The sequence below is a fragment of the Pseudomonas sp. GW821-FHT03C07 genome (assembly GCF_059420925.1).
This window is the reverse complement of the sequence record NZ_JBWKUQ010000001.1, coordinates 173,014-228,939: the sequence shown is the minus strand read 5'-3', so window position 1 is coordinate 228,939 and position 55,926 is coordinate 173,014. Positions and strand designations below refer to the sequence as shown.

Annotated in this window: 51 protein-coding genes and 3 pseudogenes (2 of these 54 cut by a window edge); 28 read left to right on the top strand and 26 right to left on the bottom strand. The window is 60.4% G+C overall.

The genetic code is table 11. The features are described from left to right. Both AC07VG_RS00945 and AC07VG_RS00940 read left to right on the top strand, forming a co-directional pair. Window positions 1-365, top strand: the final stretch of a protein-coding gene (locus AC07VG_RS00945) for a pirin family protein (protein WP_495000941.1). Its footprint begins 490 nt before the window's first position; 365 of the gene's 855 nt are visible here — the last part of the coding sequence; its start codon lies beyond the left edge, outside the window; the stop codon is at window positions 363-365. Window positions 366-583: 218 nt separating this feature from the next. Further along, entirely contained in the window at window positions 584-2,389 is a 1,806-nt protein-coding gene (locus tag AC07VG_RS00940; RefSeq protein WP_495020287.1) for an EAL domain-containing protein, read from the top strand. Window positions 2,390-2,529: 140 nt separating this feature from the next. Here AC07VG_RS00940 and AC07VG_RS00935 read toward each other — a convergent pair whose 3' ends face one another. Further along, complete coding sequence (locus tag AC07VG_RS00935) at window positions 2,530-3,543, bottom strand: aldo/keto reductase (protein ID WP_495000939.1); 1,014 nt, start codon at window positions 3,541-3,543, stop codon at window positions 2,530-2,532. Between the two features lie 314 nt (window positions 3,544-3,857). Here AC07VG_RS00935 and AC07VG_RS00930 point away from each other — a divergent pair, with 314 nt between their 5' ends. Next, complete coding sequence (locus AC07VG_RS00930; RefSeq protein WP_495000938.1) at window positions 3,858-4,094, top strand: hypothetical protein; 237 nt, start codon at window positions 3,858-3,860, stop codon at window positions 4,092-4,094. 67 nt (window positions 4,095-4,161) lie between these two features. Here AC07VG_RS00930 and AC07VG_RS00925 read toward each other — a convergent pair whose 3' ends face one another. Continuing rightward, window positions 4,162-5,475, bottom strand: a complete 1,314-nt coding sequence (locus tag AC07VG_RS00925) for an MFS transporter (RefSeq protein ID WP_495000937.1) — start codon at window positions 5,473-5,475, stop codon at window positions 4,162-4,164. A gap of 168 nt (window positions 5,476-5,643) precedes the next feature. Here AC07VG_RS00925 and AC07VG_RS00920 point away from each other — a divergent pair, with 168 nt between their 5' ends. Both AC07VG_RS00920 and AC07VG_RS00915 read left to right on the top strand, forming a co-directional pair. Continuing rightward, the gene (locus AC07VG_RS00920) at window positions 5,644-6,753 is read left to right on the top strand and encodes a sugar diacid recognition domain-containing protein (protein ID WP_495000936.1); all 1,110 of its coding nucleotides are present in this window, start codon (window positions 5,644-5,646) and stop codon (window positions 6,751-6,753) included. A 311-nt stretch (window positions 6,754-7,064) separates the two neighbouring features. Then, a complete protein-coding gene (locus AC07VG_RS00915) occupies window positions 7,065-8,495 on the top strand; it encodes a GGDEF domain-containing protein (protein ID WP_495000935.1) in 1,431 nt (476 codons plus the stop codon). On the opposite strand, the gene AC07VG_RS00910 is transcribed toward AC07VG_RS00915, so the two are convergent. Then, the gene (locus AC07VG_RS00910) at window positions 8,486-8,605 is read right to left on the bottom strand and encodes a DUF6124 family protein (protein ID WP_495020286.1); all 120 of its coding nucleotides are present in this window, start codon (window positions 8,603-8,605) and stop codon (window positions 8,486-8,488) included. The genes AC07VG_RS00915 and AC07VG_RS00910 overlap by 10 nt on opposite strands. A gap of 210 nt (window positions 8,606-8,815) precedes the next feature. Between AC07VG_RS00910 and AC07VG_RS00905 the strand changes: the two genes are divergently transcribed. The 7 genes and pseudogenes from AC07VG_RS00905 to AC07VG_RS00875 form a co-directional block, all read left to right on the top strand. Then, on the top strand, window positions 8,816-9,127 hold the full coding sequence (locus AC07VG_RS00905; RefSeq protein ID WP_495020285.1) for an antibiotic biosynthesis monooxygenase family protein: 312 nt from the start codon (window positions 8,816-8,818) through the stop codon (window positions 9,125-9,127). 139 nt (window positions 9,128-9,266) lie between these two features. Beyond that, window positions 9,267-12,446 (top strand): efflux RND transporter permease subunit, encoded by a 3,180-nt coding sequence (locus tag AC07VG_RS00900; RefSeq protein ID WP_495020458.1) that lies wholly within the window; start codon window positions 9,267-9,269, stop codon window positions 12,444-12,446. A gap of 1 nt (window position 12,447) precedes the next feature. After that, window positions 12,448-13,611, top strand: coding sequence for an efflux RND transporter periplasmic adaptor subunit (locus AC07VG_RS00895; RefSeq protein WP_495020284.1), 1,164 nt, complete (start codon window positions 12,448-12,450; stop codon window positions 13,609-13,611). 389 nt (window positions 13,612-14,000) lie between these two features. Then, a complete protein-coding gene (locus AC07VG_RS00890; protein WP_495020283.1) occupies window positions 14,001-14,681 on the top strand; it encodes a (2Fe-2S)-binding protein in 681 nt (226 codons plus the stop codon). After that, a complete protein-coding gene (locus AC07VG_RS00885) occupies window positions 14,681-15,664 on the top strand; it encodes an FAD binding domain-containing protein (RefSeq protein WP_495020282.1) in 984 nt (327 codons plus the stop codon). The genes AC07VG_RS00890 and AC07VG_RS00885 overlap by 1 nt, the downstream gene beginning before the upstream one ends. A 12-nt stretch (window positions 15,665-15,676) precedes the next feature. Next, entirely contained in the window at window positions 15,677-17,887 is a 2,211-nt protein-coding gene (locus AC07VG_RS00880; RefSeq protein ID WP_495020281.1) for a xanthine dehydrogenase family protein molybdopterin-binding subunit, read from the top strand. Between the two features lie 11 nt (window positions 17,888-17,898). After that, window positions 17,899-18,000: pseudogene (locus AC07VG_RS00875) on the top strand (XdhC family protein); the annotation flags it as partial. Between the two features lie 7 nt (window positions 18,001-18,007). On the opposite strand, the pseudogene AC07VG_RS00870 reads toward AC07VG_RS00875, so the two are convergent. From AC07VG_RS00870 to AC07VG_RS00860, 3 genes and pseudogenes are all read right to left on the bottom strand, one after another. Beyond that, window positions 18,008-18,346 (bottom strand): annotated as a pseudogene (locus tag AC07VG_RS00870) (aldo/keto reductase); the annotation flags it as partial. A gap of 87 nt (window positions 18,347-18,433) precedes the next feature. After that, window positions 18,434-19,213, bottom strand: coding sequence for a carboxymuconolactone decarboxylase family protein (locus tag AC07VG_RS00865; protein WP_495020280.1), 780 nt, complete (start codon window positions 19,211-19,213; stop codon window positions 18,434-18,436). Window positions 19,214-19,291: 78 nt separating this feature from the next. Then, on the bottom strand, window positions 19,292-20,350 hold the full coding sequence (locus AC07VG_RS00860) for an NAD(P)-dependent alcohol dehydrogenase (RefSeq protein WP_495020279.1): 1,059 nt from the start codon (window positions 20,348-20,350) through the stop codon (window positions 19,292-19,294). A gap of 136 nt (window positions 20,351-20,486) precedes the next feature. On the opposite strand from AC07VG_RS00860, the gene AC07VG_RS00855 reads away from it, so the two are divergent. After that, window positions 20,487-20,657 carry a hypothetical protein gene (locus AC07VG_RS00855; protein ID WP_495020278.1) on the top strand — a complete coding sequence of 57 codons (171 nt, stop codon included), beginning with the start codon at window positions 20,487-20,489 and terminating at the stop codon, window positions 20,655-20,657. Between the two features lie 47 nt (window positions 20,658-20,704). Here AC07VG_RS00855 and AC07VG_RS00850 read toward each other — a convergent pair whose 3' ends face one another. Together AC07VG_RS00850 and AC07VG_RS00845 are read right to left on the bottom strand one after the other, a co-directional pair. Beyond that, window positions 20,705-22,021, bottom strand: coding sequence for a Bcr/CflA family multidrug efflux MFS transporter (locus tag AC07VG_RS00850; RefSeq protein ID WP_495020277.1), 1,317 nt, complete (start codon window positions 22,019-22,021; stop codon window positions 20,705-20,707). Window positions 22,022-22,056: 35 nt separating this feature from the next. Next, window positions 22,057-23,040, bottom strand: coding sequence for an aldo/keto reductase (locus tag AC07VG_RS00845; protein ID WP_495020276.1), 984 nt, complete (start codon window positions 23,038-23,040; stop codon window positions 22,057-22,059). A 106-nt stretch (window positions 23,041-23,146) separates the two neighbouring features. Between AC07VG_RS00845 and AC07VG_RS00840 the strand changes: the two genes are divergently transcribed. Then, on the top strand, window positions 23,147-24,049 hold the full coding sequence (locus tag AC07VG_RS00840) for a LysR family transcriptional regulator (RefSeq protein WP_495000933.1): 903 nt from the start codon (window positions 23,147-23,149) through the stop codon (window positions 24,047-24,049). Window positions 24,050-24,073: 24 nt separating this feature from the next. Here the strand turns inward: AC07VG_RS00840 and AC07VG_RS00835 are convergent, their stop codons facing one another. Together AC07VG_RS00835 and AC07VG_RS00830 are read right to left on the bottom strand one after the other, a co-directional pair. Continuing rightward, the gene (locus AC07VG_RS00835; RefSeq protein WP_495000932.1) at window positions 24,074-24,895 is read right to left on the bottom strand and encodes an SDR family oxidoreductase; all 822 of its coding nucleotides are present in this window, start codon (window positions 24,893-24,895) and stop codon (window positions 24,074-24,076) included. 404 nt (window positions 24,896-25,299) lie between these two features. Further along, window positions 25,300-25,740, bottom strand: coding sequence for a hypothetical protein (locus AC07VG_RS00830; RefSeq protein WP_495000931.1), 441 nt, complete (start codon window positions 25,738-25,740; stop codon window positions 25,300-25,302). 355 nt (window positions 25,741-26,095) lie between these two features. Between AC07VG_RS00830 and lepB the strand changes: the two genes are divergently transcribed. From lepB to AC07VG_RS00810, 4 genes are all read left to right on the top strand, one after another. Continuing rightward, the gene (gene lepB, locus AC07VG_RS00825) at window positions 26,096-26,764 is read left to right on the top strand and encodes a signal peptidase I (RefSeq protein ID WP_495000930.1); all 669 of its coding nucleotides are present in this window, start codon (window positions 26,096-26,098) and stop codon (window positions 26,762-26,764) included. A gap of 343 nt (window positions 26,765-27,107) precedes the next feature. Beyond that, entirely contained in the window at window positions 27,108-28,265 is a 1,158-nt protein-coding gene (locus AC07VG_RS00820) for a glycerate kinase (protein WP_495020275.1), read from the top strand. A gap of 84 nt (window positions 28,266-28,349) precedes the next feature. Further along, window positions 28,350-28,967: a ParB-like protein gene (locus AC07VG_RS00815; protein ID WP_495000928.1), complete on the top strand. Its 618-nt coding sequence runs from the start codon at window positions 28,350-28,352 to the stop codon at window positions 28,965-28,967. Next, the gene (locus tag AC07VG_RS00810; RefSeq protein ID WP_495000927.1) at window positions 28,960-30,639 is read left to right on the top strand and encodes a SulP family inorganic anion transporter; all 1,680 of its coding nucleotides are present in this window, start codon (window positions 28,960-28,962) and stop codon (window positions 30,637-30,639) included. Before AC07VG_RS00815 ends, AC07VG_RS00810 begins: the two co-directional genes overlap by 8 nt. Before the next feature lie 55 nt (window positions 30,640-30,694). Here the strand turns inward: AC07VG_RS00810 and pncA are convergent, their stop codons facing one another. The 6 genes from pncA to AC07VG_RS00780 all read right to left on the bottom strand — a co-directional run bounded on the left by pncA (window position 30,695) and on the right by AC07VG_RS00780 (window position 34,775). Next, window positions 30,695-31,348 carry a bifunctional nicotinamidase/pyrazinamidase gene (pncA, locus tag AC07VG_RS00805; RefSeq protein WP_495000926.1) on the bottom strand — a complete coding sequence of 218 codons (654 nt, stop codon included), beginning with the start codon at window positions 31,346-31,348 and terminating at the stop codon, window positions 30,695-30,697. Between the two features lie 165 nt (window positions 31,349-31,513). After that, the gene (locus tag AC07VG_RS00800) at window positions 31,514-32,302 is read right to left on the bottom strand and encodes an anti-sigma factor family protein (protein ID WP_495020274.1); all 789 of its coding nucleotides are present in this window, start codon (window positions 32,300-32,302) and stop codon (window positions 31,514-31,516) included. Next, on the bottom strand, window positions 32,299-32,796 hold the full coding sequence (locus tag AC07VG_RS00795; protein ID WP_495000924.1) for an RNA polymerase sigma factor: 498 nt from the start codon (window positions 32,794-32,796) through the stop codon (window positions 32,299-32,301). The genes AC07VG_RS00800 and AC07VG_RS00795 overlap by 4 nt, the downstream gene beginning before the upstream one ends. A 54-nt stretch (window positions 32,797-32,850) precedes the next feature. Next, window positions 32,851-33,390, bottom strand: coding sequence for a tetratricopeptide repeat protein (locus AC07VG_RS00790; RefSeq protein WP_495000923.1), 540 nt, complete (start codon window positions 33,388-33,390; stop codon window positions 32,851-32,853). Between the two features lie 228 nt (window positions 33,391-33,618). Then, window positions 33,619-34,098 carry a nuclear transport factor 2 family protein gene (locus tag AC07VG_RS00785; protein WP_495000922.1) on the bottom strand — a complete coding sequence of 160 codons (480 nt, stop codon included), beginning with the start codon at window positions 34,096-34,098 and terminating at the stop codon, window positions 33,619-33,621. Window positions 34,099-34,211: 113 nt separating this feature from the next. Then, window positions 34,212-34,775: a TetR/AcrR family transcriptional regulator gene (locus AC07VG_RS00780; RefSeq protein ID WP_495001026.1), complete on the bottom strand. Its 564-nt coding sequence runs from the start codon at window positions 34,773-34,775 to the stop codon at window positions 34,212-34,214. A gap of 210 nt (window positions 34,776-34,985) precedes the next feature. Here AC07VG_RS00780 and pssA point away from each other — a divergent pair, with 210 nt between their 5' ends. Next, window positions 34,986-36,329, top strand: coding sequence for a CDP-diacylglycerol--serine O-phosphatidyltransferase (gene pssA / locus AC07VG_RS00775; protein WP_495020273.1), 1,344 nt, complete (start codon window positions 34,986-34,988; stop codon window positions 36,327-36,329). 167 nt (window positions 36,330-36,496) lie between these two features. On the opposite strand, the gene efeO (AC07VG_RS00770) is transcribed toward pssA, so the two are convergent. The 5 genes from efeO (AC07VG_RS00770) to AC07VG_RS00750 all read right to left on the bottom strand — a co-directional run bounded on the left by efeO (AC07VG_RS00770) (window position 36,497) and on the right by AC07VG_RS00750 (window position 41,729). Continuing rightward, window positions 36,497-37,321 carry an iron uptake system protein EfeO gene (gene efeO, locus AC07VG_RS00770; RefSeq protein WP_495020272.1) on the bottom strand — a complete coding sequence of 275 codons (825 nt, stop codon included), beginning with the start codon at window positions 37,319-37,321 and terminating at the stop codon, window positions 36,497-36,499. A gap of 25 nt (window positions 37,322-37,346) precedes the next feature. Beyond that, a complete protein-coding gene (gene efeB, locus AC07VG_RS00765; RefSeq protein WP_495020271.1) occupies window positions 37,347-38,663 on the bottom strand; it encodes an iron uptake transporter deferrochelatase/peroxidase subunit in 1,317 nt (438 codons plus the stop codon). Window positions 38,664-38,682: 19 nt separating this feature from the next. Beyond that, the gene (efeO, locus tag AC07VG_RS00760) at window positions 38,683-39,876 is read right to left on the bottom strand and encodes an iron uptake system protein EfeO (protein WP_495000918.1); all 1,194 of its coding nucleotides are present in this window, start codon (window positions 39,874-39,876) and stop codon (window positions 38,683-38,685) included. An 8-nt stretch (window positions 39,877-39,884) separates the two neighbouring features. Next, a complete protein-coding gene (gene efeU / locus AC07VG_RS00755) occupies window positions 39,885-40,727 on the bottom strand; it encodes an iron uptake transporter permease EfeU (RefSeq protein WP_495020270.1) in 843 nt (280 codons plus the stop codon). A gap of 735 nt (window positions 40,728-41,462) precedes the next feature. Then, entirely contained in the window at window positions 41,463-41,729 is a 267-nt protein-coding gene (locus AC07VG_RS00750; protein ID WP_495000916.1) for a DUF2790 domain-containing protein, read from the bottom strand. Window positions 41,730-42,157: 428 nt separating this feature from the next. Here AC07VG_RS00750 and AC07VG_RS00745 point away from each other — a divergent pair, with 428 nt between their 5' ends. From AC07VG_RS00745 to AC07VG_RS00710, 8 genes are all read left to right on the top strand, one after another. Next, the gene (locus AC07VG_RS00745; RefSeq protein ID WP_495000915.1) at window positions 42,158-43,000 is read left to right on the top strand and encodes a transporter substrate-binding protein; all 843 of its coding nucleotides are present in this window, start codon (window positions 42,158-42,160) and stop codon (window positions 42,998-43,000) included. A 53-nt stretch (window positions 43,001-43,053) separates the two neighbouring features. Continuing rightward, entirely contained in the window at window positions 43,054-43,716 is a 663-nt protein-coding gene (locus tag AC07VG_RS00740) for an amino acid ABC transporter permease (RefSeq protein ID WP_495000914.1), read from the top strand. Window positions 43,717-43,725: 9 nt separating this feature from the next. Next, the gene (locus tag AC07VG_RS00735; protein ID WP_495000913.1) at window positions 43,726-44,388 is read left to right on the top strand and encodes an amino acid ABC transporter permease; all 663 of its coding nucleotides are present in this window, start codon (window positions 43,726-43,728) and stop codon (window positions 44,386-44,388) included. Continuing rightward, the gene (locus AC07VG_RS00730; RefSeq protein WP_100941152.1) at window positions 44,385-45,161 is read left to right on the top strand and encodes an amino acid ABC transporter ATP-binding protein; all 777 of its coding nucleotides are present in this window, start codon (window positions 44,385-44,387) and stop codon (window positions 45,159-45,161) included. The genes AC07VG_RS00735 and AC07VG_RS00730 overlap by 4 nt, the downstream gene beginning before the upstream one ends. Window positions 45,162-45,183: 22 nt before the next feature. Further along, on the top strand, window positions 45,184-45,573 hold the full coding sequence (locus tag AC07VG_RS00725) for a RidA family protein (protein WP_495000912.1): 390 nt from the start codon (window positions 45,184-45,186) through the stop codon (window positions 45,571-45,573). Between the two features lie 231 nt (window positions 45,574-45,804). Beyond that, window positions 45,805-46,569: an IclR family transcriptional regulator gene (locus tag AC07VG_RS00720; protein ID WP_495000911.1), complete on the top strand. Its 765-nt coding sequence runs from the start codon at window positions 45,805-45,807 to the stop codon at window positions 46,567-46,569. 37 nt (window positions 46,570-46,606) lie between these two features. Then, window positions 46,607-47,824 carry an amino acid deaminase gene (locus AC07VG_RS00715; protein ID WP_495020269.1) on the top strand — a complete coding sequence of 406 codons (1,218 nt, stop codon included), beginning with the start codon at window positions 46,607-46,609 and terminating at the stop codon, window positions 47,822-47,824. Between the two features lie 132 nt (window positions 47,825-47,956). Further along, on the top strand, window positions 47,957-48,883 hold the full coding sequence (locus AC07VG_RS00710; protein WP_495020268.1) for a sugar kinase: 927 nt from the start codon (window positions 47,957-47,959) through the stop codon (window positions 48,881-48,883). A gap of 159 nt (window positions 48,884-49,042) precedes the next feature. Here AC07VG_RS00710 and AC07VG_RS00705 read toward each other — a convergent pair whose 3' ends face one another. Continuing rightward, window positions 49,043-49,318: a peptidylprolyl isomerase gene (locus AC07VG_RS00705; RefSeq protein WP_103499111.1), complete on the bottom strand. Its 276-nt coding sequence runs from the start codon at window positions 49,316-49,318 to the stop codon at window positions 49,043-49,045. Between the two features lie 57 nt (window positions 49,319-49,375). Further along, window positions 49,376-50,986 (bottom strand): annotated as a pseudogene (locus AC07VG_RS00700) (ATP-binding protein); the annotation flags it as partial. A 168-nt stretch (window positions 50,987-51,154) separates the two neighbouring features. Between AC07VG_RS00700 and AC07VG_RS00695 the strand changes: the two are divergent. Then, entirely contained in the window at window positions 51,155-52,324 is a 1,170-nt protein-coding gene (locus tag AC07VG_RS00695) for a PilT/PilU family type 4a pilus ATPase (protein WP_495000908.1), read from the top strand. An 18-nt stretch (window positions 52,325-52,342) separates the two neighbouring features. On the opposite strand, the gene AC07VG_RS00690 is transcribed toward AC07VG_RS00695, so the two are convergent. The 3 genes from AC07VG_RS00690 to AC07VG_RS00680 form a co-directional block, all read right to left on the bottom strand. Continuing rightward, window positions 52,343-53,278 carry a carbohydrate kinase family protein gene (locus AC07VG_RS00690; RefSeq protein ID WP_495020267.1) on the bottom strand — a complete coding sequence of 312 codons (936 nt, stop codon included), beginning with the start codon at window positions 53,276-53,278 and terminating at the stop codon, window positions 52,343-52,345. Window positions 53,279-53,284: 6 nt separating this feature from the next. Beyond that, complete coding sequence (gene xylB, locus AC07VG_RS00685) at window positions 53,285-54,775, bottom strand: xylulokinase (protein ID WP_495000906.1); 1,491 nt, start codon at window positions 54,773-54,775, stop codon at window positions 53,285-53,287. Window positions 54,776-54,927: 152 nt separating this feature from the next. Continuing rightward, window positions 54,928-55,926 carry the 3' portion of a mannitol dehydrogenase family protein gene (locus AC07VG_RS00680; RefSeq protein ID WP_495000905.1) on the bottom strand. The gene runs 492 nt beyond the window's last position, so only the last 999 of its 1,491 coding nucleotides appear in the window; its start codon lies beyond the right edge, outside the window; it ends in the stop codon at window positions 54,928-54,930.

Here is a 55,926-nt window from a genome sequence, read left to right as displayed (position 1 = left end):
TGATCGCGGCCCCCGCGCCGATGAACTACCTGGCCGTGCAGTTGAAAGACGGCGAGCGCTGGACCTACACACCACCGGCCGGTCATACCGTCGGTTGGGTGGCGGTCGATGTTGGCGAGCTTGATACGGGTGATCGTAACGGGGCACTCGGCAAAGGCGAATTGGCGATCTTTGAGGAGGGCGAGGAGGCCATTGAATTCGTGGCGCGGGGCGAGACCACCTTTGTGCTTGGCTCCGCGCGCAAGCATCCCCATGAACTGGTGCTGGGCAATTACTCGGTGCATAGTAACGCTGCAGCATTGGCCCGGGGCGAGGCCGAGATCCTGCGTATTGGTCGACGTCTGCGCGAAGAAGGTCGATTGTAACCCTGTAGGAGCCGGCTTGCCGGCGATGACGACCGCAAGAGCGATGCAAGACTCACTGGCCTCATCGCCGGCAAGCCGGCTCCCACGGGGTTTTGTGCGCTCTGTCAGACGTCGGTCGCATTTATCTGGATATTATTCGGTGCCCGCGTAATGATTGGCGGCAAAAGGCCATCTTTCTGGTCCGACAGGATGACTCGGATTGACAACAACAGGTGCTGATGAAAAAACTCACGACCGTTGAGCAGATGTTGTTGCGTGACCGCGAAGAAGAGGAGCGGCTGGCCGCCCTGCATGCCTTCGACCTGACGGACGTTGCCCGCGAAGAGTGTTTCGAGCGGATCTGCCGGTTGGTCGCCTCGCGCTTTCAAGCGCCGGTGGCGATCGTCAGCCTGATCGACAAGGACCGCCAGTGGTTCCTTGCCAGCAACGGCTTTACTGGTCAGCAAGCACCCGAGCTGGAGCTGTCGTTCTGTGCCCACACGATCCGCCAACGCGGCGTGTTCGTGGTCGACAACGCCTGCCTGGACCCTCGTTTTGCCGATTTTCCGCTGGTCAAGGGCGACGGCGCGCTGACGTTTTATGCCGGCGCGCCCCTGCGTACCGAAGGCGGCTACGCCATTGGCAGCGTGTGCATCCTCGATAAGGTGGCCCACACGCTGACCCCGCAAGACCACGCCGCCCTGGAAGATTTCGCCGCGCTGATCATGCAGTTGATCGAGCGCCAGCACCTGCTCAAGCGGGTGGACGCTGTCAGCGGGTTGCCCAACCGCACGCAATTTCTCTCCGACCTGCAGGGCTTGATCCAGGCCAGCGATGGCCGCAAGAGGGTGCTGGTGACGGTCGATGCCCTGGACACCGATTGGGCGCATCGCTTGACCGTGGCGGAGGGCATGGTGCCGTTCGAAGCGGTCCTGCGGGATATGGCCTCGCGGATCCAGGCGTTTATCGGCACGGGAATCAAGATCTATCACGTGATGGTCAAGGGCTTCGCCTTCACCATGCAGATGGACGTCAACGAGGCGCGGGTTTTTTTGCCGCGGCTGGTGGATTGGCTGCGCCGGGCGCCGATCAGCGAGAATCTGCCGATGGTACCCACGGTCTGCGCGGGGTTGCTGGAGTTCGACAGCGGTGCGCAAACGGCCCGGGAACTGTTGCGCAAGGCCCTGTTCGCCCTCGAGAGCGCGCGGCAGAAAGCCCAGCCCTTTGCCTATTACAACCACCAGGACGACGTTACCTTTCGCCGTCTGTTCAGCCTGCTGCCGGACATTACCCCGGCCTTGAAGTCCGATGATGTGTTCCTGGTCTATCAGCCGCGCTTCTCATTGCGCGATGGCGCGCACCTGAGTGCCGAGGCGTTGATTCGCTGGAATCATCGAATACACGGCTTTATCTCGCCGGCCGAGTTTATTCCGATTGTCGAAAAAAGCTCGCTGATCCATTCGGTGACGGACTGGGTGATCGAGCGAGTCGTGATGCTGATCGCCAGCACCGGCTACGCCCAGGACAAGAAAATATCGTTCAACCTGTCATCCCGGGATTTTTATGGGCGCAATGTGGCGGATGTCATTGCGCAACGCTGTGCGGCCCATGGGGTCGACCCGACGATGCTCGAGGTGGAAATTACCGAGGGCGAGTGGCTGCGCTCCAGCGCCGGAGTGATCGAGCAGCTTCAGCAACTGAGAAACATGGGGGTCGATGTGGCCATCGACGACTTCGGTACCGGCTACAGCAACTTCTCCTATCTGCACAAGATCCCGGCCAATATCCTCAAGCTCGACCAGTCGATGATTTTCGAGCTGGAGCACAGCGCCCAGCATCAGCGGGTGGCCAAGTCGATCATCGGTGTGGCTCGCGACCTGGGCTATCGCACGGTGGCCGAGGGCGTGGAAAGTTTCGGTTGCCTGGAAATACTCAAGCACTTCGGCTGTGACGAGGCGCAAGGCTACTTTCTTTCCAGGCCGGTCGAAGAGGGGCTTTATTTCCAGCAGGCGGCACTGGATCGTTTCCCATTGAAGACGGGCTGATAATGCCGCATAACGGTATGTTGCGCTGAACGACAATGTAGGAGCCGGCTTGCTGGCGATGGCGTCCGCAAGTTCTGCGCATGACTCAAAGGCCTCATCGCTGGCAAGCCAGCGCCTACAGGGATCGTGTTGACTGAGCTTCAGGCGCCCCGTGGCACGCGTCCGGAGACAAAGTGGCTGACATCGTTGAAACCCGGGGTGGAAGCATGCCCCGGGGTCACCAGCGAGTCGACAAAGGCTTCGTCCTCGGCGCTGATCCTCACGGTCAGGGCCTTGGTGTAGCTGTCCCATTGTTCCTCGGTGCGCGGGCCGACAATCGCCGAGCTGACCGCCGAATTGTTCAGCACCCAGGCAATCGCGAATTCCACCAGGCCGACACCCCGTTGCTGGGTATACGCCTGTAACTGTTGGGCAATGCGCAGTGACTCCACCCGCCATTCGGTCTCGAGGATGCGCTTGTCCTGGCGTCCGGCCCGGCTGTTGGCGTCCGGCGCGACGTCCGGGGCGTATTTGCCACTGAGCACGCCACGGGCCAACGGGCTGTAGGGCACCACGCCGAGGCCGTAGGCCGCGGCGGCGGTAATCTGCTCGGTCTCGGCCTGGCGGTTGACGATGTTGTACAGCGGCTGGCTGATCACCGGCTTGTCCACCCCCAGGCGCTCGGCCACGCGGATCACTTCGGCAATTCGCCAGCCGCGATAGTTGGACAGGCCCCAATGGCGGATCTTGCCCTGGCGCAGCAGGTCGCCGATGGCCGAGATCGTGACTTCCAGCGGGGTGTTGTGGTCTTCGCGGTGCAGGTAGTAGATGTCCAGGTAGTCGGTGCCCAGACGGCCGAGGCTGGCCTCGATGGCGTTGAACAGGTGTTTGCGGCTCAGGCCGCTGCGGTTCGGTTTGCCGTCCACCGGGCCGAAGCCGGCCTTGGTGGCGAGGACCCATTCATGCCGATGACGGGCAATCGCTTCGCCGACGATTTCTTCGGAGCGTCCGCCGGTGTAGACGTCCGCGGTGTCGATAAAGTTGATGCCCTGGTCCCAGGCTTTGTCGATGATGCGCAGGGAGGTTTCGGTATCGGTCTGTTCACCGAACATCATGCTGCCCAGTGTCAGTGAGCTGACTTGCAGTCCAGAATGGCCGAGGGTGCGATAACTCATGAACAACATCCTTTTGCACGAAAGAGAAGATGCCCATCAGATACCAGAACGGCGTTGTTGAGCAATCCCTCAATCGGCTCGCCGATATCCGACAGCCTTGTTAGGGAAAACGTCGCCAAGTCTTCGCGTATTCCGGGGCTTCTCCGGGATATGGCACAACAACGGCCATTCCTTGACCGTTCGTCGGAACTGTCAATTCTGACAGGTTGTTACGATGGCTCCGGCTAGAGTGATATATAGCCAAGAGACCTGCTTGTCCGGCGGGTACAGTTGTAACGGCCATCAGGACATAACCCCGTTCAATATGGAGAGACATGATGCTTAATTCGAAACGTCTTAAGGCGCTGGCCATGGCGATCGTTGTTGCCCAGGCGGGCGTGGTCCCGATGGTCATGGCGCAGGCGCAGGTGGCGCCGACGACTCAGACCCAGAAGGTCACTGCCGAAAAGGCTGATATGCAACTTGCCGCGAAAAAGCACAAGAAGCACAAGAAGCACAAGAAAGCCATGAGCTCCGCGACTCAAAGCGTGAGTACGAGCGCCACCGCCTGATTTTATTTATTGGGGGAGACGCGCCCGAGGAGCGATGTCACGCCTCGGGCTTTTTATTGCCGCCGTTTTATGCCGTCCGCAAGGTGCGGGTCATGCGCAGGGCCAGCAGGCTGCCGGCGACGATCAGCGCGGCCAGCACATACAGGGCGGCATCGGTGGAACCGCTGGCGTCCTTGACCCAGCCCACCAGGTACGGGCTGAGGAAACCGGCCATCTGGCCCATGGAGTTGATCAGCGCCAGGCCACCGGCGGCCGCGCCGGCGCTGAGCAGGGCGGTGGGCACCGGCCAGAACATCGGCAGGCCGGTGAGGGCGCCCATGGTCGCAATCGTCAGGCCGAGAATCGCGATGGCCGGCGAGGTGGCGAAGTTGACCGCGATCAACAGGCCGATAGCACCCATCAGCATCGGTACCACCAGGTGCCAGCGGCGCTCCTTGCGCAGGTCGGCGGAGCGGCCCACCAGCAACATGAACAGCGCCGCGAGCAGGTAGGGAATCGCACTGAGCCAGCCGATGACCAGGTTGTCGCTGAACCCCAGATTCTTGATGATCGACGGTAGCCAGAAGTTGATGGCGTAGACGCCGCTCTGGATGCAGAAGTAGATCAGGCCAAAGGCCCAGATGGCCGGGTTCTTGAACACTTCACCCAGCGAATCGCTGACGGCCTTGGGTTTGTTGGCGGCATCGAAGGCCTGGTCGGCTTCGAGCACGGCACGTTCCTCGGCGGTCAGCCACTTGGCGTTGGCGAATTTGTCCGCGAGCAGAAAGAACGCCGCGCTGCCCAGGGCGATGGTCGGGATACCCTGCAACAGGAACATCCACTGCCAGCCGGCAAGGCCGCCCTGGCCGGCGGCAAAGTGATTGAGGATCCAGCCGGAGAAGGGGCTGCCGAGCAGGCCCGAGACCGGGATCGCCGACATGAACAGGGCCATGATCCGCCCGCGCCGGAAGCTCGGGAACCACTGCGAGAGGTACAGCACCACGCCAGGGAAGAAGCCGGCTTCGGCGGCCCCGGTGAGCAGGCGCAGGGTGTAGAACTGGATCGGCGTGCTGACAAACAGCAGGCAGGTGGACAACACCCCCCAGGTGATCATCATCAGCGCGATCCAGCGCCGTGGACCGAAGCGATTCAGCGCCAGGTTGCTTGGCACGCCGCAGAGCACGTAGCCGATAAAGAAAACCCCGGCCCCGAGGCCGTAGATGGTTTCGCTGAATTTCAACGCGTCGAGCATCTGCAGCTTGGCGAAGCCAACATTGACCCGATCGAGGTAGTTGAACAGGTAGCAGATGAAGATGAAGGGGATCAGGCGCAGAGTGATGCGCTTGTATACGGCGTTTTTCAAGTCAGCGGTGGCCTGGGATAACGCGGCGCTCTGTGACATGGCGGTCTCTCTTTATTATGATTTTTTGCGAGGCAAGGGTAACTTGATCGCCCTGTGAGTCTCGGCCATCGCCAGCCTTGCTGTCTTTGTGCCAGTGCACAGGGTTTGCCGGTGTACCCTGTGCTGCTGAACAAACACCGATCCACCTGAACCAAGGACCCTACCGCTATGTTCGAACTGGACCATGACCTTGCGCAGGATATCGTCGATCGCACGATGGCCATTCTGCCCTACAACGTCAATGTCATGGACAGCCAGGGCCTGATCCTGGGCAGCGGCGAGCCGGAGCGGATCAATACCCGCCACGAAGGCGCGCAGCTGGTGCTGGCGAACGGCCGGGTGGTGGTGATCGACGAGCAGGCGGCCAAGTGCCTGAAGGGCGTGCAGCCAGGGATCAACTTGCCGCTGATGCATGACGAACGGCTGATTGGCGTGCTCGGCATTACCGGTGAGCCGGAGCAGCTGCGCACCTACGCCGAACTGGTGCGCATGACTGCCGAAATGCTCGTCGGCCAGCGTCACCAGCAGGCTGAGCAGCAGTGGCGGCGCCAGCGCTGCGACGACCTGCTGGCCCTGTTGCTGAGTGACGAGGGCGATTCGCCGCGTTTGATCGACGAGGCCCGGCAGATGGGGCTCAAGCCGCAGTTGTCACGGATTCCCTACCTGTTCGAGCTGGACCCGGGGCAGAGTGTCGAGGCGTTGATAGCCTGGTTGCAGTCGCGTTATCCCGACAGCTGGTGTGTCAGCGGGTCGACTGCCTCGCTGCTGTGGTGTCGACCGGCGACGGTGATTCTGGACGATCAACGCCTGCTGGAGAAACTCGACAGCCTCGGTTGGAAGATCGCCCGCGTCGCGGCGGGTGGACCGGCTGACGACTTGCGGGGCCTGCGGCGTTGTTATCGACGGGTCAGCGATCTGCTTGCCTATGGCCGGGATGTCTTGCCCCACAGCCGCCTGCTGCACCTCAATCGCTATCGCTTGCCGGTAATGCTCTGGCGTCATCGCAGCGACGATGCGCTGGAAGAACTGCTCAAACCGTTGCGCAAGGTCATCGCCAAGGACGGCAACGGCCAGTTGCTCGCCACCTTGCGCAGTTGGTGCGAGCATGATGGCCAGAGCCAGGGCTGTGCCGAGGCACTGGGGATTCACCGCAACAGCCTGCGCTACCGGATGGAGCGGATCGCCGAGATCAGCGGTGTCGACCCGCTGCGCCTGGACGGGATGCTGGCGCTGTACCTGGGGGTGCAACTGTTGCCCCACAGTGAGTCGCCAACGTAACCGTCACAAATGATCGGTTTCTTGTGCTGCGAATGATGAGCGTCTGCATTCAGCCAAAGCTAATACCATCACCCCCTTTAAGGAAGGACAACGGGCCTTTGGCTGATGAGAAAACGAGATGTTCGTTGTTGGTTAATTTTTATATGAATTTTTTCGACTTCAGCAGCGGAAAGTGATGGCTGGTCTACAATCGAAATTCAAAACATCAACTCGCAAGACGTTTGCATAATGATGTGGCTGCGCTGGCAAGTCGGTGGCTTTGGGGTTGGTACCGGGTCGGTGCGGGCAAAGTGGATTTGCGTGAGGGGGCTATGAGTAACTTTATCGCTGCTGGCGAGCGACCTGAAGCGGTCCACCTTATCATTAAATTTTATGCCTGCTTGCTGCTCGCAGGGTTTGCGTTTGTTCCGGCCTATCTGATTGGCTACTTGTATTTCTTTCAGGATCCGACCCTTTTATTCGAGAACCACTCGTTCCATATCATTGCGATCACGGCTGCCACCCTGGAGGGGCTGTTTGTTACTTACGTAACCTGGTGCTGCTATCAGTCATCGGGAGATCCGCTGCTGCGGTGGATGACGTTGGGATTTCTCGGTTTTGTGATGATTTATGCGTTGCATGGCGCGTTCACGGGGCTTGCCCACTCCAATATCTGGCTCTTCCTGCTTTACGGACCGGCCTCTCGACTGGTCATGGCGATTCTGCTGTTGGTCGGCATGCTGTCGTACCATCAACCGCCTGATGCCGCGGACCAACGCACAAAACCCCACCCGTGGTTGACCTGGATAGGGCTGTTCCTGCTGGTTGACCTGGCAGTGGCCTACGTGGCGAATTCGCAGGTTGCTGGCAATCTCGCGGTACGCCTCTCGCTTGAAGGTGGTGCCCTCGTTTTTTCCACATTGAATGTGGCAGTGCTCCTGTTGCGTCGTTTCCGTTCGCCGCTGATGGTGATCTTTGCTCTCTCGGTTACCGCGTTCGCGTTGTCATCTCTTGCGTTTATCCTGGCGCGCCCCTGGAACCATATGTGGTGGCTCGCCCATGCGATCTTCGCTGCTGGATTCTTCTTGTTGAGCTATGGGGTAGCGCAAGCGTTTCTCTCCACTCGGTCGTTTTCGAAGATTTACAGTCAAGGCGAACTGATGGTGCGTCTTGCCGAGTCGATGGCGTACGCTGAAAGTGCCCTGCAGGAGCTCCAGCGTACCAATCAGGAGCTCGGCCACCTTGCAGCGACCGATCCACTGACGGGCGCTGACAATCGGCGTCGTTTCATGGAACGGGTCGATGCCGAAATTGACCGGGCCAAGCGCGGCGGTGCTCCGTTCTCCGTGTTGGCGCTCGATCTGGACAATTTCAAGTCCATCAATGATCAGTTTGGGCATCAGGTGGGCGATGACATCCTCAAGAGGTTCGTGCAGGAGTGTCTCGAATCGATCCGGCCGTACGACGGCGTAGCCCGAGTGGGCGGGGAAGAGTTCATGATACTGCTGCCCCAGACCTCACTCGAAGGCGCACACGTAATCGCTGAACGTCTGCGAAGCAACATTGCAACGACCTCTTTCAATATCAGCCAGCAGCGGCTGACCCGGGTCACGGTGAGCATCGGCGTATCGCAATTTGGACGCGACGGGGACTCCATCGAAGACATTCTGCGTGTAGCCGATCAACGCCTCTATGACGCGAAACACCAAGGCCGTAACTGTGTCGTCGCTGCCATCAAAACCAACCTACAGCCTCAGCCCTGATCATCCAGCAGCGAGTCCATCTTCAGCTGTGCCAGCTCAATCAGATGCACCACACCCATCGCCACCTTACGGTTCGAGACGGTCTGGTTGTCGGCGTACTTATAGGCCATGGCCGCAGCGGCTCACGATTCTAAGATGCACGGAGGGTAATGATTTCAAATTGTATCGGTAATACGACCGTTCCAGCTCGAATGCCCCGGATCCCGTGGGCTTGATTCTATTCATGAGCCAAGCTCATATGCATATGTTGACTTAGTAGCGTAGTCGCCTTGCCTGGCCACAGCTAGATTCCCGCTAAGCCAATCAAGCAGGATCAGCCGATGGCTATCGAATGCGTCAATACCATTGAAATACGTCTCTTTGAGACCCCTGATTCAGCTTTCTCAGAGCGCGCTCAGACCTGCGTCGAAGGCCTTCAAAGTGCTGCTGGATGTCTCGATTATACCCTGACTCGAAGCACGCGAGAGGCCGGCCTTTGGTGGCTTAGCGGCTATTGGGAAAGTGAATCCCAAATGACCGGGTCGTTCGAGAGCGCGGCGATGACGCGGTTAATTAACTGCCTGATCGAGGCGGGGGCAAACCTCAGCTTTGGAAGCTTCGTGTGTCTGCCGGCCGTAGCGCATGGCAATTAATGCCCAGATGCTGCACGGCATCGATCTGAACAGCCTGCTGACCAGCCTTCATGCACATCGAAGTGGCGCTTGGGCACTCCCAGCCAAAGAGCTGAACTGAATTCAACTTTCGTCGATTAAGTAACCGGAGCCATCAGTGCTGATACGTACCGTGATGCTGGCCTTGCGCCGCCCCACTACTTTTGTAGTGATGGCATTGCTCGTCTTGATTGTCGGCCCTTTAACGGCTTCACGTACACCGACTGACATCTTTCCAGAAATTCGGATACCGGTGATTGCCGTAGCCTGGCAATACACCGGGTTACCACCAGACCAGATGGCAGGGCGCATCTCGACGGTCTTCCAGCGTTTGCTAACCGCATCGGTCAATGACATTGAGCACATAGAATCCAACACGTATCCGGGCGTGGGAATCGTTAAGATCTTTTTCCAGCCGGGTGTAGAGATTGCTGTCGCAAACGCGCAGATCACGGCTGCCTCGCAAGTCGCGTTGCGGCAGATGCCCGCAGGTATCCAGCCGCCTGTGATCCTCAACTACAACGCTGCCACTGTGCCGATCTTGCAACTAGCACTTTCGGGTGAGGGATTGTCGGAACAGCAACTCTTCGACCTGGGTATGAACACCGTTCGGACACCCTTGATTACCGTGCCGGGTGTAGTGATACCCCTGCCGTATGGTGGGAAGCAACGTCAAGTTCAGATTGACGTCAACCCTGAGGAGCTGCAGGCCCGCGGACTCTCGGCTCAAGATGTATCTGCTGCGCTGGCTGCCCACAATATTCTGGTGCCGATTGGCACACAAAAGATCGGCGAGTTGGAATACACCCTGCAGCTCAACGGTGCTCCGTCGGCTATCAACGATCTGGGGCTTTTGCCGGTCAAGGTGGTGGGAGGCAGCACGATCTACCTTCGCGACGTTGCAGATGTCCATGACGGCAACGCTCCACAGACAAATATCGTCCACGTCGACGGTAGCCGTTCGGTGCTGATGTCGGTACTCAAGAATGGATCGGCATCGACGTTGGCCATCGTGGATGGCATTCGAGCACAGATCGAAGCTCTCAAGCCGGGCTGGCCCGAGGCGCTGAACGTCCAACCGATCAACGACCAATCGCTGTTCGTGCGTGCGGCGATAAGGGGCGTAGTCCTGGAAGGTGCTATCGCTGCTGCACTGACGAGCGTGATGATTCTGCTGTTCCTCGGTAGCTGGCGGTCGACCGTGATTATTGCTGTGTCGATCCCTTTGGCGATCCTGGGCTCGTTGATCATCCTGGCTACCTTGGGTGAGACCCTCAACCTGATGACACTGGGCGGCTTGGCGCTGGCCATCGGCATTCTTGTGGATGACGCCACGGTAACCATCGAGAACGTCAACTCGCATCTGGAGCAGGGCAAGGACGTCGAAACCGCGATACTGGATGGGGCACGCCAGATCGTGACGCCTGCTTTCGTGTCGTTGCTGTGCATCTGTATTGCGTTTGTTCCGATGTTCTTTCTCGAAGGCGTTTCGCGGTACCTGTTTGTACCGATGGCCGAAGCAGTGATCTTTGCCATGATCTGTTCCTTCATTCTGTCCAGGACGCTGGTACCGACCATGGCCAAGTACCTGCTGCAGCCGCATCAGGTACACCTTGAACCACAGCCCGTTTCACGTAACCCATTGGTACGCTTCCAGCGTGGGTTTGAGAACCGTTTCGACCGGCTACGCCAGCGCTACCAGCAAGTGCTCGAAAGCGCACTGCGCCGCCGCAAAGCGTTCCTGCTGGGTTTTATGGCGGTCGTGACACTGTCGTTTGGGTTGGTACCGTTCATTGGTAGCAACTTCTTCCCGGCTGTGGACTCCGGACAGGTGCTGATGCATGTGCGGGTACCTGTGGGCACTCGCGTGGAGGAGACCGCCTCACGCTTCGCACAGATAGAAGAGGCGATACGCGGCGTCATCCCGGCCGAGGAGATCAGCACCTTGGTCGACAATATCGGCCTGCCACCGAGCAACATCAACCTGACCTATAACAATACGGGGGTCATGGGTTCCCAGGACGGTGATTTCCAGATCGCGTTGCGCTCCGGTCATCAGCCCACGGCTGACTATGTGAAGAAGCTGCGTGAGGTGTTGCCTGAACGATTCCCGGACAGCACCTTTTCGTTTCCTCCGGCGGACATCGTCAGTCAGATCCTCAACTTCGGTGCGCCTGCGCCTATCGACATTCAGATTCGGGGCAACAACGTAGAAGCGAACTTCGCCTACGCGCAGCAGTTGCTTAAGCGAATTCGCACGGTGCCGGGGTTGGCCGATGCTCGCATCCTGCAATCAAACAAGGCGCCGGTATTCAATGTCGATCTGGATCGCACCCAGGCCCAGCTGCTCAATTTAACCACTCGCGATGTCACCAACAGTCTGGTTGTCAACCTGGCGGGGAGTAGTCAGGTGGCACCGACCTACTGGCTCAATCCCGCCAACGGGGTGAGCTACCCGATCGTGCTGCAGACACCCCAGCCAAAACTGGATTCGCTAGCTGCTCTGGCCAACCTGCCTGTCGGCAACGGTAGCACCGTGAATGTCACCACGCTCGGCGCGGTAGCAGACTTCGAGCGAACGACCGGCAGCGGTATGGTCAGCCAATACAACATCCAATCGATGGTACAGATCCATGCGGCCACCCAAGACCGTGACCTTGGCGCCGTCGCCAAGGACATCCGGCAGATCATCGGGCAAATGGCCGATGAGGTGCCGCGTGGCAGTACAGTCAACCTGATGGGCCAAGTGCAGACCATGGAGCGTGCGTTTTCTGGTTTGCTATACGGCCTGCTCGGCGCCGTCGTGCTGATCTACCTGTTGATCGTCGTCAACTTTCAATCCTGGGTCGACCCGGCGGTGATTGTCTCGGGACTGTCCGCTGCGCTTGCGGGAATCGTCTGGATACTCTTTGCCACCGGTACCACCTTGTCTGTGCCTGCTTTGACGGGGGCGATCATGTGCATGGGCGTGGCCACTGCCAACAGTGTGCTGGTGATCAGTTTCGCTCGCGAACGCCTGCAGGAACTGGGCGATGCGACCACAGCAGCGCTGGAAGCCGGCATCGCACGCTTACGGCCCGTGCTGATGACCGCGTTGGCAATGATTCTCGGCATGCTGCCCATGGCATTGGGCATGGGCGAGGGGGGCGAACAGAACGCCCCACTGGGCCGCGCAGTGATCGGTGGTCTGCTGTTCGCGACCGTCGCGACTTTGTTATTTGTTCCGGTGCTTTTCAGCCTGGCTCACCGCAACGATTTCCGTACTGAACCCAAGCAGCAATTTGTTCCTGGAGCAATCTGATATGCCTGTGAAAGCCCCCGCAAACTCCAGCGCATCTGGTCGCTTTCTGTTCATCCTCGGGGCGATAGCGACTGCCGGCGTGATTATTGTCGTTGGGATGGTTAGTCGCCACTCGCAAGCTGGTCAGTTGGAACAGATTGCGCAGCGCAAACGGATCGCTACGGTAGCACTGGTCGTGCCCAGCCTAGTGACGCCCGCTTCCCTACAACTTCCTGGGCGTATCGAAGCATGGTCACGCGCACCGCTGTATGCACGAGTCAGTGGCTACCTTAAGCACTGGGACAAGGACATAGGTTCGCCGGTGAAGGCTGGTCAGCTTTTGGCCGAGATCGATGCACCGGATCTAGACCAGCAATTGCGCCAGGCCCGCGCAGCATTGGCCACGTCCCGCAGCGAAATGTCGTTGGCCAGCACCACGGCCAAACGCTGGGAGCAGTTGCGTGAGAGCGAAGCCGTATCGCTTCAAGAAGTCGAGGAGCGCCTCAGCGATTTCGCTACCAAGCGATCTCAGGTCAACGAGGCTCAGGCCAATGTAGACCGGCTGCAGGCGCTGCAGCGTTACACCCGAATCGTGGCACCATTTGATGGAGTAGTGACTGCCCGCAATACGGACGTCGGCGCATTGATAAACGTCGGCATGACAGCAGGAAGCGAATTGTTCGTCGTCTCCGATGTTAGCCGGCTGCGCGTTTATGTCAGCGTCCCTCAGCGTCAACTTGCGTGGGTAAAAGTAGGTAGTCGCGCCAGGCTTAGCGTTCCCGAGCGTCCTGGAAAGACATTCGATGCCACGGTGCAGTCGTTGGCCCAGGCGGTCGATGTGGCGTCTGGCGCAATGCGTGTCCAACTCAGTGTGGAAAACGAGGGTGGAGACCTGCTCCCTGGATCGTTCGCCACCGTGCAGTTTGAAGGCGCGCTTGCACCCACCACCCTCAGCCTTCCACCCAGCGCGCTGATCGTTGGCAAAAATGGTGTGCAGGTGGCGATGGTCGATGGTGCCGGAATAGTACTGTTAAAGAAGGTCACGGTGGCCCGCGACCACGGCACTTACCTTGAACTCGCCGACGGCGTAAGCCAGTCTGACCAGGTCATTGCCAATCCACCTGACGGATTAAGTTCGGGTGATCGGGTGCGAATCGCACAGGTAGAGGTCACTGCGGCGAAGTAGATAAATGCACTACCCTCGGTATCGCAAAGCATCCACCAAAAGAGCGAATGCAGGGGATGCCTGGCGCCTGTTTGGATAATAAAGGTGGAAGTCAGGGAGCCGGGGGCTCGAATCTACTAATCACTTGTATCAGTAAAGGCTAAATTCACAGGAGGGGCAGGCAACTCATGTTATTCACCCTGGCGACACGATGTGGATACCGTCGGTCGTCAAACACTGGTATGGCGCAACGTCCATAAATGGCATGAGCCATATCGCAATCGCCGAGTTGCTTGAGGGCAGCGCGGTTCAATGGCTAGAGCACGTGTCCGACGAAGACTACGCCAAGGCTTTTTGATTCTCACCACACTCCGCAATCACCATAGCGGTGCCCGTAAAGGTGAAACCTGATGACTGAGACTAAAGACCTAGACAACCCCGAAGGCTCGCCGGCTGCGGGGCGGTCGGGCGTCACACCTTCACGACGTAACTTTCTCAAGTTTGGCATTTCGGGAATCGCCGCAGCGACAGTGTCGACCTGGATCCCTGAAAGCGTAGTTGCTGCCCAGTTAGCACCACAAGTGTTCGAAGACGAGGATGCGCCCAAAGCGGGTGAGCAACGCATCCAACTGACGGTGAATGGGCAGTTGCACAAGCTCAACGTTCCGGCCAACGCGATACTGCTGGACGTCTTGCGCGACCGCCTGCAACTGACCGGCACGAAGAAGGGCTGCGACCACGGTCAGTGCGGCGCGTGTACCTTGCTGGTCAATGGCGTTGCGATCAACTCCTGTCTTTCCATCGCCATGCAGCACGACGGGGATAGCATCACCACCATTGAAGGCTTGTCCCAGGGCGACGACCTGCACCCTGTACAGGAGGCCTTTTGGGATCACGATGCCTACCAGTGCGGCTACTGCACCTCAGGCCAGATTATGAGCGTCGTGGCGCTGCTCAATGATCCAAACATCGGCACCGACGACGCCAGCGTTAAGGAAGCCATGAGCGGCAATATCTGCCGCTGCGGCGCCTACAAGAACATCCTCGCGGCGATTCAGTCGGCACGCGGGAAGATGGAAGGGGCGGTCTGATGCGTACTTTCGACTATGCCCGTGCGCAATCGCCCGCCCAGGCCATCAGTAGTCATGCCGCACCGGGCCAGCCATTCTATCTGGCGGGCGGTACTACGCTATTGGATCTGGTGAAGCTTGACGTCATGCAACCTGACCGTCTGGTGGATATTAATCACCTCACCTTAAAGCAGATCGAGCCACTTGCCGATGGTCGCGTGCGCATCGGTGCGTTGGTCAGCAATACCGAACTGGCGAGTCATCCGTTGATCCGCGAGCACTATACCGTACTGTCTCAAGCGATTCTGGCGGGTGCTTCTACGCAATTGCGCAACAAGGCCACCACCGCTGGCAACGTCATGCAGCGAGTACGCTGCAACTACTTTCGCGACGGTGTATCTCCATGCAATAAGCGCCAGCCTGGATCTGGATGCGCGGCTATCGGTGGTCACAATCGTAGCGCCCATGCTGTGCTGGGTACCAGTGAGCACTGCATCGCGACCCACCCTTCGGACATGTGCGTGGCGATGGCCGCCATTGGCGCGCAGGTGACGGTACAAGGCCCGAACGGGGTACGCGAGATACCCTTCGGCGATTTCCACATCCTGCCGGGTCAGACGCCCTGGGTGGAACATGCGCTCCAGCCGCATGAACTCATCACACATGTGACCCTGGATGCACCGCTGGCAAATAGTCGCTCGGCCTACCTGAAACTGCGTGACCGGGACTCGTATCAATTCGCCCTGGCTTCGAGTGCCGTCATTGTGGTGATGGACGGCCAGCGTATTACTGATGCGCGGATTGCTCTAGGAGGGGTGGGCACCAAGCCCTGGCGAGCCCTGGAAGCCGAGCACGCCTTGGTCGGCCAGAAATCCGACATTGGGCTGTTTACACAGGTTGGGGAGCGCGCTATGCAAGGTGCCCGCGCTTACGAGCACAACGCGTTCAAGATCCCGCTCGGCCAACAGGTCGTGACTCGCAACCTTCGCGATCTGACAGCATAGGAGCGCACTCTGATGAGACAGTCCATAATCGGCACCCCTTACAAGCGTATCGACGGCCGCCTCAAGGTCACGGGCGCAGCACGCTATGCGGCAGACCATTCATTTCCGGACATGGCCTATGCCTACGGCGTCTACAGCACGGTCGCCAATGGCCGGATCGTGGCCATCGATGACACTCGGGCGCGGGCGATGCCGGGTGTGGTCGCCGTCCTGCACCACGGCAACTTCCCCGCGCTGCACCGCACACCTGATGTGGTCATGACCTACAAGGATATTCTCAGCGCCGCCAAGGTTGACGAGCGTCGATTACCTTTCGAGGATGACAAGGTCGCCTATCCGGGCCAGTTTGTGGCGTTGGTGGTGGCTGATACCTTCGAACAGGCCCGAGCTGCATCGCTTCAGGTCAAGGTCGAATATGCCGAAAGCCCGGCCATCACCAGTCTGACAGATGCACTGCGGCAACAGGGGGCTCATGAGGGAGGGCGCGGGCACAGCCGGGGTGATCCGGATGCTGCCTGGCAGACGGCGGCCACACGGCTGGATCAGACCTATACCACGCCGGTGGAAACCCACAGCCCGATGGAGATGCACGCCACTACTGCTTATTGGCGCGATGGCAAGCTGTATGTCTACGAGGGCACTCAGGGGGTCGTTAATCACCGCAACGTGCTGGCCAATGTCTTCGATCTGCCTCCAGACCGCGTTGAAGTCCATGCGCCCTTCATCGGTTCGGGGTTTGGCAGCAAACTGTGGCCGTGGCCTCATTCGATAGCAGCCTGCGCCGCCGCCAGGGTTGTGAAGCGGCCCGTGCAATTGATGCTGCCCCGGGCGCAGATGTTTACCACCGTAGGACATCGTCCTGAAACCTTGCAGCGTATTCGCCTTGCCACTGATGGTGACGGCAAACTGGTGTCGATTCGACACGAGTCGTTTAATAGCACCTCGACCACCGATGCCTATACCGAAGCGTGTGGCGGTGTTACCCGCAGCCTTTATTCTTGTGCGAACGTGCTGGTGAACCATAAGAACAGCCCGCTCAATCGAGGCACACCCACCTCGATGCGAGCGCCTGGCGCCGCACCTGGTCTGTTTGCGCTGGAGTCGGCAATCGACGAATTGGCGTTACTGCGCGGTGTTGATCCGCTGGCGTTTCGCAAAATGAATCTGGCCACACGCGACGAAAGCCTCAATTTGGAATGGTCGAGTAATCACTTGCCAGAAGCCATTGATACAGCCGCTGAGCACTTTGGCTGGCACGATCGCAATGCCGCAGTAGGTTCAATGCGTGATGGTGATGAGTTTATTGGCTACGGCATGGGAGCCTGCAACTGGGAAGCCTTCCAGGTACCGACCGATGCACGCGTGATTATTCGCTCGGATGGCACTGCGCTAGTTCAATGCGGTCAGCAGGATATTGGCACCGGCACCTACACCGTGGTGGCGCAGACCGTCGCTCAGTTGACCGGCCTGCCGTTCGAGCGTATTGAGGTTGAGCTGGGCAGCTCCACGTTCCCGCCGGGTGCTTTGGCCGGTGGTTCCTGGGCCACGGCCAGTATCCTGCCAGCCATCGCTGGGGCCACCCGGGCAGCGCTTGCAAAGTTGCGGCAGTACGCGGTCATGAACGGTGGGTTACTTGCCGGTGCCGAGCCAGATAGCCTGATGGTAGAGGGCGGTCAATTGGTTAAGGATGGCCAGCGCGCAAGCTTTGCCGATGTACTTCGTCACCAGCGACTCGGCCGAGCCGAGGGGCACTTCCAGAGCGGCGCGAAAGGCGGCGATTTTTCCTATCGTTCCTTCGGTGCGCACTTTGTCGAGGTGCGTTGGGATCCAGGCATTTCCCGTCTGCGCGTATCGCGCGTAGTCAGCGCCATTGATGTGGGCAAAGTGGTCAACCCACTGGCGGCACGTAACCAAGTTGAAGGGGCGATCATCATGGGGTTGGGCATGGCGCTGTTCGAGGCTTCCGAAAATGATCCGCGCAGTGGGTTGCCCGTTAACAACAACTACGCGGAATACGTGGTGCCCGTGCATGCTGACCTGCCCGACATCGATGTCACCTTGCTTGACTATCCGGACTACAACATCAGTGAGTTCGGTGCTCGCGGGATCGGAGAAATCGGCGTTACCGGCCTGGCAGCGGCTGTCGCCAATGCGGTTTACCACGCCACTGGAAAACGCATTCGCAGCTTACCGATCACCAAGGAAAAACTGATGACGATTTGAGGATCGATGCCATGAAACAGCTTGATCTTCAGGTCATTCAGCAGGCCCGAGCCTGGGTCGCACAGGGCCACCCTGTTTGGCTCTGCACTGTCCTTGCCACCTTCATGGCCGCCTCTGGCAATCGCTCTTCCCGGTCAGGAATCCCGCACCGAGTGGGCTGAAAGGCATGAGGCCAATATTGAGTTCTTCGAGCAAAGGCAACAGCTCCTGCTCCGGGGCTCGCCAGAACAGTGAGTATTCGCTCTGAACTGCGGCGACTCTTTGCACTGCGTGGGCGCGGCGGATGGTTTGGATACCCGCTTCCGAAAGTCCGAAGTGCCCGACCTTACCTTCGGCAATGAATTGCTGCACCGTGCCAGCAACGTCTTCAATCGGAACGGCTGGATCTACACGGTGCTGATACAGCAGGTCAATTCGGTCGGTGCGTAGCCGTCGTAGGGATGTCTCCACGACAGCCTTGAAGGGCAGGCATCCTTTTTAGTGGCTGCTTAAGCTGCTGTGGTCTCGCTACCCTAAGGGCATAGCGTCACCACAACACATCGTAGCTCAGCCTTTCTGGCGTGAAGCGAAGATTTCCTTGAGTACCGGAACAGCCGACATCGCTTTCGGCCAGCCAACGTAGAATGCAAGATGGGTGACCACCTCAGCGGCCTGGGCCTGGCTTAGACCGTTATCCATGGCGCGGTTGAGGTGGAAAGGTAGTTGTGCCGCCTGCCCCTGAGCGATGAGGGCAGCGACGGTGACCAGGCTGCGGTCACGAGCACTGAGACTACTTTGCCGCCAAAGGTCACCGAACAACACGTCGTTGGTGTACCTGGCCAGCTCCGGCGCGACGGCTCCAACACCTGCCTCGACTGCGGCACGGCGTTTTACTTCACTTTCGGGATCAAGCGACAGGGGGGCGCCCGCCGCTGGCGTGATCTGATCGGCTGGGATATTTCGCTCGCTGAATATCTGCCTGGCGACGCCGGCCGCAGACATTGCGTTGGGCCAGCCAGAGTAGAACGCCAAGTGGGTGATCAATGCACTGATTTCACTCGGTTTGAGGCCATTGTCGAGTCCTAGTTTGATGTGCCCTGTGAGTTGCGGGATCTGGCCGCTGGCGATCAGGGCAGACAAGGTGATCAGGCTGCGATCTCGCGGTATCAGCTCTGCGCGTTTCCACACTTCGCCGAACAGCAGCTCGGTGGTGTATTTGTATAGCTGCGGGGTGACTTCCAATACGTCGGGTGACGGTTTCGGATCAGGGCGCGGCTGAGCTTGATCGGCGTCCACGGCGGCGGTGAAGAGAAGGGTGGCGAAGGTCGTAGCGGTGAGCAGTTTCATCGAGCGTTCCTGAGTGGAGAGTCGAAGTGTTCGCGGGCCTGGATCCGTTGCCCGTGAACCTGATGTTATGGTTAGCGGTCAGGCGGGCTCAGGTGCTGGCAACGAACTCATATCGATTACAAAGCGATAGCGCACGTCGGCTCGCTCCATCCGCTCAAAGGCTTCGTTGATCTGATCCATACGGATCATTTCGCACTCTGGCAGGATGTTCTTCTCGGCACACAGGTCGAGCATTTCCTGGGTTTCTTGAATACCGCCGATGGGCGAGCCTGCAATGCGCCGCCGGCCGAGAATCATTGGCACGGTGTTCTGCTCTTCCATCGGTCCGACTTGGCCAACCATCACCAGGGTCGCATCGACATCGAGCAGCGACACATAGCCATCGAGCTGGTGCTTGACCGGCACCGTATCGATGATCAGATCGAAACTTGAAGCCGAAGCTGCCATAGCAGCGCTGTCGCTCGATGGCAGAAGGCGTGTGGCGCCCAGGGCCAGCGCATCGGCTTCCTTGTCCCGCGTGCGGCTGATAACAGTAACCTCAGCCCCCATTCCCACTGCCAACTTGACTGCCATATGGCCCAGGCCACCGAGACCGATTACGCCAACGCGGCTGCCGGGAACGACATTCCAGGTACGCAGCGGGGAATAAGTAGTGATGCCCGCACACAGCAGTGGAGCGACCTTGGCCAGGTCTAGGCCTTCGGGAACGCGCAGCACAAACTCCTCACGCACCACCAAATGTTTGGAGTAGCCGCCGAACGTGTTTTCACCACTCACACGATCCTTGCCGTTGTAGGTGTTGGTATTCCCTTCGCGGCACAGTTGTTCTTCGCCTTTGCGGCACTGGTCGCAGGTCATGCAGGCGTCAACCATGCAGCCGACGGCCACAGCGTCACCAACCTCATAGCGGCTCACTTCATTTCCGATGGCCGTGACGCGGCCGACAATCTCGTGACCGGGCATGGCAGGGTAGACCGTCCAGCCCCAATCGTTACGAGCAGTATGAAGATCGGAGTGGCACACACCGCAATAGAGCACTTCCATGGCGACGTCGTTGGGGCGCAGTTCGCGGCGATTGAACCTCAAGGGAGCTAGAGGGCTTTGCGGGGTCTTGGCGGCGTAACCGATGGTCTTCATTGCATACCTCGTACACTTGAAACGAATGAATAGACAGGCCCATGTTAGGCAACTGCAATCCATTGATTAAGAGGTATAACCTGCATGGCATCATGAGTCTGGCTCATCAATAGAGCGTGACCATTGGATCACTATGATGTCAGGCCTTCGCTCCGAGGCGTACTGGGACAGCTATGTGGAAGCCATAGGTCTGGAACTGGGGTTTGATGACGAAAAACTGGTCGACAGCCTGATCGTGCCGGGTCATGCATCAACCCACGGTTTCACTGATCTGGGCTACTCGGTCGAAGGGCGTAAAGTGAGCTAAACCGAGCGAGGATAGGGCCGGCAGCGTAGTGGTTGCCTGCTCGGGTTCTAACGCTCTGCAGCAATCTCATCATCTTGAGTTTCGATGTCTTCTTCAGGTTTGGATTTAACCACCCAGAACGCGCACACCATACTTGCTACTCCAAACAATGCGATCACTGTCGCCATGGGCTTCGGGGTTCCGTCTGCCAGTACGCCGACCAAACCCGATCCGAGTATCCCTGTTCCGTACTGCAACGCCCCAATCAATGCAGAAACTGCCCCAGCAATATGGGGAAAGCTGTCTAGCGCACCGACGATCGAGTTGGCGACGATTAAACCCGCCGCGGCGACAAATACGAACAAGGGCAAAACCAGTCCCGACAGCCCACCCATACCGCTCCATGCGTCGATTGCCAGCGAGAGGCTCGACAGAGCGGCCATCAGGGCTCCGAGGCGCATCAGTCGATCAGTACCTATTTGCCTGACTAGCCTGGCGTTGAGCTGGTTAGTCAGCATGATCCCCACAATGCCCACACCGAACAGGATCCCATAGGTCTGTGGGGATACGTGGTAATAATCGATGTAGGCGAATGGGGTGCCCGCAATATAGGCATACATTCCCCCATAGAAGAATCCACCTGCTGAGGCATAACCTAGAACACGGCGATTGGTCAGCAGTTGTCCGTATCGGCGGAAGGCACCACTGAGTGGGGCGTGATTGCGACGTTCGCAAGGAAGGGTTTCCGCAAGTGTATACAGGGCAACGAGCGTAGCACCGCCAAATACCGCCAGCGCCCAGAAAATCAGATGCCAGGATCCTAATTTAAGGATTATCCCGCCAATGCTGGGGCCCAGTAGCGGGGCAACGGCCATGACCGTCATCAGGGTCGACAGCATTTGCGCAGCCCGGTGACCTTCATAAAGATCGCGGATCATTGCGCGGGCCAGCACGACACTGGCGCATGCGCCCACCGCCTGTACCGCACGCCAGCCAATCATCATTGGTGCCGTCGTCGACAGGGCGCAGCCGGCGGAACCCGCGATAAACAGCAGCAACCCCAACGCGACTGGAAGCCGCCGTCCGTATCGGTCGCCGACCGGCCCCCACAATAACTGACCCAGGCTGAAGCCGATCAGGTAGCCGGAAATCGTAAGCTCTAGTTGACCCGCATCAGCGTGCAGCGACTTAGCCATGGCGGGCATGGCTGGCAGGTAGAGATCGGTTGAGATGGAAGCAAAGGCCATCAAGGCACTTAGGGTCGCCAGGATCCAGAGGCTTTGTTTGTCGGATGGCTGAGCTGTCTCCATGTGGCGTTCTGTCGGTGGCATGGTCAGCGATACTCTTGAAATCTGGATGGACAAAACAAGACCGCCAGCGCCCATCTACGAGCGCCGGCGGTTGGCGAGGGAGTCGGAAGTTAGCGGTTAACGTTCTTTTGCAAATGAGCAGGGTAGCGATCACCCACGACCTTGATCTGCTCCAGCGCCGTAGCGATGGCAGTAAGATCGGCCTTGTTCAGGAGGAGGCCGGCTGCACCGATGTTCTCTTCCAGTCGATTCAACTTGGTGGTACCTGGAATGGGTACGATCCAAGGCTTTTGCGCCAACAGCCAAGCCAAGGCAATCTGCGCTCGTGTTGCGCCTTTACCGTCGGCGATCTGACCGAGCACCTCGACCAATTTCGCATTGGCCTTGCGGTTCTCTTCGGTGAAGCGTGGAACCACATTGCGGAAGTCGTCTTCCGCGAACTTGGTGTTGGCATCGATGGCTCCGGTCAGGAAGCCTTTGCCCAGCGGGCTAAATGGAACGAAGCCGATCCCGAGCTCTTCCAATACCGGCAGAATCTGCTCTTCAGGCTCGCGCCACCACAACGAATATTCGCTTTGCAGGGCCGCAACAGGAAGCACTGCGTGAGCACGGCGGATCGCATCTGGCCCTGCTTCTGACATTCCGAAGTGCAGAATTTTGCCTTCCTCGACCAATTGCTTCACGGTGCCCACGACGTCCTCGATTGGAACCTGTGGGTCAATGCGGTGTTGGTAGAGCAGTTCGATGCGGTCGGTTTTGAGCCGCTTCAGGGATGCCTCGACTACTGCTTTGATGGTTTCGGGTCGACTATCGAGACCTTCACCAGGAACTCCATTTTTGAAGCCAAACTTGGTCGCGATGACAACTTGATCACGGATCGGGGCTAGTGCTTCGCCCAACAGCTCTTCATTGGTGTAAGGCCCATAGGCCTCTGCGCTGTCGAAGAAGTTGACACCCTTGTCGAAGGCATCGCGAATTAGAGCAATGGCTGCCTTTTGTTCCAGAGCCGGCCCATATGCGAAACTCAGGCCCATGCAGCCCAAGCCAATGGAGGACACTTCCAAACCGCTTTTGCCGAGCTGACGTTTCTGCATGTTTCGTCTCCTTCGCAAAGATGTGGTTGACAGGTACACTTTAGATTCCTGTGCTGAGTTCAACAATTGGCGCATTGCTTCATGGGGAATTGAGGAGGATTCACTAATGATCCGTGCTGGCCTTCCGGAATTGACCGCTTTTGTAGCCATTGCTGAACAACGTAGCTTCAGCGGCGCGGCAAGAATGCTGGGTGTTTCTGCCTCGGCGCTAAGCCATTCCATGCGCGGGCTTGAGTCGCGTCTTGAGCTGCGCTTGTTCAATCGAACAACCCGCTCGGTCGCCTTGACTGAGGCAGGTGAGCAACTCTTCTTGCGTGTGCAGCCGCTGTTGGGTGAACTCGAATGTGCGGTCAACGACGTCACGTCAGAGCGCAACACGCCTTCGGGCTCAATACGACTGAGTGCCTCTGAGTCGTCGTTCAAACCCCTGATACGCTACGTCATGCCTCAATTTCTTCAGGACAATCCACAGATCCATATCGAGTGTGTGGCTGATAGCCGTTTGGTCGATATCGTCGCCGATGGGTTCGATGCTGGTATTCGGCTGTTTGACGACGTCCCCCGCGACATGATCGCGGTGCGCTTCGGCCCAGATGTGCGATTTGCCGCAGTTGCTTCGCCTGAGTACCTGAGTCGGCACTCAGCACCTATCGCACCACATGACCTCAAGGCTCATCGATGTATCCGGTTTCGCTTTGCCAGCGGCACGCTGTTTCGCTGGGATCTCGATCATCTGGGTAGATCAGCCAGCATCGATGTCGACGGGCCCATGACTATGGATAACATCAACCTGATGACAGAGGCGGCTTTGGCGGGCATTGGCATTGCCTGGGTACCTGAGCATCAGGTCGAGGAACATTTGCAGACCGGACGCCTAGTGCATCTGCTGCCTGATTGGGGCCCGTACTATCCGGGTGCCTGCCTCTACTATCCGGCGAACCGGCATCCGCCAATGGCTCTGCGAATGTTCGCGGAGGCGGTACGCGAGTGGGCGCGCCAGCAAGAATGAAACCACTCCTGCTGGCCTGCGGCGCTACTGGTCATCGCCGTACCAGTATTGAGCGGTAACGCCGCCGTCCATGAGGAAGTCGCTTCCGGTGATAAACGTCCCTTCAGGGCCCATAATCAGAGCAGCAAGCGCACCGACTTCGTCGGGGGTGCCGCCGCGCTTGGCTGCGGACGATTCAATCATGCGGCGATACCCATCCCCACGCGGGCCATTGAGCTCATCCCTGGCCAAGGGCGTGAAAATGATGCCCGGGCTGATCGTGTTGACACGTGCGCCTCGCTTACCCCACCGAACAGCTTGCGCAGCCACGCGTAGCGAATTGCCGCGTTTGGATATTTGGTAGGCATTCAGCGGATCTGTCACTTGTTCGGGTTGAAGCATGGGGAGTGCAAGCAGGTCTTCAACCGGAGTCAACGCCAGAGCCTTGTTCTGCTCAGCAGTGAGTGCCGGCAAACGGTGACCGGATTGCGAGGCGATAACGATGGCCGAACCGCCTTTAGCAATCACATTACCGAACAGCTCCAGTACCAAAGCGGTGCCATAGAGGTCTACCAACAGGATGGTGGCAGGCGGAGCTTGGGAGGGCGATACGCCGGCGGCATGAATGACCCCGGTGATGTTGCCAATTGCCGAGGCTTTCGCGACAAGCGCCTGTACAGAGCCGCGCGATGAAACATCCACAACAGTGGTGGTCACGTCGAAACCTGCATCGCTCAAAACCTTGGCCGCTGCATCGGCGGTTTCCTGTCGCAGGTCAGCCAGCACAACATGCTTGCCGGCGCTCACACGCCGGGCGATTGCCTGGCCGATCGAGCCGGCGCCAATTACAACGGTTACGTCAGTCATGTTCGTACTCCTGGAAGGACAGGTCTGCACTGTAAAGCGTCTCGCGGAATCTGATTAGAAGCGTAAAAAAGCGTGCCCTTGTGAGGTTGATTCAGCAGTAACTGAGCACTCCACGCTAGCCGTCACTGTTGATGCTCCCCCCCGCCTTGCCAGCAAGCTGAACCTGGTCTCACAGCAACCGCTTTCAAAAAACGATGTTTTTTTAGATGATAGGCAGGCACGGAACTCTAAGAATTGTTTCAGGTCTGGTTACAAACAAATTATTCAGCGAAGAGCTGATGAGATATTGGGACATGCTGTCCAGTGACTGCAAGTCGGTTTCTACCAAAGCCTTTTGAGACCACAGATAGTGGTCATGCCAGGAGCCCAATGCCGATTGCCGTGGCGGCGGTTTGAGCTGAAATTTATTGAGGTGGGACACCATAGCGATCTTGATATATCACGGGTGTTGCAAGTATTGTATTGATAACATTAGTGACCAACGTGTCAGTATTTGTGGTTAGCGACCATCTTCCCGCTTGTATAAGATTGGGGAGGGTCAAATTTACTTTTGGAAGAGAGACCTTATTGTTATAGTTGTACACCTCATCTCCCGCCGCAGCTGGATAGAACAGCATGAATATTTCATGAGTTGCCAGGTGGGCCCCTGCCATAAATTTCGATAGCTCTATCGATGTTTTCAATCTTGACTCATATTCAGCGGAGCCGTCTGGATGAATGGATATCGGGTCGAGGTCGTAAGCTGCTCCTGTGCGAAGGACAGGGCCATTTTGAGATCTTAGTACAACACGACAGCTATCCATGCCAAATATTTCTATTATATTTAACCATTCAGTATGGGTCATTTTTACCTCGATAATTGATCGTGCGAAGAAGAACACGCTTTTCAACCTGTTGTATAGTCAAATAAATCAGAATTCGCAAGAAGGTCTCCTTTGCATTGCCGAAGACGGCGCTTCGCTTATTGCGGGGTCGCGGCTGACCCGGCCGATCGGTTGGAAAAGCCGCCCAGGTCCCATTTCTCGCATGCCCCCCTTACCAGACCACGTAGCACGCCGAGACCAAGGCTGATATCGCCAGCCGCTCCGAGGTTAATGTAAGCTGTTTGCGCCGTAGTAAACGTTGGCAAAAAGTCAGCATGGTTTGCTGGGCGGATGCTAGGAGCCTTTCCTACGCGCACCTTCTGTATTGCGAGGCTGTATGCGACGTTGGTTGAGCCGGTACCGTTACGCCATCATTTTTTGGCTGTGCTTTGGCGTTTTCCGCACATCCTTGGCCGACTGGAATCCCATCCCGTCCGGTTCCATGCGCCCGACCCTGATTGAGGGGGATGTGGTGCTGGTGAATCGAGTGGCCTACGACCTCAAGTTGCCCCTCACTGATATTTCCTTGACCAAGGTTGAGAATCCCCAGAGGGGAGATGTTGTGACCTTCACGTCACCCAAGGATGGCATGCGCTTGATCAAGCGGATCGTGGGTATTCCCGGTGACACCTTGGAAATGAGGAATGAGGTGCTGTGGGTTAACGGTACCCCCGCAACCTACTTTGATGCGCAGGATATCAGCGAGCCTATTGCCTCGGGTCGATCTGTCCCCGCTGTCAAAGTGACCGAGCGCGCGAACAACAGTAAGCGGACCATTCAGTTTATGCCGACGGTACATGCATTACGGAATTTTGGCCCTGTTGTGGTACCGGCCGACAATTATTTTATGTTGGGGGACAACCGCGACGACAGCGCAGACTCAAGGTACATCGGGTTTGTGTCGCGTCGGCTTCTGATCGGGCGCGCGCACCATATCCTGGCGTCAGCGGATATCATGAACCATTGGATGCCGCGGTTTCGCCGATTTGGCGCGCCTATATTGTGACGCTCGGGGTGTGCAATCGGCACGAGAGTGTTCTGTCACCGTTCTCACTGCCTTCACCTGCTTTAAGCACTGCCGGCATTCAGTTTGCCACTCACCGCTCTCACCACCCATCTAATCGTGACGCCAGACACAAGCCGGCCCGCCGGCGATGAGGCCCTTGAGCTTTGCATCGCCGTTGCCGCCGCCATCGCCGGCAAGCCGGCTCCTACACGGGATTGAGCGGACCTCCAGGATCAGTTTGTAGGAATGAACAATAAAGCCTGCCCGGGCTTGTGCAGCAGACCGGCGTCATTCCCGCTTCCAACTGGCAGCATGGACGTCACAAGAACTGGAGATCGCCCCCATGAAAATTGTCATCGCCCCCGATTCGTTCAAGGACAGCCTCAGCGCCAAAGGTGTAGCGCGGGCGATTGCCGAAGGCCTGGCGCGGGTGCTGCCCGACGCGCAGTTGATTGAATGCCCGATGGCGGATGGTGGCGAGGGGACGGTGGCGTCGGTGTTGGCGGCGTGCAATGGCGAGTTGCGCCAGCAGCGGGTATGCGGTCCCTTGGGGAACCCGGTGGACGCGCATTGGGGCTGGTTGCCGGCAAGCGCCACGGCGATTATCGAGATGGCCGAGGCCAGTGGTTTGCAATTGCTCCCGAGGGAACAGCGCGATGCCTGCATCACCAGCACTTTCGGTACCGGGGAGTTGATCCGCGCGGCCCTGGACGCCGGTGCGCAGCGGATCATCCTGGCGATTGGCGGCAGTGCCACCAACGATGCTGGCGCTGGCGCCTTGCAGGCCCTGGGCGTGGGACTGTTCGATGCCCGAGGCGCGGCAGTCCCCGCAGGTGGCCTGGCCCTGGCCGCAGTGGCGCGGGTGGCCCTCGATGGGATTGACCCACGTATCGACCAGGTGCGTTTCGAGATCGCCGCCGACGTGAACAATCCCTTGTGCGGCGAGCAGGGCGCTTCGGCGATCTTCGGCCCGCAGAAAGGCGCGACGCCGACCCAGGTCCGGGAACTGGATGCGGCCCTCGGGCATTTTGCCGATCTGTGTGCCCAGGTGCTCGGCCAGGACGTGCGTGACGAGCCCGGCAGTGGCGCGGCGGGTGGCCTGGGTTTCGCCGCCAAGGCCTTCCTCGGGGCGCGCTTTCGTCCCGGCGTGGAGGTGGTGGCGGAGCTGGTGGGCCTGGCCGAGGCGGTGCGCGATGCCGACCTGGTGATTACCGGCGAAGGCCGCTTCGATGCCCAGACCCTACGCGGCAAGACCCCCTTCGGCGTGGCGCGGATCGCCCGGGAGCAGGGCGTGCCGGTGATCGTGCTGGCGGGGACCCTCGGCGAAGGTTATGAGCAGATGTACGCCCACGGGGTCGACGCGGCTTTTGCCCTGGCATCCGGGCCCATGAGCCTGGAGCAGGCCTGCCGCGAGGCGCCGCGCCTGCTGAGTGCGCGGGCCGGGGATATCGCCCGGGTCTGGAAGCTGGCGGCAGTGGGGCCATCCGTGAATGAAGAATGAGGATGCGTGGTGTTTCCTCCGGCCATTCAGGGCTAAGCTTGCGATCAGTCCAAGGTTTCGGACTTGTCTGCCCGGAGATGCTCTATGGCTCGTGCCCGCCCGCAACTGATCAGCGCAAAGCTTGCAAAACTGCACCCCACCCAAGTGACCGTCGGCCTGCAAGAGGTTGCCCTCAAGCAAGCCCAATGGCAGACCCTCAAGCGCAAGGAGCGCGAAGCCGCCCTCGATAACCACTGGTTTCCCTGCGTCCTCGGGCCTGAAGGCCGGCACTACATTGTCGATCACCATCACTTCGGCCTGGCGCTGATGCAGGAGGAGGTGAAGAAGGTCTCATTGCTGGTGCTCAAGGACCTCTCGTTCGTCGAACCCGCGAGCTTCTGGACCATCATGGACTTTCACCAGTGGGTCCATCCCTACGATACCAAGGGTATTCGCCGCGGTTACGACAAAGTGCCCGGGTGTATCAGCGAGCTGCAGGACGATCCCTATCGCAGTCTGGCCGGGGCCTTGCGTCGGGCCGGTGGATTTGCCAAGGATGTCACCCCCTTCAGCGAGTTTCTCTGGGCCGATTTCTTCCGCTCGCGGATAACCGCCGCCCAACTGGGCGCATCGAGCGAGCAGGTGCAGGCGATCGCCCTCAAGCTGGCCCGCAGCCAGGCCGCGCGTTACCTGCCGGGTTGGAGTGGTCCGATCGATGCCTGAGCCGACCGCAGTCACCACGCCGTCGCCCGCCGCGCAGTCGAAACGCGGCTGGGCGGACCTGATTGCCGGGCTGTCGATTGCCGGCCTGCTGTTACCCGAGGCGGTCGCTTATTCGAGCATCGCCAACGTACCGCCTCAGGCCGGGGTCATTGCACTCTTCGCCGGGCTGCTGTGCTACGGCCTGTTCGGCACCAGTCGGTATGCGATTGTGTCCGCCACCTCATCGTCGGCCGCAGTGCTGGCGGCGGCCACGGTCTCGGTGGCCGGTCCCGACATGGCGCTGCGCCTGACCATGGCCATCGGCCTGGTGATGATCACCGGCCTGATGTTCCTGCTCGCCGGCTTGTTCAAGCTGGGCAGTGTCACATCCTTTATCGCCAAGCCGGTGTTGCGTGGCTTTGCCTTCGGCCTGGCGGTGACCATCATCCTCAAGCAGTTCGCCAGTATCGTTCATGTGAACCCCGCCCACAGCGACCTGATCCGCTTCGTGCCCGAACTGCTCAGCCAGTTGCCACTCTGGAACTGGGCCGGGGTCGCGGTGGCGGGCGTGGCCCTGGTGCTGCTTTCGGTATTGGGCCGCTACCGACGTTTGCCAAGCGGCTTGCTGGTGGTGATGTTCGGTGTCGCCGCCGGCAAGTGGCTCGAGCTGCCCGGCTACGGCATCAACCTGATCGGTGTGATCGACCTGCAACTGGCGGTGCCGTCGCTGCCGCGCCTGGCATTCTCCGACTGGCTCAAGCTGGTGGAACTGGGCTTTGCCATGGTGATGATTCTCTACGCCGAGTCCTATGGCTCGATCAGCGCCTTTGCCCTCAAGCACGGTGACCGGGTGAACTCCAACCGTGACCTGCTGGTATTGGGTGGCGCCAACCTGTTATCCGGTCTGTTCCACGGCATGCCCGCTGGCGCGGGCTACTCGGCGACCTCGGCCAATGACGCGGCCGGCGCCACCTCACGCCTGGCCGGTGTGGTGGCGGCGCTGGTGGTGCTGGTGATCGTGCTGACCCTGTTGCCGCTGATCGCCCTGACGCCGGAACCGGTGCTGGCGGCCATCGTCATTCATGCCTTGACCCGCGCCCTGAGCCTGGAGCCTTTGCATCGCTACTTCGTCTGGCGCCGGGACCGCGTTCTGGCGATCTGCGCAGTGGCCGCGGTGCTGCTGCTCGGGGTACTGGACGGCTTGCTGGCGGCGGTGGCGATCAGCCTGATGCTGATGTTGCGGCAGATGTCCTCAGCCTCGGTCCAGGTGCTCGGGCATATCGCCGACGGCCATGATTTCGTCGACTGCCAACTGCATCCCCAGGCACGGGAAGTGCCTGGGCTGCTGATTGTGCGTCCGGGCGAGCCGCTGTTCTTCGCCAACGCCGAACGCATCCTCGGCAGCGTCTCACGGCGGGTTCGTGAGGAGGGCGCGGCGGTGCATTCGCTGATTCTCAGCCTGGAAGAATCGCCGGACCTGGACGGCACCAGCCTGGAAGCCCTGCAGGACTTTATCGTGCGCTTTCAGACCGAGGGCAAGCGCTTGTTGCTCGCGCGTTTGAAGCAGGGGGCGCATCAGGCATTGTTGGCGTTACCGGCCGAGACATTGGCGCAGGTGACGCTCAGTGATTTGAGCGTGTATGCGGTGGTGCAGCAGGTCAATCAACCACAGGACAGCAGCGGCGCGGGCTGACTTGACCGCGGCCAGGAGTCCTTGCGCACGCGCGCAAGGTCCCCTGGCCGTGGGTTCAGGCCGGCAGTGCCATCGAGTCGATCAGCTTCACCCCGGCGCTTTCCATCTCACCCAGCGCGCGCTGCAGTGAACCGTCCAGGTCAATGGCCCGGCAGGCGTCGACGATCAGCACGGTGCTGAACCCCGCCGCCCGGGCATCCAGGGCCGACCAGGCAACGCAATAGTCCAACGCCAGGCCGACCAGGTAGACCGTGTCGATACCGCGCTCCTTCAGATAGCCGGCAAGGCCGGTGGGCGTGCGCCGGTCGGCTTCGACAAAGGCCGAATAACTGTCGATGTCGCGGTTACAGCCCTTGCGCACGATCAGTTGCGCATGGGGCAGGTCCAGGTCCGCGTGCAACTGTGCACCATGGCTGCCTTGCACGCAGTGGTCCGGCCAGAGGGTTTGCGCGCCATAGGGCAGTTGCACACTGTCGAAGGGCGCATGGCCCGGATGGCTGCTGGCGAACGAGACATGGCCGCCGGGATGCCAGTCCTGGGCGATGACCACGTTGCGAAAGCGCGCGCCCAAGCGGTTGATCAGTGGCACGATTTCGTCGCCGCCCCGGACCGCCAGTTGGCCGCCGGGAATGAAGTCATTTTGCATATCGATCACGACCAGGGTGCAACGCGGGTCGTTCAGGGATTGCAGGTTGTGAGACGGGGACATAAGACCTCCTTGGAAATGGGCTTCGGCCTCAAAGATTCTAGCCGTTGCGCCTGCATCCGACGGCGTACCGGACTGTCGGTGGTCTGTGACGGGCCGGGTACGCGATTGACCAGGTGGATGTGTTGCGGCTTCACTGCCGCTATCGCCGGCACACCAGCCCCTGTTTCAACTGGCGAAACGCTGCCGGAGCAGGCCGGCCATGTCGTTCAATTCAGCCACCGGGTTGTGTCCGATCAACATGTAGGCATAGGTCGGCCCGGACCAGAACACCACGTTCATGCCATGGCGCACTTCCTGGGCCAAGGCCCGGGTCCCGGTTTTCGAGTGGGTGATGCACAGCGCCAGCGGCCCATGTTGCGGGTCCAGGTAGTTGATCTGGGCAATCGGTATATGTTCGTACTCCAGCATCTGCGCGCGCTTGAGTTGCGCGACCGGTAGTTGTACCTGGGCCGGTTCAAGCGCCAGACCCAGGCGCTGCTCGACACTGTGCAACTGGGCCCGATGATCGGCCTCGGCGTCGGGCAGGTTCTCCAGGGTCTGCGCCGTGTAGAGCACCATGTAGTCGGCCACCAGCCCGCGCCAGCTGATTTCGCTCGATGGCGCGGGTGTCTGCCAGACCTGGAACAGTCGGTCCGCGGCAATACCCGCGACCATGAAGCTGGCCGCCACGGCGAGAAAGCGGCGTCGGCTCATTGGTGCCGTGGCCTTTTTTTCTGTCGGCAGGGTGTGCAACATGGCCTCCAGGCGGGCCCGGGGCGCCTGTTCGAGCAGTTCGCCATAGGCGTCCTGGAACGGCAGGTCACTGCGCATCAGCCACTCGAGACGCTCGGCCACGGCCTCGTCACGGGCCAGGGCGGCTTCGATTTGGTGGCGTTGCTCGGCGTCCAGTTCGTCGTCGAGAAAGGCCACCAGTTGTTCATCCGTCGGGGTGTAGTGCGAAAGCTGGTCAGTCATCGCCGTTCTCCGCTGTTTGCGCTGGGCACCGCACGCAACGGCGGATGCTCCGCCAGTTTCACGCGCGCGGCGGCCAGCCGGCTCATGACCGTACCGATGGGCACTTCGAGAACCTGGGCCACTTCCTTGTAGGACAGACCTTCGACATAGGCGAGAAACACCGTTTCGCGCTGGGCGTCGGGCAAGGCATCGACGCGCTTGATCACCTGGGAAGCCAGTACGTGGGTCTGTATCGCCTGTTCGCCGTCGAAACTCAGGGCATCATCGGCATCGACCAGGCCCTGGCCACGGCGAACCCGCTGGGAGCGTACTTCATTGAGCCAGATCGAATGCAGGATGCTCAGCAGCCAGCGGTCCATGTGCGTGCCCGAGACGAACTGCCCACCTCGCTCCAGGGCACGGACACAAGTAGCCTGCACCAGGTCTTCGGCGATATGGCGTTGGCGCGACAACACCAGTGCGTAACGCCATAGGCGCGGCAGGTGCTGTGCCATCTCGGTGCGTATTTCCTTGTCGCTGGCGATGACAACCTCCGCCTTTAACGGTGATCAGCTGGGGGTCGGGTGCGCGATGGCGTCGGCCAGGTCTTCATATTCTTCGCAATCGGTGCCGCAGAGCGACTTGATGGTCTGCAACTGCACCTGGGCCAGGTCGATACGGCCCTTGATCACGTAGGCTTCACCGAGGTATTCGCGCACCTGGGCGTAGTTCGGGTCGAGCTTCACGGCCTGCAGATAGTAGCCGATGCCTTCGTCGGTGCGCCCCAGTTTGCGGGTGGCATAGCCCCGATAGTTGAGGGCCTTGGCAGTGTTGGGTTGCTTGAGGGTGTCGAGCAGGTCCAGGGCTGCCTGATATTCCCCGTTCTTGGCCAGGCGGTAGGCATAGTCGGTGCGATCTTCATCCGGCGTCAGGCTGCTGACATACGGGACGCAGGCTTTCTTGGCTTTGTCCCACATCTGCCCCTTGGGGCAGCTCGGCGGCATCGATTCCGGTTTTCCGCCCGAGGCGAATGCCGGCGTGCTCAACAGGGCCGCAGCCATGCAACTGGCAATCAGGAAAGGAACCGCGAACGTGGCTTTAATGCTCATCGGTAATGCTCCGGTATCTGTTGGCTAGTAAACACTGATGCATCGGGCTTTATTCGCTGTCACTGAAATTTATTTGCAACGCCCTGTCGCAAGTCGATGGTGAGGGTTGTTATGGATTGAACACCTGGCGTTCGGAATTTATTCAAGGCTGCAGAAAAAATCGCCCATCGGGCGATTTTTTGCACAGGCGATCATTCCCACCCTGGGTGGGAATGATCGGGTGATGAGTTACAACCCCAGGTCCGAAAGGCCTGGGTGATCATCCGGACGACGGCCCAGCGGCCAGTGGTACTTGCGCTCCGAGGCCTTGATCGGCATGTCGTTGATGCAGGCGTAACGATTGGCCATCAAGCCGTTTTCGTCGAACTCCCAGTTTTCGTTGCCGTAGGAGCGGAACCAGTTACCCGAGTCGTCATGCCACTCATAGGCATAGCGCACGGCAATACGGTTGTCGGTAAAGGCCCAGAGTTCCTTGATCAGGCGGTAATCCAGTTCCTTGGCCCATTTGCGGCTCAGGAACGCCTTGGCTTCTTCACGGTTGTGGGCGAACTCGGCGCGGTTGCGCCATTGGGTGTCCAGGGTGTAGGCCAGGGACACGCGTTCCGGGTCGCGGGAGTTCCAGCCATCTTCGGCCAGGCGGATCTTCTGGATCGCCGATTCTCGGGTGAAAGGGGGAAGCGGTGGGCGAACGTCAGCGTCAGATGACATGGCAATGTCTCCAATTGAGTAGGGTTCAGACAAGTTGTCGCGCTTGGGTCAAGCGGTCGCGGGCCCGTTGGCCACTCGCTCATCCAGAGCGTAGTGGCGGCTCGGAGCGCGACTCAGAGCGCCAATAACGTTCGCGCCATGCATTGCGCATTATCGGCTGCACCGGGATCGCCCATGACAAGTGCAACGGTAATGGCGCCGTCGATCAGGATCAGCAACTGCTTGCCAGTGGCCAGGGGATCGGCGATGCCATGTGCTTCACAGAGCTCGACCACATAGTCGAGCAACTTCTGTTTATGTTCCTTGGCCAGTTGCCGTACCGGGTCCTGGGGATCACCGGTTTCGCCAGCGGTGTTGATAAAGGCACAGCCGCGAAAGCCCTCGCTGGCGAACCAGCCACCGAGCACGCTGAACAGCGCGAGCAGACGTTCGCCGGAGCTGGCGGCCTGCTCGACTTCGCCGCGATACCACCGCATCCAGCGGATATCCCGGCGCCGCAGGGCTTCCAGGGTCAGGTCGTCCTTGGTGCCGAAGTACTTGTAGAGGCTTTTGCGCGCCACACCGGAGGTGCGCACCAGAAGATCGATGCCGGTGGCATGGATGCCACTTTGATAGATCAACCGTTCGGCGGTATCCAGCAGGTTTTCGCGGGTCTGGTTCGGGGTGATTTCGTTCATGGGAAAGAGAGTAGAACGATCGTTCTCCTCGGTCAATCGCCTTTTCCAAATAACCCCCCGAAGGGCAAAAGGGGCGCGAGCAGGGCGCCCATCCGGGAAGCCTTCCGAACCGGCATCGGGGTTGGCGGCAAAGCCCTCGTCGAAGACGCATTCGAGAGCGGCGCATGGTGTAGACTTACTGATTCTTCGCATTCGACCCTAGCGAGCCCTATGCCGTCGCTCTTCAAACGCTCCTTGTTGCCCAAATTGCGCAGCTTTCCTCTGGCTGCCGAGGCCCTGACCATCCTGCCTTCGGCCGCCGAGTTCCGGCGCTGCCTGCTGGAGAAGATCGCCGCTGCCCGGCAGCGCATCACGCTGGTGGCGTTGTACCTGCAGGAAGACGAAGCCGGCCAGGAAATCCTCGCTGCCCTGCATGCGGCCAAGGCGGCCCGTCCGGAGCTGGACATCGTCGTCGTGGTGGACTGGCTGCGGGCCCAGCGTGGCCTGATCGGGGCCGGCAAGCAGCCGGGCAACAGTGCCTGGTACCAGGCGCAAACCCGCGACCACGCGACGCAAGTGCCGATCTACGGAGTGCCGGTGCAAACCCGCGAACTGTTCGGCGTGCTGCACCTCAAGGGTTTCGTGATCGACGATTGCGTGATCTACAGCGGCGCCAGCCTGAACAACGTCTACCTGCACAAGCTCGACAAATACCGCTTCGACCGTTACCACCTGTTGCACAATGCCGCCTTGGCCGATTCCATGCAGGGGCTGGTGCGCAACGAGTTGCTGGCGTCCCGGGCGGTTCGCCGTCTCGATGTGCCGGAGTTACCGACTACCCGTAGCCTGCGCGGCGATATCGGCGATTTGCGCAGCCGCCTGAAGAAGGCCGGTTATGACACCACGGCTGGCAGTGAGCCGACCTTTGGCCTGTCGGTCAGCCCGATCATGGGCTTGGGCAAGAACAACCCATTGAACCGCCTGGTCTGCGAACTGATCGCCTCCAGCCAGCAGCAACTGACCATTTGCACACCGTATTTCAACATGCCGCTGGCGGTGACCCGGGAACTCAACCGGGCCCTGGAGCGTGGGGTGAAGATCGACATCATCGTGGGCGACAAGACCGCCAACGACTTCTATATCCCACCGAGCCAGCCGTTCAAGGTCATCGCCGCCTTGCCTTATCTCTACGAGATCAGCCTGCGACGTTTCGCCAAGCGTCACCAGGCGGTGATCGACAGTGGGCAGCTGAACCTGCACCTGTGGCGCGACGGTGACAACACCTATCACCTCAAGGGGATGTGGGTCGACGAGCGTTATACCTTGCTGACGGGGAACAATCTCAATCCGCGGGCGTTCCGGCTGGACCTGGAGAATGCCTTGCTGATCGACGATCCACGTCGTGAGTTGCTCGACGTGCGGGCGAAGGAGGTGGCCCTGATCATGGAAAACACCCTGCGCCTCGACGGCTTCAAGAGCCTGGAGACCCTGATGGACTATCCGGAAGCAGTGGGCAAATTCCTGCGGCGGGTCAGTCGGGTACGGATCGAGCGGTTGTTGTATCGGATGTTGTAAGGCGGGGGGAAGGCAGGGGAACCGCGTTATCGTTCATCGCCAGCAAGCTGGCTCCTACAATGATTCGATTGAATTCGCTATCGCGAACGACCCAATACTGTAGGAGCCGGCTTGCTGGCGATGAGGCCATCCCGGGCGATATCAATCCCCCGGGATAACCACCGGCCTCAGTTCAGGCCCAGCTTGCCACGCAGGGTCGACAGGTCTTCAGCCAGGGTAGTGACCGGACCCACCAAGGCCTTGCGGTCGGCTTCCTTGACCTTGTCATAGGTTTCGAAACCGCCATCCTTGGTCTTGTACTTGGCCAGGATCTTGTCCACGGCCGCGAAGTTCTTGTCCACTTTGACCGCGAAAGCCTTGTCCTGCTGCTCAAGCTGCGGACGGAACAGGTCGACGATTTTCTTCGCGCCGTCGATGTTGCCCTGGAAGTCATACAGGTCGGTGTGGCTGTACCGGTCTTCTTCACCGGAGATCTTGGTCGCGGCCACTTCCTCCAGCAGCGCGGCGGCACCGCCTACGACTTTCTCGGGTGGGAAGGTCAGGCCGGCGACGCGGGCTTGCAGGTCCTTGACGTCCTTGTTCAGGCCAGCCGCCAGGTCACCCAGGCCGGCGGTGGTGTTTTCCGAGAACAGGCTGTATTCGATGCGGTGGAAGCCGGTGAAGTCTTCAGCCTTCACGCCTTTTTCATGGTCGTTGACGCGGGAGTCGATGGCGCCGTCCAGGTCATTGAACAGCTCGGCAATCGGCTCGATCTTCTCGTAGTGCACGCGAGTCGGGGCGTAGAGCTTCTTGGCGGTGGCCAGGTCACCTTTCTTCACGGCGTCGGTGAACTGCTGGGTCTTGCTGGCCAACTCATCGAGTTCCGCGGTCACATAGATCTTGTAGTCGGACACCGGCCCCACCAGATCCAACGGCGCGGTGGCGGCGAAAGCCGAAAGCGGCGTGTGGAGCAAGCCAAGGGCCAACAACAAAGCAAGAGGCGACTTCTTCATGGGACGTTTCCTGGTGAGTTAAGGGTCAAGCAGTGGTTTTTTGTTTTGCAGCTGAAAGCAGTGAGCGACCGATAAAGTCCTGATCGCTGGTGACGCCCGGCAAGGTGAAGAAGTAGCCGCCGCCAATAGGCTTGAGGTACTCCTCCAGGGGTTCGCCGTTGAGCCGGGTTTGCACTGCGATAAAGCCTTGCGCCAGATCCGCCTGGTAGCAGATGAACAGCAGGCCCATCTCCAGCTGGCCGTTCTTGCTCACGCCATTGGAGTAGTTGAAGGGTCGACGCAGAATCAGGTTGCGCTGGGTGGCGGCGGTGCGCGGGTTGGCCAGGCGGATATGCGCATCGAGCTTGGTCAGCTTGCCTTCCGGGTCCTTGGCGTAGTCGGGAACCTGGGTTTCCTTCTCGCCGCCCATGGGCGCGCCGGTGGTCTTGACCCGGCCGATGATGCTTTGTTGTTCCTGCAGGGGCGTGCGGTCCCAGCGCTCAACCAGGTTGCGGATGATCCGCACCGCCTGGTAGCTGCCGGCCACTGCCCAGCCCGGTTCATTGGCGCCGGGCTGGACCCAGACGATGCGGTCCATGGCGCTGCCATCGTTGGAGTCCGGGTTGGCCGAACCGTCGCGGAAACCGAGGAAGTTGCGCGCGCTCTGGGCCGGTTCGCCGGTCTTGAGCGGTGCCTGGGCCGGTACCGTACCTTCCTGTTTCCAGCGCACCAGCAGCAGATCCGGGGTGTTCTTGACGATATCGCGCAGGGCGTGAATGTTGGTGTCCGGGGTGTTCGAGCAGAATTGGATACTCAAGTCACCGTGGCACAGCTCCGGCTGTAGCGCGTCGTTGGGGAAACCGACCATGCGGATCAGTTGCTTGGGTTTGACGGCGGCCAGGCCGTAACGCTCGTCGAACAGCGACTCGCCCACCGCCACGGTGATGGTCAGGTTGTCCGGGGTGACCATCGGGCCAAGAATTCCGGAGTCCAGCGGCGGTAGTTTTTCATCGACCTGTTTCACCGTGCCACCGCTCATCAGGAAGGCGATGCGCTTGTTCAGGGTGCGGAACAGGCGTTCGAGTTCCTCACTGTCGCTGGCCAGGACGTCGAAGGAGACGATCATGCCGGCGGCCGGACGCGGGGTGACGATTCCGCTCTGGTATTTGCCATGGAAGTCATGGCGGTCCTGGGTCTTGTCGCTGCTCGGCGCTTCGGTGACCTGGGCTTGCGCCTGGCTGGCGGCCATGGCCGGGCAGCTCAGGGCGCTACCGGCGAGGGCGGCACCGGCCACCCCCATGCCCAGCAGGACACGGCGGCGCTGGGCGGAAAATTCGGCGTTGTGCTGTTCTGAATCGCTCATGTTCGTATCGTCTGCTTGTTTACAGGCCGGAAAGGCCGAGGGCGGGATCGATTCCATCGAGTGCATCGGCCAGGGCCTTGGCCTTGTCGCTGATCTGTTGGCGTTGCGTGGCACTCACGGTGTCGTAGGTGGCATAGCCGCTGGCGTTGCGCAGGCCGTTGAATTCGGCGTCCAGGGCCGTCGCGGCGCTGTCGATTTTCATCAGCAGGTCGCCGGACGACTTGACCAGCAGCGGCCGCATCAGGTCGATGACCTTTTGCGCGGCTTGCAGGTTGGCGACGAAGCCGTCCAGGTCGACGTGGCTGTAGCGTTCTTCTTCGCCACTGCCGGCACGGGTTTCGGCCATGCTGCGCAGGCTGCGGACGACGATGCTGAGCAGTTGCTCCGGCGGCAGCGATGTCGCCAGCAGTTGCTGCTTAAGGCTGGCGATATCGGCTTGCAGACGCTGGGCGACCGGCACCAGGGCGTCGACGCTGCGTTGCTGGAATAGGCCGTATTCGAGGCGGTGGAAGCCGCCGAACCCCGGGTCCTGTTCGCGTTTTTCGTAATAGTCGGCGCGGGCGTTGATCGCATTATCCAGCTCGGCGAAGCGCTGGGCGGCCGGGGCCAGGCGCTGATAGGCGGCCCGGGCCGGGGCATAGAGCGCCTGGGCCTGGGTCAGGTCGCCGGCGGCAATCGCCTGCTCGAGGGCATCGGTGGCCTTGATCAGCGCGATGCTTTGGCTGCTCAGGTAGACGCGGAACTCCGACAACGGCCCGATAAAGGCGGTCATCGACGGGCGCGCCTTGGCCGCGGCCTCGGAAGCGGCCGTCGGCGTCACGTGCAAGGTTGCGCGTGGATTGCTCAGCAGCCCGCAGGTAATGGCATAGTCGCCGGGCTGCAGCTTGGCGTTGATCACCTGGCTCAGGCCCGGGGCGATGTTCTCGCGCTCTTCGAGCACCAGCACGCCGTCGAGGATTTCCCACTCGACCACGCGTTGCGAACTGTTGAGGATGCGGAAGCTGTTCTGCCCGGCCGGCACGCTCAGCACATTCGGCTCGCAGCCGTGGGCCTGGATGGTCACGGTGATTTCGTTGTGATGGGCCTGGCGCTTGCTCGCGGCCAATTGCGAGGCGTAGTAGAACAGTCCACCGGCCGCGATCATCACGATCACCGAGCCGGCTACCGCCCAGCGCAGGACCTGGGGCGGTTTGCCAGTTGCAGGGTTGGACATGGGTAACCTTACTGGTTGGGAACGGAAGAAGTGTGCTTGGGTGCCGCTGCCGCGGACGGAAGGAAGAACAGCACCAGGGTGGTCGCCAGGTACAACAGGTAAGCGCCGAGGACGCTGACCGTTGGTGCCTCCTGGTAACCGAACATGCCGGCCAGGACCGAGCCCGCCGGACCGTCCATCGGTAGCGTGGCGCTGATGTCGAAGACCACGCTTTGCAGGTGGTTCCACAGGCCGGCTTCATGCAGGGCCTGGACCGAGTTGGCGAGGATACCGGCGGCGACCACCAGGATAAACAGGCCGGTCCAGCGGAAGAACAACCCCAGGTTCAGGCGCATGCTGCCGCTGTAGATGGCGAAACCGATGAAAATCGCCAGGATCAGGCCGAGCAGGGCGCCGATCGGCGCGCCCGGACCTTCGCTCTGCTGGAACACCGCCAACAGGAAGAACACGGTTTCCAGGCCTTCGCGGGCCACGGCGAAAAACACCATGGCAATCAGTGCCCAGACCTGATGCCTGGAACCGGCGAGCGCCTGGTCGAGGGACTCATGCAGGGCGTGCTTGATGGACCGGGCGACCTTGCGCATCCAGAACACCATCGAGCTGAGGATGCCAACGGCGATCAGTCCGACCACGCCTTCGAAGAGTTCCTGCTGTTTCTGCGGGAACTCGGCACTCATCAGTTCCAGGCCACCGCCGACCAGCAGGGCGAGGGCGGCGGCGAGAAACACGCCGATCCACACCGCCGGCATCCACTGACCCCGGCCAGACTGCTTGAGGTAACTGGCGATAATGCCAACGATGAGCGCGGCTTCAATGCCTTCGCGCAGCATGATTAGAAAGGGAACCAGCATTCGGTGATGCACCCGTGTTAGAGAGGATGCTAATTTGTAACATAATGATACTCATTACTAAACAGGTTTTATTGTTAATTGCTCCGCGGTGGCTGAATGGGCGGGAGAGTTGACAGTGGGGGATTGCGCTCAAACGAGCGTCTAGCGCTGCATTTGCGAGTTATCTGATCTGGAGTCGAGGTGCTGCGGGTTCGGTTCAAGCTCCATCACGGCAGTACAAAAGCACGACTCATGAAGTTTTCGCAGGAGTGCTGCGCAGGTTCGGGGGCGCCCGCGAGCGGCAGAGGTTTTGCGCATCGCCATAACTGGCCGCTCTTTGCCCTGAATAAAATCGTTCTAAAAAGCCCGGCCAGCGCTTCGGACTTTTTGCTATTCTAAAACTGTAGGTGAAGACGCAGACTGATGCGCAAGAGGATAGCAAGGAAACGTGGGGCGCGTTCCGAAGGGTACACGGTTAGAAAGATCTCCGCGCTGAGATCCAGCCCTTATGCCGTGTGAAGCAGAAGAGCACAAAACTGTTCTGTGAGAGTCCTGATAAACCTTGTAAGCCGGAGACCAGCGCCGGCCACCTACTTAGTTTTCAAAGCCCGCCCTGTGCGGGCTTTTTCGTATCGGCCAGAACTGGCTTGCCAGCGATGGGGCCCTTGAGCCTTGCGGTGTCTGTCCGGACGTCATCGCCAGCAAGCTGGCTCCTACAGGTTTTGCGGTGTTTTCAGGATACCGTCCCGATAGGCATCAGTTATTGAAGTTACAAGCGTCCGACAGCTTGAGGTAGCTGATGTCCTCGGGCTTGCCGGCGGTATCGATAAACTTCATATCGGCCGTGACCACCTTGCAGGTCTGGCTCGGTTGTTCGGTCATCGACACGACTTTGGCGATGTGCAAGGGCATGCCGTAATGATAGGGCACGGGTTGGGAGGTGCTGGTGTTGTCGGCCTGGGCTATGCCGGCAAAGGCCGAGACGGCCAGGGCGCCGGTCACCAGCAAGGTACGTAGGTTCATGGTGTTTCTCCGAAGCAGGCTTGAGGTTTCATCCGGCACCGCAATGGCGCTGGACATGCCGCGGAGGGCGTCAGGGGAAATCTGCGCGAGCGCGGTCGATTTCACTTTCCGTGTGCAGGATTAATCCTGAGTTAAGTGTAGGACTTTTATTAGTTTGCTAACGGAGTCAGCGAAGCCTGCCCCCAAATCACCCAACCCCGCACTGCCTTGGGGCCTTCACACCCACTCCTGCGTAGCCTTCCGTAGCACGGCGGCTGTACTACCGCCCGTGACATCGAGGTCCATAAAAATCTATCTAATTGATTTTTATTAAATTTTAAACCCTGATGCTGGCGCGCTGAACCCTGTGGCACACTTTCTGCTGTCTATTCCGTTGTTACATACTAAGTTCCGTTATAGCGGAATACACATCATCGGAGTGCAACGTCATGCAGCGTGGACTTTCCTTGTTTAAAGCCTGTGTTTTTCTTCTGGCGGCTTCGGCGGCAGTCGCTGCGCAAGCCGCCGACAGCAAGCTCGATAGCGTGCTCAAACGCGGTCACCTGATTGTAGGCACTGGCAGCACCAACGCGCCGTGGCACTTCCAGGGCGCGGACGGCAAGTTGCAGGGGTTCGATATCGATATCGGCGGGATGATCGCCAAGGGCCTGTTCAATGACCCGAGCAAGGTCGAGTACGTGGTGCAGTCTTCCGATGCGCGGATTCCCAACCTGCTGACCGACAAGGTCGATATCAGCTGCCAGTTCATCACCGTCACCGCCAGCCGTGCCCAGCAGGTTGCCTTCACCCTGCCGTACTACCGCGAGGGGGTCGCACTGCTGTTGCCGGCCAATAGCAAATACAAGGAAATCGACAGCCTGCGCGCCGCCGGCGATGGCGTTACCGTGGCCGTGCTGCAGAATGTTTATGCCGAGGAGCTGGTGCACCAGGCACTGCCCAAGGCCAAGGTCGACCAGTACGACAGCGTTGACCTGATGTACCAGGCCATGAGCACCGGCCGCGCCGATGCCGCCGCCACCGATCAGTCTTCGGTCAAGTACCTGATGGTGCAGAAACCTGGCATGTATCGCAGCCCGGCCTTTGCCTGGAGCCCACAGACCTATGCCTGCGCGGTCAAGCGCGGCGACCAGGACTGGCTGAACTTCGTCAACACCGCCTTGCATGAGTCCATGACCGGCGTCGAGTTCCCCACCTACGCAGCCTCCTTCAAGAAATGGTTCGGCGTAGACCTTCCTTCCCCGGAAATCGGTTTCCCAGTCGAATTCAAGTGATCCGTTAAGGGCAGGGCGCCGCGCTCGGCGCCCCGTCGAAGGTACTGCGAACCATGAACTATGAGTTGAACTTTGCCGCCGTCTGGCGCGATTTCGACACCTTGCTGGCGGGACTGGGCCTGGGCCTGGAACTGGCCCTGGTGTCCATCGCCATCGGTTGTGTGATCGGCCTGATGATGGCGTTTGCCTTGCTCAGCAAGCATCGCCCATTGCGGGCGCTGGCGTCTGTGTATGTGACGGTGATCCGTAATACGCCGATCCTGGTGTTGATCCTGTTGATCTATTTCGCCATGCCGAGCCTGGGCATCCGGCTGGACAAGATCCCCTCGTTTATCGTCACGCTGTCGCTGTATGCCGGGGCTTACCTGACCGAGGTATTCCGCGCCGGCCTGCTGAGTATTCCCAAGGGCCAGCGTGAAGCCGGGCTGGCCATCGGCCTCGGCGAATGGCAGGTTCGGGCCTATGTCACCGTGCCGGTGATGTTGCGCAACGTGCTACCGGCGCTGTCCAACAACTTCATTTCGCTGTTCAAGGACACCTCCCTGGCGGCGGCCATCGCCGTGCCGGAGCTGACCTATCACGCCCGCAAGATCAACGTGGAAAGCTACCGGGTGATCGAAACCTGGATGGTCACCACGGCACTCTATGTGGTCGCCTGTTACCTCATTGCCCTGATGCTGCGTCACCTCGAGCAGCGTCTGGCGATCCGCCGATAGGAGGCACTCATGTACGAAGCGCAAAGTTGGTGGCATGAGTTGTGGATCGCCCGGGAAACCCTCTGGGAGGGATTCCAGACCAGTGTCGCGGTTTCGCTCCTGGCGATTGTCTGTGGCACCTTGATCGGCATTGTCGCCGGCCTGGTGCTGACCTACGGCAAGTTCTGGATGCGCGTGCCGTTTCGCCTGTATGTCGACCTGATCCGCGGTACCCCGGTGTTTGTGCTGGTCCTGGCCTGCTTCTACATGGCCCCGGCCCTGGGTTGGCAGATCAGCGCCTTCCAGGCCGGCGCGCTGGGGCTGACGCTGTTCTGTGGCTCCCACGTGGCGGAGATCGTGCGCGGCGCGATGCAGGCCATCCCCCGTGGCCAGATGGAGGCGAGCAAGGCCATCGGCCTGACCTTCCACCAGGCCCTCGGTTATGTGCTGCTGCCCCAGGCGCTGCGGCAGATCCTGCCGACCTGGGTCAATTCGTCCACCGAGATCGTCAAGGCCTCGACCCTGCTCTCGGTAATCGGTGTCGCCGAACTGCTGCTCAGCACCCAGCAGGTGATTGCCCGGACCTTCATGACCCTGGAGTTCTACCTGTTCGCCGGTTTCTTGTTCTTCATCATCAACTACTCGATCGAGTTGCTCGGTCGGCATATTGAAAAGCGGGTGGCCTTGCCATGACGACTGATTCCCAAGCACTGCTCAGCATTCGCGGGCTGCACAAACAATACGGCAAGCTCGAAGTGCTCAAGGGCGTCGACCTGGACATGCAGCGCGGCAACGTGGTCACGCTGATCGGCTCCAGCGGCTCGGGCAAGACCACGCTGCTGCGCTGCGTGAACCTGCTGGAAGAGTTCCAGGGCGGCCAGATCACCCTGGACGGCGAATCCATCGGCTACAGCGAAGTCAACGGCAAGCGCGTCCGCCATCCGGAAAAAGTCATCGCCCAGCATCGGGCCATGACCGGCATGGCGTTCCAGCAGTTCAACCTGTTTCCACACCTCACGGCCTTGCAGAACGTGACCCTGGGCCTGCTCAAGGTCAAGAAGCTGCCCAAGGACCAGGCCGTGGCGCTGGCGGAGAAATGGCTGGAACGGGTCGGCTTGCTGGAACGGCGCAATCACTTTCCCGGGCAGTTGTCCGGCGGCCAGCAGCAACGGGTCGCGATTGCCCGGGCCATTGCGATGAACCCGAGCCTGATGCTGTTCGACGAAGTCACCTCGGCCCTCGACCCGGAACTGGTCGGGGAAGTGCTGGCGGTAATCAAGGGCCTGGCGGAAGAGGGCATGACCATGTTGCTGGTCACCCACGAGATGCGTTTTGCCTTCGAGGTCTCGGACAAGATCGTTTTCATGAACCAGGGGCGTATTGAAGAACAGGGGCCACCCAAAGAACTGTTCGAGCGTCCGCAGTCGCCGCGCCTCGCGGAATTTCTGAAAAACACCCGTTTTTAATGTGTTATCCAAGGAGAACAGTATGAGTATTACTCGTTATGGCACCGGCAGCACCGCGGGTGGCGGTCAGCCGCGTCCTTTCGCCCGTGCCGTCGAAGCCGATGGCTGGTTGCACGTGTCCGGCCAGGTACCGGCGCTGAATGGCGAAATCATTGTCGGCGGCATCGTCGAGCAGACGCACCAGACCATGAAGAACCTGATGGCGATTCTCGAAGAAGCCGGTTATGGCCTGGAAGATGTAGTGCGCGCCGGTGTCTGGCTGGAGGACCCACGAGATTTCTGGAGCTTCAACAAGGTGTTTTCCGAGTACTTCACGGCCGAACACGCTCCGGCGCGGGCCTGTGTCCAGGCGAATATGATGGTCGACTGCAAGGTCGAGATCGATTGCATCGCCTACAAGAAAAAGGCCTGACGGTCGGCGTTTGTGTGGTGATCGGAAGACCTGTGGCGAGCGGGCTTGCCCCGGCGCCGCTGTAGGAGCGAGCTTGCTCGCGATGGTAGCCCAGGCACCGTGGGGTATCAGCTGCCCGGTGTCATCGTTGACGACCTCGCGAGCAAGCTCGCTCCTACAACATAGGGGCAGCCCCGCGAACATCAATCTGGGTAAACTCCCCGGCAATTTTTCCAATGAGATGGCACTGACATGAGCGAAGACACCATCAAGCGTCGGGCAAAAGGGCTGGACCGGGCGTTCGATATCCTCGATTACCTCAAGGAAGTCGGCCAGCCGCTGCGTCCCAACGACATCGCCAGCGGCATCGGCAGCCCGAAATCCACGGTCTACGAGCTGGTGGCATCCTTGCTGGAACGGCGCATCCTCGAGTTGGTCGGCAAGGAAGGTCATGTCTATCTGGGCCGTCAGCTGTATTTTCTCGGCCAGGCGCACCTGCGGCATTTCGACCTAAGTCGCGAGGCCGACCACGCCTTGCAGGAAATTGTCAGCCAAACCCGGGAAACCGCGCAGATGTGCCTGCTCAACGGGCGCAAATACACCGTGGCGCTGATGAAGGAAGGTGAGCGGCATTTCCGGATTTCCTCGGACATCGGTGAAAACGCGCCGATTCCCTGGACCGCCTCCGGGCGCCTGCTGCTGGCGCACCTGAGCGACCAGCAAATCATCGACCTGATCGACCATGACGACTTTATCCTGCCGGACGGCCAGCGCCTGCCGTTGGAAGTCTTTCTCAAGGAAATTCGCCAGGCCGGGATCGATGGGTTCTTCTCCTTCGATAGCGTCGCCGACACCTTTACCCATTGTTTCGCCGCGCCCGTCAAGGACGAGCGGGGCATTTGCATCGCTACCCTGTGCATCGTCGCCCCGCGGGCGGATGCCAAGACTCACTACAACGACTATCGCCGGGTGCTGATCGAGAGCGCGAACAACCTGGCCCGTCGCATCAACGACTAGCGCGGCCGCCTGGGGCGCCGCTGATAAGGAGTTTGAAATGCCTACTGCCGTGAACTTCGCCGCCGTGGAAAAAGGCGCCGCCAGCGTCGGCGCGCAACTGGTGAACGATGTCAGCTTGCCGGCCCTGGTGCTCCACCGCGATGCGCTGGAGCACAATATTCGCTGGATGCAGGATTTCGTCAGTCGTAGCGGCGCCGAGCTGGCGCCCCATGGCAAGACCAGCATGGTGCCGGCGCTGTTCGCTCGGCAACTGGCCGCCGGAGCCTGGGGCATTACCCTGGCGAGCGCCGTGCAGACCCGTGCCGCCTACGCGGCCGGTGTGCGGCGGGTGCTGATGGCCAACCAACTGGTGGGCGCGCCGAACATGGCGCTGATCGCCGGCTTGCTGGCCGATGCGCAGTTCGAGTTTCACTGCATGGTCGATCACCCGGACAACGTCGCCGCCCTGGGGGCTTTCTTCGCCGAACGCGGCCTGCGCTTGAATGTGATGATCGAGTACGGCGTGGTCGGTGGTCGTTGCGGTTGCCGCAGCGAGCAGGAGGTGCTGGACCTGGCCCGGGCCATCAAGGCCCAGCCGGCGCTGGCCCTGACCGGTATCGAAGGCTATGAAGGGGTGATTCACGGCGATCAGGCCGAGAGTGGCATCCGTGCCTTTGCCGGCTCCCTGGTGCGACTGGCGGTGGAGCTGCAAAACAATGGTGCATTTGATATCGGCAAACCGATCATCACCGCCTCGGGGTCGGCCTGGTACGACCTGATCGCCGAGGAGTTCGAAGCCCAGGACGCCGATGGGCGTTTTCTCAGTGTGTTGCGTCCGGGCAGTTATGTCGCCCATGACCATGGCATCTACAAGGACGCGCAGTGCTGCGTGCTGCATCGTCGGGGTGATCTGAGTGAAGGTTTGCGCCCGGCGCTGGAAGTCTGGGCCCATGTGCAATCGATGCCGGAACCGGGCTTCGCGGTGATCGCCCTGGGCAAGCGCGATGTGGCCTTCGATGCCGGGTTGCCGGTGCCGTTGTTGCGTTATCAGCCGGGAGTATTGCCGGCGCTGGGCGAGGATGTCAGCGCTTGCAAGGTGACAGCGGTGATGGACCAGCATGCGTTCATGACCGTGGCGCCGGGCTGTGAGCTGAAGGTCGGGGATATCGTCTCGTTTGGCACTTCGCATCCGTGCCTGACCTTCGACAAGTGGCGGGTTGGTTGCATTGTCGATGAGCAGATGATGGTTATCGAAGTGTTCGAGACCTGTTTCTAATCGGATACCGCTGTCGCGAGCAAGCTTGCTCCTACAGTGTCCGGGTCGTGCCTGACTCTTGTGTACGACCTGAACCTGTAGGAGCAAGCTTGCTCGCGATAGCGTCCTGACAGACACCACGAGACTTTCCGAATGACCACCCTGAACCTGCCCCCACCATGCATCGCCTTGATCGGCGAATGCATGATCGAACTGCAACAACATACCGACGGCAGCCTGCACCAGAGCTTCGGCGGCGACACCCTGAACACCGCCGTCTATCTGTCCCGCGAGCTCGGCGGGCGGGCCTCGGTGGACTATGTCACGGCTCTCGGCGACGACAGCTTCAGCGACAGCATGTGCCGCATCTGGCGCGCGGAAGGCATCGGCCTGGACCTGGTGCAGCGTCTGCCGGGGCGCTTGCCCGGTTTGTACTGCATCCAGACCGACGCCAAAGGTGAGCGGCGTTTTCTCTACTGGCGCAACGAAGCGGCCGTGCGCGACTGCTTTACCGCGCCGACCGCCACCCCGGTGCTGGCGGCTTTACCGGAATACGACGTGCTGTATTTCAGCGGCATCACCCTGGCGGTGCTCGGTGAGCTTGGGCGGGAAAAGCTGATTGCCGTGCTGCAAGAGGCCCGTCGGGGTGATACCCGGGTGGTCTTCGACAACAACTACCGACCGCGACTCTGGGCGGATGTCGAGCAGGCGCGTGAGGCGTATCGGTCGGTATTGCCCTATGTCGACCTGGCGCTGCTGACTCTGGAAGACGAGCAGGCGCTGTTTGATTATGCCGATAGCGAGGCGGTGTTCAGCGCCTACCAGAACTTCGGCACGCCGGAAGTAGTGATCAAGCGCGGCGCCGAGAGTTGCCTGATTCGCTGCGCGGGCGAGGCCTTCGAGGTTCCGGCGCAGAAGGTCGAGATGGTGCTGGACACCACAGCGGCGGGGGATTCGTTCAGTGCCGCGTACCTGGCCAGTCGCCTGACAGGCGGCGATCCACGACAGGCGGCGTTGGCGGGGCATGCGCTGGCAAGTCGGGTGATTCAGGTGCGTGGGGCGCTGATCCCGCGAGATTGATCTGGAAAATACAGTGCCCCTGAGGGCCTCTTCGCGGGCAAGCTCCGCTCCCACAATACCTGTGTTGACGGCAAATAGGGTGGACAACGCAGGCATTGTGGGAGCGGAGCTTGTCGGGACGCCACACCGCCGCGAAGAACGATGACGCGGTTTTCCGGTTCAATCGCGATAGAAAACCTGCACCAGGTGATAACCGAACTTGCTCTTGATCGGCCCGTGCACGGTGCGCAGCGGCTTCTTGAAGATCACCTGGTCGATGGCGCCGACCATCTGCCCGGGCCGGACTTCCCCCAGGTCGCCGCCACGCTTGCCGGACGGGCAAGTGGAGTACTTTTTGGCCAGCACATCGAAGGCTTCGCCTTTGACGATACGTAGCCTGAGTTGTTCGGCTTCCTCGGCGGTCTTGACCAGGATATGGCGGGCTTGGGCTTTCATCGATTCGTTACCTTGAAGCGTTGGGGCATGTGGCGGGCGCGGGATTATGCCCGAAGATCAGGACGTTTGCCCGATCATGTCGCGCACCCGGTTCGCTAATGCATCGAGGGTGAAGGGCTTGGCGATCAGGTCCATGCCGGGCTCCAGGAAACCCTGGCGCTCGGCGGCTTTCTCGGCGTAACCGGTCATGAACAGCACCTTGAGCCCCGGGCGGTGCTGGCGGGCGACTTCGGCCAATTGTCGCCCATTCATCCCCGGCAGGCCGACATCGGTCACCAGCAGGTCGATCCGCAGGCTCGATTCCAGCAGCGGCAAGGCGGTCCGCGCATCCGCCGCCGGGTGCACGGTATAACCCAACTCGTCGAGGACATTGAGCACCAGCATGCGCACCGCCGGATCATCCTCCACCACCATCACCGATTCGTCGATCTCGGCCAGCGGTGACTCCGCGGGGTGCCGTGGCGGTCGCGGCGTCTCGGCTTGCGCCGCGTGATAGCGCGGCAGGTACAAGCGGACGCAGGTGCCTTTGCCCGGTTCGCTTTCCAGGGTGACGTGACCACCGGACTGCTGGGCAAAGCCATAGATCATCGACAGCCCCAGGCCGGTGCCCTGGCCGATGGGCTTGGTGGTGAAGAACGGGTCGAAGGCCTTGGCCAGGATCAGCGGGCTCATGCCGGTCCCATTGTCGCTGACGCCGATCATCACGTAGTCGCCGGCCTTGACCGGCTCCAGGGTGCTGATATCGCCGCCGTCGAGGTAGCTGTTGGCGGTCTCGATCCGTAGTTCGCCGCCATCGGGCATGGCGTCGCGGGCGTTGATCACCAGATTGAGCAGGGCGCTTTCCAGTTGCCCGGTGTCGGTGTTGACCGGCCAGACATCCTGGCCCAGTTCGACTTTCAGGCTGATATGGGCGCCCTTGGTGCGGCTGAACAATTCTTCCAGCGATTGCACCAACTGGTTGGGATCGATGCGCTTGCGGTCCAGCGATTGCCGGCGGGAAAACGCCAGCAGCCGGTGGGTGAGGGCAGCGGCCCGTTGCGCCGAGCTCACCGCGGCGTCGGCAAAACGGCCGATCTCGTCGCTACGACCGGCGGCGATATAGCGTTGCATCAGGTCCAGGCTGCCGATAATGCCGGTGAGCATATTGTTGAAATCATGGGCAATGCCGCCGGTGAGTTGGCCCACCGCTTCCATTTTCTGCGCATGGCGCAGCGCCTCTTCGGCGCGTTCGCGCTCGACCATCTCGTTCTGCAAGCGCTGGTTGGACTCGGCCAGCGCCCGGGTGCGCTGGGCGACGCGCTCCTCCAGGGTCTCGTTGAGGTTGCGCAGGGCTTCTTCGGTGCGCTTGTGCTCGGTTATATCCAGTGCCGCGCCGACAAAGCGCTGGGCCCGGCCATGGGGCCCGAGGTGGCAGCGCCCACGGGCGAAGACCCAGCGCACCTGGCCGTCGGCTTGCACTACCCGGTATTCTTCAGCGTGCTCGGTGTGTTGCTCCAGGCATTGTTTGATACCGTGGGCCACCAGGGCGCGGTCCTCGGGGTGCACACTGTCCAGGTAGACGCTGATGGGCGTCTGGCTGGCCCGCGCCGGGTCGACACCGTGCAATTGGGCGAAGTGGGCATCGGCGAGAAAAAGGTCCTGGTCGATATCCCAGTCCCAGGTCCCGAGTCGGGTGGCGGTATCGCCTGGAGATCCATTCATAAACCTGCCTTGAAGATGAAGCTTTGGGTTGCGCCGCGGCTTATTATCCCGCCAAGCTGTAGACATTCGTCACATTGAAATGACACAAGCTTAATCGCTAAACCTCTTTTTGACTGTATTGCGGACACTTTTGCCATGGATATCCACGCGTTGCTGAAAACCCTGGCCGCCCAGGACGGTTCGGACCTGTATCTGTCCACCGGGGCGCCGCCCTGCGCCAAATTCAATGGCGTGCTCAAGCCGTTGGGCGGCGAATCGCTGAAGCTCGGCGAAGTGGCGGCCATTGCCGACGGTATCATGGACGCCGAACAACGCCTGCAGTTCGAACGGGAACTGGAAATGAATCTGGCCTTGTCCCTGCCGGGTGTCGGTCGGTTCCGGATCAATATCTTCAAGCAGCGTAACGAAGTGTCCATCGTGGCGCGCAATATCAAGCTGGAAATTCCTCGTTTCGAAGACCTCAAGCTGCCGCCGATCCTGCTCGAGACCATCATGGAAAAACGTGGACTGGTGCTGTTCGTCGGCGCCACCGGTTCGGGCAAGTCGACTTCCCTGGCGGCCTTGATCGACTACCGCAACCGCCACAGCAGCGGCCACATCATCACCATCGAAGATCCGGTGGAGTATATCCATCGCCACAAGAAGTCGATCATCAACCAGCGCGAGGTCGGGGTCGACACCCGCAGCTTCCACGCAGCGCTGAAAAACACCCTGCGTCAGGCGCCGGACGTGATCCTGATCGGCGAGATCCGCGACCGTGAAACCATGGAGCATGCCCTGGCGTTCGCCGATACCGGGCACCTGGCAATCTCCACCCTGCACGCCAACAACGCCAACCAGGCGCTGGACCGCATCATCAACTTCTTTCCGGAAGATCGCCGGCCGCAATTGCTCAATGACCTGGGCAACAACCTCAAGGCGTTCGTTTCACAACGCCTGGTCGCCACCCTGGACGGCAAGCGCCGGGCGGCGGTAGAAGTGATGCTGGGTACGCCGACGGTGCGTGACTTTATCAAGCGCAACGAGTTCTCCGAGCTCAAGGGCATCATGGAGAAGTCCGAGCTCATCGGCATGCGCACCTTCGATACGGCCTTGTTCGAACTGGTGGTGGAGGGGGCGATTGACGAGGAGGAGGCACTGAAGAATGCCGACTCGGTGAACAACCTGCGCCTGCGCCTGAAGCTGCACCAGGATACCGCAGCCCTGACCGTGCAGAAGACCGCTCCCGCGCCGCCGATCGCGGCGAAGGAGTTGGATGCCAAGGATTGGGGCCTGGTGGAGGATGGTGGCTTGCCCCGCAGTTGATAGGGATAAACGCGCTGCTCAGTCCAGCTGATGTCGATACGGCAAGTCCGGGCCGTTACGGCTACAGGTAATCGCCGCGGCACTGACGGCGAAGGTCAGCATCGCGTCGATCTGGGGCTTGTCCAGGTGTTCCAAGCCCTGCACCGAGTCCAGTTGCTGTTCGGTCAACCAGGCGATCAGGGCGGCCTGGAAGGTATCGCCGGCACCGACGGTATCGGCGGTGACGACTTCGCGGGCCGGCACCGACCAGTGGCCATGCCGGCGACTGTAGACACTGGCGCCCTGGGTGCCACGGGTCAGGAACACCAGCTGGCAGCGCTTGGCCAGCCATTCCTGGGCGATGTCCTGCGGGTCGCGATCCGGGTAGAGCAGGCCCAGGTCCTCGTCGCTGACCTTGATCATATCAGCATGTTCGGCCAGGGCCGCGATCCGCTGGCGCCAGAGCTCGATGTTCGGCTCCGGGTTGAGTCTGACGTTGGGGTCGAGGGTGATCAGCCGCCGACCGCTTTCCCGTCTCACCAGGCTCAGCAGGGTGTCGGCAATCGGTTGCACCACCAACGAGAATGAGCCGATATGCAGGCCGCGCACCTCGTCGCCGAGTTTCGGCAGGTGCCCCGGCAGCAACTGGCGGTCGGCACAGCCTTCGCCCCGGAAACTGTAATGCGGCGAGCCGTCGGCGCCCACGGCGACCATCGCCAGGGTGGTGGGCGCGTCGAAGTCCAGCAGGTAATCGGCGCGTACGCCTTCTTCCTGCAGGACCTGTTGCAAGCGGCGTCCGAGGTAGTCGGTGGACAAGCCGGCAAACAACGCCGCATCGACCCCCAGGCGGCGCAGACCGACCGCGACGTTGAACGGCGAACCACCGGCAATCGCCTTGAAATTCACTTTCGCGGTTTGCCCGCTCGTATCATCACTGAAAAAATCGAACAGCGCTTCACCACAGACCAGATACATGGGAACTCACTCTTGAAGGGCCGCTACCTGTTGGCGGTAGCGTTGGTAAATGGGTTGGTAGGCAGCGACATTGGCTGCAATCGGCCGGGTTTCGCTCGCCAGATCGAGGCTGACGCAACGTTCGCACAGTCCGGCCAGATCTTGCACGCCGGCGGACTCGCACCAGGCCGCCTGGATCGCCGCACCGAGGGCCGCGGCTTCGCTCTGGCGGGTGCAGACCACCGGGGTGTCCATGATATCGGCGACCATCTGCCGCCACACCGGGCTTTTCGAGCCGCCGCCGGTCAAGCGGATGCCGTGGCTGCGCAGGCCGGCTTCGCGCAGCAGGTCCAGGCCATAACGCAAGCCGAAGGTGGTGCCCTCGACCACGGCCCGGCACAGATTGGCCTGGGTCAGGTTGGTCAGGGTCAGGCCTGACAGGCTGCCATTGGCCTGGGGCAGGGCAGGCACCCGTTCACCGTTGAGAAACGGCAGCATGCTGACCCCGTCGGCGCCGATCGGGGCTTGCTCGACCCGGGTATTGAACTCGTCGAGCCCGAGATTGAACAACTCGCGCACGGCGCCGGTGGCGTTGGTCAGGTTCATGGTGCAGATCAGCGGCAGCCAGCCACCGCTGGAAGAGCAGAAGGCCGCGACCGAGGCATGCGGGCTGACCAGCGGCTGGTCGGCATAGGCATAGACCGTACCGGACGAGCCCAGGCTCATGGTGATGACCCCGGCCTGGATATTGCCGGTGCCGATGGCACCCATCATGTTGTCGCCACCGCCACTGGCAACCATTGCGTTCGGGTTGATGCCCAGCCGTCCGGCGATTTCGGGAAGTATCCGGCCCACCGGCTGGTGGGCTTCGATCAGCTCCGGCAAGGCCGCTTGCAGGCGCCCGCTGGGGTCGATCTCGTGCAGCAGGGACAGGTCCCAGCGGCGTTTGCGCACATCGAAATAGCCGCTGCCCGAGGCATCGCCATATTCCGCGCAACTACGGCCGGTGAGCCAGTAGTTGAGGTAATCGTGAGGCAGCAGGATATGCGCGATCCGGGCGAACAGTTCGGGATGCTGTTCCCGGGTCCAGAGCAGCTTGGACACGGTATAGCCGGGAGCGATTACCAGGCCGAGGCGTTCGAGCGAGCCCTGTTCGCCGCCCAGCTGTTCCAGCAGGCGCTGGTTTTGCGGGGTGGTTTCGGTGTCGCACCAGAGCTTGGCCGGGCGCAGAACCTGGCCCTGCTCATCGAGCAGGACCAGACCGTGCTGCTGGCCGGAAACGCCGATAGCAAGGATCGCCTGACCGTCGACGGCGGCCACCGCCAGTGCTTGCTGGGTGGCTTGGACAAAAGCCTCCAGCCATTGCCCGGTGTCCTGCTCGCGGCGGCCGTTGGCGCCGCTGATCATCGTATGCGGCGCCGCGCCCTGGCCCAGCACTTGACCGCTGACGCTGTCGAGGACGATGGCCTTGGTGCCTTGGGTGCCGCAGTCGATGCCCAGATAGAGTTTTTGATTCATGGCGGTGCCTGGCAGTTAGAACAGGATCACTACATCATTATTGTGGGAGCGGAGCTTGCCCGCGAAGCTTTTGGCGACCTTGAGGCCGCCTTCGCGGGCAAGCTCCGCTCCCACAGGTTCATATCCCACAAATTCAAGTATCGACCGTTATATCAGTGTGTGGCCGGAACTGTAGCCAACAAACGCTCCAGCGTCTTGCTCACGCCCACTTCGCGCAAGCTGTTGAAGCAGCGTTCGAAAGCGGCGATAAACTCGGCGGACCGGGGAATCGCAGTGCCGAAAATCTCTTCCACGGCGAACAGACGTTGCACGATCAAGGTGTCATCCGCCACCAGCGCCTGGCAGAACTCGGCCCGTGGGTCCGGAATGCTGTAGGTCGTGCCGTTTTCATCGACGCCCTTGAGGTACAGGGCCCAGGCCGCCACCACCAGCGCCGCGCGTTCGGTCTCGCGACCGTCAGCGATCAGCCGGTTGAGGGTCGGGATAGTGAACTTGGGAAATTTCGACGAGCCATCGGAGCAGACTCGCTCCAACTGGTCGGCAATCGCCTGGTTGGAGAAGCGCTGTACCAGAGTGTTCTTGTACTCGGTCAGGTCGATCCCCGGCACCGGCGCCAGTTGCGGGGTGACATCCAGATCCATATAGGCACGCATGTACTTCACGAACAACGGGTCGTTCATGGTCTCGTGGACAAATCGATAACCCTTGAGGAACCCCAGGTAGGTCAGGGCCAGGTGGCTGCCGTTAAGCAGCTTGATCTTCATCTCCTCATAGGGTGTGACGTCATCGGTGAACTGCACACCGACCTTTTCCCAGGCCGGGCGACCGTTGACGAACTTGTCTTCCAGCACCCATTGCACAAAGGGTTCGCAGACCACCGGCCAGGCATCGTCGACGCCGTGCTCGTCATGCAGTTGCAGGCGGTGGGCGGTGCTGGTCATCGGCGTGATGCGGTCGACCATGGCATTGGGAAAGCTCACATGGGCGGCGATCCAGTCATGCAGGTCGGCGTCGCGCAAGGCGGCGAAGGCCAGCAGCGCCTTGCGGGCTACCGCGCCGTTGTGGGGCAGGTTGTCGCAGGACATCAGGGTGAAGGCCGGGATACCGGCGGCCCGGCGCTTGGCCAGGGCCGCGCAAAGAAAGCCGAAGAC

What these genes read in the sequence shown, in the direction of transcription:
- AC07VG_RS00750 (WP_495000916.1), bottom strand. Translation starts at nt 41,729, where the DNA reads ATGAACCTACGTACCTTGCTGGTGACCGGCGCCCTGGCCGTCTCGGCC.
- efeO (WP_495020272.1), bottom strand. Translation starts at nt 37,321, where the DNA reads ATGAAGAAGTCGCCTCTTGCTTTGTTGTTGGCCCTTGGCTTGCTCCAC.
- AC07VG_RS00860 (WP_495020279.1), bottom strand. Translation starts at nt 20,350, where the DNA reads ATGAAGACCATCGGTTACGCCGCCAAGACCCCGCAAAGCCCTCTAGCT.
- AC07VG_RS00890 (WP_495020283.1), top strand. Translation starts at nt 14,001, where the DNA reads ATGACTGAGACTAAAGACCTAGACAACCCCGAAGGCTCGCCGGCTGCG.
- AC07VG_RS00925 (WP_495000937.1), bottom strand. Translation starts at nt 5,475, where the DNA reads ATGTCACAGAGCGCCGCGTTATCCCAGGCCACCGCTGACTTGAAAAAC.
- AC07VG_RS00695 (WP_495000908.1), top strand. Translation starts at nt 51,155, where the DNA reads ATGGATATCCACGCGTTGCTGAAAACCCTGGCCGCCCAGGACGGTTCG.
- AC07VG_RS00840 (WP_495000933.1), top strand. Translation starts at nt 23,147, where the DNA reads ATGATCCGTGCTGGCCTTCCGGAATTGACCGCTTTTGTAGCCATTGCT.
- AC07VG_RS00905 (WP_495020285.1), top strand. Translation starts at nt 8,816, where the DNA reads ATGGCTATCGAATGCGTCAATACCATTGAAATACGTCTCTTTGAGACC.
- AC07VG_RS00845 (WP_495020276.1), bottom strand. Translation starts at nt 23,040, where the DNA reads ATGCAGAAACGTCAGCTCGGCAAAAGCGGTTTGGAAGTGTCCTCCATT.
- AC07VG_RS00865 (WP_495020280.1), bottom strand. Translation starts at nt 19,213, where the DNA reads ATGAAACTGCTCACCGCTACGACCTTCGCCACCCTTCTCTTCACCGCC.
- AC07VG_RS00780 (WP_495001026.1), bottom strand. Translation starts at nt 34,775, where the DNA reads ATGAACGAAATCACCCCGAACCAGACCCGCGAAAACCTGCTGGATACC.
- AC07VG_RS00795 (WP_495000924.1), bottom strand. Translation starts at nt 32,796, where the DNA reads ATGGCACAGCACCTGCCGCGCCTATGGCGTTACGCACTGGTGTTGTCG.
- AC07VG_RS00735 (WP_495000913.1), top strand. Translation starts at nt 43,726, where the DNA reads ATGTACGAAGCGCAAAGTTGGTGGCATGAGTTGTGGATCGCCCGGGAA.
- AC07VG_RS00710 (WP_495020268.1), top strand. Translation starts at nt 47,957, where the DNA reads ATGACCACCCTGAACCTGCCCCCACCATGCATCGCCTTGATCGGCGAA.
- AC07VG_RS00930 (WP_495000938.1), top strand. Translation starts at nt 3,858, where the DNA reads ATGATGCTTAATTCGAAACGTCTTAAGGCGCTGGCCATGGCGATCGTT.
- AC07VG_RS00855 (WP_495020278.1), top strand. Translation starts at nt 20,487, where the DNA reads ATGTCAGGCCTTCGCTCCGAGGCGTACTGGGACAGCTATGTGGAAGCC.
- AC07VG_RS00730 (WP_100941152.1), top strand. Translation starts at nt 44,385, where the DNA reads ATGACGACTGATTCCCAAGCACTGCTCAGCATTCGCGGGCTGCACAAA.
- pssA (WP_495020273.1), top strand. Translation starts at nt 34,986, where the DNA reads ATGCCGTCGCTCTTCAAACGCTCCTTGTTGCCCAAATTGCGCAGCTTT.
- AC07VG_RS00690 (WP_495020267.1), bottom strand. Translation starts at nt 53,278, where the DNA reads ATGTATCTGGTCTGTGGTGAAGCGCTGTTCGATTTTTTCAGTGATGAT.
- efeO (WP_495000918.1), bottom strand. Translation starts at nt 39,876, where the DNA reads ATGTCCAACCCTGCAACTGGCAAACCGCCCCAGGTCCTGCGCTGGGCG.
- AC07VG_RS00895 (WP_495020284.1), top strand. Translation starts at nt 12,448, where the DNA reads ATGCCTGTGAAAGCCCCCGCAAACTCCAGCGCATCTGGTCGCTTTCTG.
- AC07VG_RS00935 (WP_495000939.1), bottom strand. Translation starts at nt 3,543, where the DNA reads ATGAGTTATCGCACCCTCGGCCATTCTGGACTGCAAGTCAGCTCACTG.
- AC07VG_RS00785 (WP_495000922.1), bottom strand. Translation starts at nt 34,098, where the DNA reads ATGTCATCTGACGCTGACGTTCGCCCACCGCTTCCCCCTTTCACCCGA.
- pncA (WP_495000926.1), bottom strand. Translation starts at nt 31,348, where the DNA reads ATGTCCCCGTCTCACAACCTGCAATCCCTGAACGACCCGCGTTGCACC.
- AC07VG_RS00835 (WP_495000932.1), bottom strand. Translation starts at nt 24,895, where the DNA reads ATGACTGACGTAACCGTTGTAATTGGCGCCGGCTCGATCGGCCAGGCA.
- AC07VG_RS00810 (WP_495000927.1), top strand. Translation starts at nt 28,960, where the DNA reads ATGCCTGAGCCGACCGCAGTCACCACGCCGTCGCCCGCCGCGCAGTCG.
- AC07VG_RS00715 (WP_495020269.1), top strand. Translation starts at nt 46,607, where the DNA reads ATGCCTACTGCCGTGAACTTCGCCGCCGTGGAAAAAGGCGCCGCCAGC.
- AC07VG_RS00830 (WP_495000931.1), bottom strand. Translation starts at nt 25,740, where the DNA reads ATGACCCATACTGAATGGTTAAATATAATAGAAATATTTGGCATGGAT.
- AC07VG_RS00820 (WP_495020275.1), top strand. Translation starts at nt 27,108, where the DNA reads ATGAAAATTGTCATCGCCCCCGATTCGTTCAAGGACAGCCTCAGCGCC.
- lepB (WP_495000930.1), top strand. Translation starts at nt 26,096, where the DNA reads ATGCGACGTTGGTTGAGCCGGTACCGTTACGCCATCATTTTTTGGCTG.
- efeU (WP_495020270.1), bottom strand. Translation starts at nt 40,727, where the DNA reads ATGCTGGTTCCCTTTCTAATCATGCTGCGCGAAGGCATTGAAGCCGCG.
- AC07VG_RS00880 (WP_495020281.1), top strand. Translation starts at nt 15,677, where the DNA reads ATGAGACAGTCCATAATCGGCACCCCTTACAAGCGTATCGACGGCCGC.
- AC07VG_RS00885 (WP_495020282.1), top strand. Translation starts at nt 14,681, where the DNA reads ATGCGTACTTTCGACTATGCCCGTGCGCAATCGCCCGCCCAGGCCATC.
- AC07VG_RS00910 (WP_495020286.1), bottom strand. Translation starts at nt 8,605, where the DNA reads ATGGCCTATAAGTACGCCGACAACCAGACCGTCTCGAACCGTAAGGTG.
- AC07VG_RS00725 (WP_495000912.1), top strand. Translation starts at nt 45,184, where the DNA reads ATGAGTATTACTCGTTATGGCACCGGCAGCACCGCGGGTGGCGGTCAG.
- AC07VG_RS00705 (WP_103499111.1), bottom strand. Translation starts at nt 49,318, where the DNA reads ATGAAAGCCCAAGCCCGCCATATCCTGGTCAAGACCGCCGAGGAAGCC.
- AC07VG_RS00720 (WP_495000911.1), top strand. Translation starts at nt 45,805, where the DNA reads ATGAGCGAAGACACCATCAAGCGTCGGGCAAAAGGGCTGGACCGGGCG.
- AC07VG_RS00850 (WP_495020277.1), bottom strand. Translation starts at nt 22,021, where the DNA reads ATGGGCGCTGGCGGTCTTGTTTTGTCCATCCAGATTTCAAGAGTATCG.
- AC07VG_RS00745 (WP_495000915.1), top strand. Translation starts at nt 42,158, where the DNA reads ATGCAGCGTGGACTTTCCTTGTTTAAAGCCTGTGTTTTTCTTCTGGCG.
- AC07VG_RS00920 (WP_495000936.1), top strand. Translation starts at nt 5,644, where the DNA reads ATGTTCGAACTGGACCATGACCTTGCGCAGGATATCGTCGATCGCACG.
- AC07VG_RS00790 (WP_495000923.1), bottom strand. Translation starts at nt 33,390, where the DNA reads ATGAGCATTAAAGCCACGTTCGCGGTTCCTTTCCTGATTGCCAGTTGC.
- AC07VG_RS00815 (WP_495000928.1), top strand. Translation starts at nt 28,350, where the DNA reads ATGGCTCGTGCCCGCCCGCAACTGATCAGCGCAAAGCTTGCAAAACTG.
- efeB (WP_495020271.1), bottom strand. Translation starts at nt 38,663, where the DNA reads ATGAGCGATTCAGAACAGCACAACGCCGAATTTTCCGCCCAGCGCCGC.
- AC07VG_RS00800 (WP_495020274.1), bottom strand. Translation starts at nt 32,302, where the DNA reads ATGACTGACCAGCTTTCGCACTACACCCCGACGGATGAACAACTGGTG.
- AC07VG_RS00940 (WP_495020287.1), top strand. Translation starts at nt 584, where the DNA reads ATGAAAAAACTCACGACCGTTGAGCAGATGTTGTTGCGTGACCGCGAA.
- AC07VG_RS00740 (WP_495000914.1), top strand. Translation starts at nt 43,054, where the DNA reads ATGAACTATGAGTTGAACTTTGCCGCCGTCTGGCGCGATTTCGACACC.
- xylB (WP_495000906.1), bottom strand. Translation starts at nt 54,775, where the DNA reads ATGAATCAAAAACTCTATCTGGGCATCGACTGCGGCACCCAAGGCACC.
- AC07VG_RS00915 (WP_495000935.1), top strand. Translation starts at nt 7,065, where the DNA reads ATGAGTAACTTTATCGCTGCTGGCGAGCGACCTGAAGCGGTCCACCTT.